Annotated in this window: 39 protein-coding genes (2 of these 39 only partly in view); 11 read left to right on the forward strand and 28 right to left on the reverse strand. The window is 55.8% G+C overall.

The annotated features are described in order from the left end of the window. On the reverse strand, positions 1 to 470 hold the 5' end (the start) of the coding sequence (locus FE783_RS15475; protein WP_138880283.1) for a right-handed parallel beta-helix repeat-containing protein. The gene continues 1711 nt to the left of window position 1, outside the view; only the first 470 of its 2181 coding nucleotides appear in the window; the start codon lies at positions 468 to 470; its stop codon lies beyond the left edge, outside the window. A gap of 81 nt (positions 471 to 551) precedes the next feature. After that, entirely contained in the window at positions 552 to 1841 is a 1290-nt protein-coding gene (locus tag FE783_RS15480) for an ABC transporter substrate-binding protein (protein WP_138880284.1), read from the reverse strand. Positions 1842 to 2496: 655 nt separating this feature from the next. Here FE783_RS15480 and FE783_RS15485 point away from each other — a divergent pair. The 3 genes from FE783_RS15485 to FE783_RS15495 are packed head-to-tail and all read left to right on the forward strand — an operon-like array spanning position 2497 to position 6480. Further along, positions 2497 to 4422 carry an FAD-dependent oxidoreductase gene (locus FE783_RS15485; RefSeq protein WP_138880285.1) on the forward strand — a complete coding sequence of 642 codons (1926 nt, stop codon included), beginning with the start codon at positions 2497 to 2499 and terminating at the stop codon, positions 4420 to 4422. Positions 4423 to 4479: 57 nt separating this feature from the next. Further along, complete coding sequence (locus FE783_RS15490) at positions 4480 to 5571, forward strand: Gfo/Idh/MocA family protein (RefSeq protein WP_138880286.1); 1092 nt, start codon at positions 4480 to 4482, stop codon at positions 5569 to 5571. An 18-nt stretch (positions 5572 to 5589) separates the two neighbouring features. After that, entirely contained in the window at positions 5590 to 6480 is an 891-nt protein-coding gene (locus tag FE783_RS15495; RefSeq protein WP_138880287.1) for a sugar phosphate isomerase/epimerase family protein, read from the forward strand. Positions 6481 to 6934: 454 nt separating this feature from the next. Here the strand turns inward: FE783_RS15495 and FE783_RS15500 are convergent, their stop codons facing one another. The 3 genes from FE783_RS15500 to FE783_RS15510 form a co-directional block, all read right to left on the reverse strand. Continuing rightward, positions 6935 to 8065 (reverse strand): Gfo/Idh/MocA family protein, encoded by a 1131-nt coding sequence (locus tag FE783_RS15500; RefSeq protein WP_138880288.1) that lies wholly within the window; start codon positions 8063 to 8065, stop codon positions 6935 to 6937. Between the two features lie 18 nt (positions 8066 to 8083). Then, the gene (locus FE783_RS15505) at positions 8084 to 9112 is read right to left on the reverse strand and encodes a LacI family DNA-binding transcriptional regulator (RefSeq protein ID WP_138880289.1); all 1029 of its coding nucleotides are present in this window, start codon (positions 9110 to 9112) and stop codon (positions 8084 to 8086) included. 272 nt (positions 9113 to 9384) lie between these two features. Further along, entirely contained in the window at positions 9385 to 10188 is an 804-nt protein-coding gene (locus tag FE783_RS15510) for an IclR family transcriptional regulator (RefSeq protein ID WP_138880290.1), read from the reverse strand. Between the two features lie 359 nt (positions 10189 to 10547). Here FE783_RS15510 and FE783_RS15515 point away from each other — a divergent pair, with 359 nt between their 5' ends. Continuing rightward, positions 10548 to 11903 (forward strand): ABC transporter substrate-binding protein, encoded by a 1356-nt coding sequence (locus tag FE783_RS15515; RefSeq protein WP_158301824.1) that lies wholly within the window; start codon positions 10548 to 10550, stop codon positions 11901 to 11903. Between the two features lie 434 nt (positions 11904 to 12337). Beyond that, positions 12338 to 13126 (forward strand): hypothetical protein, encoded by a 789-nt coding sequence (locus FE783_RS15520; RefSeq protein WP_138880292.1) that lies wholly within the window; start codon positions 12338 to 12340, stop codon positions 13124 to 13126. A 90-nt stretch (positions 13127 to 13216) separates the two neighbouring features. Here FE783_RS15520 and FE783_RS15525 read toward each other — a convergent pair whose 3' ends face one another. Then, on the reverse strand, positions 13217 to 13495 hold the full coding sequence (locus tag FE783_RS15525) for a DUF2277 domain-containing protein (protein WP_138880293.1): 279 nt from the start codon (positions 13493 to 13495) through the stop codon (positions 13217 to 13219). Between the two features lie 255 nt (positions 13496 to 13750). Here FE783_RS15525 and FE783_RS15530 point away from each other — a divergent pair, with 255 nt between their 5' ends. Next, on the forward strand, positions 13751 to 14587 hold the full coding sequence (locus tag FE783_RS15530; protein ID WP_138880294.1) for an NAD-dependent epimerase/dehydratase family protein: 837 nt from the start codon (positions 13751 to 13753) through the stop codon (positions 14585 to 14587). Between the two features lie 108 nt (positions 14588 to 14695). On the opposite strand, the gene FE783_RS15535 is transcribed toward FE783_RS15530, so the two are convergent. From FE783_RS15535 to FE783_RS15605, 15 genes are all read right to left on the reverse strand, one after another. Next, a complete protein-coding gene (locus FE783_RS15535) occupies positions 14696 to 14974 on the reverse strand; it encodes a Nif11-like leader peptide family RiPP precursor (protein WP_138880295.1) in 279 nt (92 codons plus the stop codon). 92 nt (positions 14975 to 15066) lie between these two features. After that, complete coding sequence (locus tag FE783_RS15540; protein ID WP_138880296.1) at positions 15067 to 15264, reverse strand: hypothetical protein; 198 nt, start codon at positions 15262 to 15264, stop codon at positions 15067 to 15069. Between the two features lie 271 nt (positions 15265 to 15535). Next, on the reverse strand, positions 15536 to 15814 hold the full coding sequence (locus FE783_RS15545) for a Nif11-like leader peptide family RiPP precursor (protein ID WP_138880297.1): 279 nt from the start codon (positions 15812 to 15814) through the stop codon (positions 15536 to 15538). Positions 15815 to 15897: 83 nt separating this feature from the next. Then, the gene (locus FE783_RS15550; RefSeq protein ID WP_158301825.1) at positions 15898 to 16833 is read right to left on the reverse strand and encodes a polyprenyl synthetase family protein; all 936 of its coding nucleotides are present in this window, start codon (positions 16831 to 16833) and stop codon (positions 15898 to 15900) included. Next, a complete protein-coding gene (locus FE783_RS15555) occupies positions 16830 to 19262 on the reverse strand; it encodes a PqqD family peptide modification chaperone (protein WP_158301826.1) in 2433 nt (810 codons plus the stop codon). The genes FE783_RS15550 and FE783_RS15555 overlap by 4 nt, the downstream gene beginning before the upstream one ends. Positions 19263 to 19454: 192 nt before the next feature. Further along, on the reverse strand, positions 19455 to 19823 hold the full coding sequence (locus FE783_RS15560) for a DUF4180 domain-containing protein (RefSeq protein ID WP_138880300.1): 369 nt from the start codon (positions 19821 to 19823) through the stop codon (positions 19455 to 19457). Between the two features lie 430 nt (positions 19824 to 20253). Then, complete coding sequence (locus FE783_RS15565) at positions 20254 to 31242, reverse strand: RCC1 domain-containing protein (protein WP_138880301.1); 10989 nt, start codon at positions 31240 to 31242, stop codon at positions 20254 to 20256. Between the two features lie 382 nt (positions 31243 to 31624). Beyond that, positions 31625 to 33349, reverse strand: coding sequence for an assimilatory sulfite reductase (NADPH) hemoprotein subunit (gene cysI / locus FE783_RS15570; protein ID WP_138880302.1), 1725 nt, complete (start codon positions 33347 to 33349; stop codon positions 31625 to 31627). A gap of 140 nt (positions 33350 to 33489) precedes the next feature. Further along, positions 33490 to 35310, reverse strand: coding sequence for an assimilatory sulfite reductase (NADPH) flavoprotein subunit (locus FE783_RS15575; protein WP_138880378.1), 1821 nt, complete (start codon positions 35308 to 35310; stop codon positions 33490 to 33492). 212 nt (positions 35311 to 35522) lie between these two features. Continuing rightward, on the reverse strand, positions 35523 to 36413 hold the full coding sequence (locus tag FE783_RS15580; RefSeq protein ID WP_138880303.1) for an AraC family transcriptional regulator: 891 nt from the start codon (positions 36411 to 36413) through the stop codon (positions 35523 to 35525). Positions 36414 to 36550: 137 nt separating this feature from the next. Further along, on the reverse strand, positions 36551 to 38494 hold the full coding sequence (locus FE783_RS15585) for a type 1 glutamine amidotransferase family protein (RefSeq protein ID WP_138880304.1): 1944 nt from the start codon (positions 38492 to 38494) through the stop codon (positions 36551 to 36553). Between the two features lie 35 nt (positions 38495 to 38529). Then, positions 38530 to 39846 (reverse strand): ABC transporter substrate-binding protein, encoded by a 1317-nt coding sequence (locus FE783_RS15590; RefSeq protein ID WP_138880305.1) that lies wholly within the window; start codon positions 39844 to 39846, stop codon positions 38530 to 38532. Between the two features lie 35 nt (positions 39847 to 39881). Next, positions 39882 to 41447, reverse strand: a complete 1566-nt coding sequence (locus FE783_RS15595) for an FAD-dependent oxidoreductase (RefSeq protein WP_138880306.1) — start codon at positions 41445 to 41447, stop codon at positions 39882 to 39884. A gap of 473 nt (positions 41448 to 41920) precedes the next feature. Next, entirely contained in the window at positions 41921 to 42688 is a 768-nt protein-coding gene (locus FE783_RS15600) for a glycerophosphodiester phosphodiesterase family protein (protein WP_238403094.1), read from the reverse strand. Between the two features lie 62 nt (positions 42689 to 42750). Continuing rightward, entirely contained in the window at positions 42751 to 43854 is a 1104-nt protein-coding gene (locus FE783_RS15605) for a zinc-binding dehydrogenase (RefSeq protein ID WP_138880307.1), read from the reverse strand. Positions 43855 to 44316: 462 nt separating this feature from the next. Between FE783_RS15605 and FE783_RS37575 the strand changes: the two genes are divergently transcribed. Both FE783_RS37575 and FE783_RS15610 read left to right on the forward strand, forming a co-directional pair. After that, positions 44317 to 46257: an alpha/beta hydrolase family protein gene (locus FE783_RS37575; RefSeq protein ID WP_158301827.1), complete on the forward strand. Its 1941-nt coding sequence runs from the start codon at positions 44317 to 44319 to the stop codon at positions 46255 to 46257. 29 nt (positions 46258 to 46286) lie between these two features. Continuing rightward, complete coding sequence (locus tag FE783_RS15610) at positions 46287 to 47633, forward strand: ABC transporter substrate-binding protein (RefSeq protein WP_158301828.1); 1347 nt, start codon at positions 46287 to 46289, stop codon at positions 47631 to 47633. Between the two features lie 54 nt (positions 47634 to 47687). Here the strand turns inward: FE783_RS15610 and FE783_RS15615 are convergent, their stop codons facing one another. Beyond that, on the reverse strand, positions 47688 to 48518 hold the full coding sequence (locus FE783_RS15615) for a phytanoyl-CoA dioxygenase family protein (protein WP_138880309.1): 831 nt from the start codon (positions 48516 to 48518) through the stop codon (positions 47688 to 47690). Between the two features lie 128 nt (positions 48519 to 48646). Here FE783_RS15615 and FE783_RS15620 point away from each other — a divergent pair, with 128 nt between their 5' ends. The 3 genes from FE783_RS15620 (at position 48647) to FE783_RS15630 (ending at position 51017) form a co-directional block, all read left to right on the forward strand. After that, positions 48647 to 49519: an AraC family transcriptional regulator gene (locus FE783_RS15620; RefSeq protein ID WP_138880310.1), complete on the forward strand. Its 873-nt coding sequence runs from the start codon at positions 48647 to 48649 to the stop codon at positions 49517 to 49519. 50 nt (positions 49520 to 49569) lie between these two features. After that, the gene (locus tag FE783_RS15625) at positions 49570 to 50508 is read left to right on the forward strand and encodes an SDR family NAD(P)-dependent oxidoreductase (RefSeq protein ID WP_138880311.1); all 939 of its coding nucleotides are present in this window, start codon (positions 49570 to 49572) and stop codon (positions 50506 to 50508) included. 170 nt (positions 50509 to 50678) lie between these two features. Next, positions 50679 to 51017, forward strand: a complete 339-nt coding sequence (locus FE783_RS15630) for a hypothetical protein (RefSeq protein ID WP_138880312.1) — start codon at positions 50679 to 50681, stop codon at positions 51015 to 51017. A 66-nt stretch (positions 51018 to 51083) separates the two neighbouring features. Here the strand turns inward: FE783_RS15630 and FE783_RS15635 are convergent, their stop codons facing one another. From FE783_RS15635 to FE783_RS15660, 6 genes are all read right to left on the reverse strand, one after another. After that, complete coding sequence (locus FE783_RS15635) at positions 51084 to 51413, reverse strand: hypothetical protein (RefSeq protein WP_138880313.1); 330 nt, start codon at positions 51411 to 51413, stop codon at positions 51084 to 51086. Beyond that, positions 51413 to 53410 (reverse strand): PrsW family glutamic-type intramembrane protease, encoded by a 1998-nt coding sequence (locus tag FE783_RS15640; protein WP_138880314.1) that lies wholly within the window; start codon positions 53408 to 53410, stop codon positions 51413 to 51415. The genes FE783_RS15635 and FE783_RS15640 overlap by 1 nt, the downstream gene beginning before the upstream one ends. Positions 53411 to 54048: 638 nt before the next feature. Next, positions 54049 to 55113 (reverse strand): copper amine oxidase N-terminal domain-containing protein, encoded by a 1065-nt coding sequence (locus tag FE783_RS15645; RefSeq protein WP_138880315.1) that lies wholly within the window; start codon positions 55111 to 55113, stop codon positions 54049 to 54051. A 116-nt stretch (positions 55114 to 55229) separates the two neighbouring features. Next, positions 55230 to 56039, reverse strand: a complete 810-nt coding sequence (locus tag FE783_RS15650; protein WP_138880316.1) for a hypothetical protein — start codon at positions 56037 to 56039, stop codon at positions 55230 to 55232. Positions 56040 to 56302: 263 nt separating this feature from the next. Beyond that, complete coding sequence (locus FE783_RS15655; protein ID WP_138880317.1) at positions 56303 to 56998, reverse strand: S1 family peptidase; 696 nt, start codon at positions 56996 to 56998, stop codon at positions 56303 to 56305. A gap of 36 nt (positions 56999 to 57034) precedes the next feature. Beyond that, a protein-coding gene (locus tag FE783_RS15660) for a chitobiase/beta-hexosaminidase C-terminal domain-containing protein (RefSeq protein WP_138880318.1) crosses the window boundary here: on the reverse strand, positions 57035 to 57671 show its final stretch. 8825 nt of this gene lie beyond the right edge of the window; the window shows 637 of its 9462 coding nt (coding positions 8826-9462); its start codon lies beyond the right edge, outside the window — the gene reads right to left on this strand; its stop codon occupies positions 57035 to 57037.

Here is a 57671-nt window from a genome sequence, read left to right on the forward strand (position 1 = left end):
TTCCAGCCGAACCAAGAGAGGTTCAGCCGTACTTTATGTTCCCGCTTCCATCGCCCAGTCGCCACGCCGGCTACGGCGAATACGGTGCCTCCATTGTCCGTCTCCGTGCTGTCCGCATCCCAGTAAAGCAAACCGCCGCCCGCACCGGGGACATCCACATAATACCCGCGCAAGCTTACCTGCCGTCCGTCCGTCACGCCAGGCGTGCTCCGCAATTCGTCTACGCTGTTGATCTCGCGCATCCCGAACCGACCATAAGCGTTCGGGCCATAGGTCGCTTCGTACACGCTCCCTTCCGCGGATCGGGATCCGATCCATCCTCCTCCCGCCAACGCGACGCCCGCTATGCCCAAAGACGACAGAAGCTTGCGTCTGCTGATCATGCCGCCGCGTCCGCTTGCGGACGCCTCCACTCGCTCCGTACCTTGGACGTTCTCCGTGTCGATTCCCCATTCTTCATCTCTCGGCATCCTCACAACCTCCACTCGCAAGTTTAAACGTCGCCTCGTTCGGTACGGGCGAAAGCGCTACCCCGCCTCATCTGCAGGCCGTCAGCGGCGCTGCTCCTGCTCGATTTGCTTGTTGATCTGATCTTCCATCTCCCGCAGACCGGTATTGATGTCTTTCTGTCCGCCAAGCATCGTAATGAGAACGCTGTTGAACGTCGATTTGGCGGTTCCGTCGTACTTCGACAGCGGGGCGGGCTTCGCGATCGTATCTTTGAAGAAGGCGGCGATGTTTTTCTTCTCCAGCCCGGTTATCCCTTTGCCGAATTCGCTGCGTACAGCTTCGCTCTTCAAGATCGGAATGCGGCCCTGCCGGGCAAGCTCGATCGCCACCTCGTCGGACATCAAATACGAGATGACCTGGAATGCCGCGTCTTTGTTTTTGCTCGCCGGCGGTATCGCGTAGTAAGGCGCGTTCATTTGAGTGCCCGCCCGTTCCTTCCCGGCGAAGTGAGGGAAGGAGACGACGTCCCAATTCATGCCCGACGCAGCCAGCTCCGTCATATAGTTCGGTCCGGTCCTCATGGCGAGCGTCTGGTTTTTCATAAAGGCGGTCTTCTCGTCCACCGGAGGCTGATTGCCGGGAATCGTATAGAACGAGGTCATCACCTTTACCCATTGCGCCCATTGCTCGTTATTGACGGCGGCTTTATTCGTCTTGGAATCGACGAACGGCAGCGCCAGCTGATTTTTGTAGATGACGTTCAAGAAATTGTAGTGAAAGCCGTGGATCTGAACGTTCCCGTCGGTACGGACGATCCGCTTCGTCAAATCGTACAGTTCTTCCCAAGTCATATCATCCTTCGGATAGCCGACGCCCGCCCGATCGAAAATGTCTTTATTGTAAAAAAGCGCATTATTGTTCAGCTCGAACGGCATGACCAGAAACTGCCCGTTGTCGGAATATGACTTCACCACATCCACGACGCCATCCGTAAACCGGTTAAGGTCGAATTTGTACGTCTTGATGAGAGGGGTCAGATCGGACAGCAGCTGCAAATCTTTCAGCTTCCATAGCCCGCCTAGAGAATGGGAAATGATGTCCGGAACGACTCCGCCGGAGACGACATCCTCGATCATCGTCCCTTTGGCGCTTTTGATCACTTTCAAGTCGACCTGCGGAAATTTTTTGCGGATCAGCTGCTCGACCGTTTCCGCGGATACGCCGGTATCCTCCTTGAATAGCGTCAACGAAACCGGACCGACGATATCTGCGGCAGGCGGCTTGTTGTCCGTTTCGGGCTGCGATCCCGGTCCGCCTTTGCCGCTGCATCCGATCATCAATACGAGCATCGCCGAAATGGAAGCGCATGCAATTTTCTTCTTGTCGATCATTCGATTGTCCCCCTATGTTCGGTTCATTCAAGGTGAAGACCGGTCATTGCAGCAGCTTCCAGACGTTCCGGATGCCTCGGCCATTTGGGTTAACCGCTTCACCTTCGGTGCTGCCGTTCTTTCCTTTATCGGCTGACAGACGATCCAAATTCTCAGCAAACGCTTTCAAAATGGATAAAGCAGTCAATCGTTCCATAAAGGAATACTTTGCCGGTCTAAGCGATAATGATCAATGACGCATTAAACTCAAGAAAGCTTCATATAGATGCTTCATTCCAATTAGCGAAACGTCACCCCCTTCGAAAAAACGGGTCATTTTTAAACGGATTATTACAGCTCGTTTAAAATTATATCGGCACAAGTTTAATTTTTCAATACATTTTTTAAACATTTTAACTCCCCTTCTACTTTCGTCGTTCACTTCTAATTTAACAAAGTAAATGGAGCAATACATGCGAAAAATGCTTATAAACCGCCTTAAAACAGTGAAACAGCTAGAAAATTCATGTCATTCGACCATAATCGATTTATATCGCCGTTTAATAAATATAGCAAAACTAAACACCTTGATGTATACTTCTGTTTATCAAATAGGTTAACCAGTTGTTAACGATAATTTGAAAACTTGCCCGACACAGTCGAAAGGAGCAATTCCATGCACACTCAACAAGCCGACGTACTCATATTGGGGGGGACTCCCGGAGGAATCGGAGCTGCGCTCGCCGCCGCCAGGCGCGGCAGAAAGACGGTAATGATCGAGACTTCGCCTTATGTCGGAGGATTGATGACGAGCGGACTCGGCATGACCGATATCCATTCACTCGATGCGGCGGGTTCGGTATTCCGCGAATACGCTTCCAACGTATTGAACCATTATATCGAAACGTACGGCCCCGATTCGGAGCAAGTCGTCCATTGCCGCAAAGGGCTCCGGTTCGAGCCGTCGGTAGCCAAGAGCATTTTCGCCCGGATGCTCGGAGCGGAGCCCAATCTGCAGACGTTCGTCTCCCATGAACTCGTTTCCGTCGGGAAGGAAGGGGATTCCTTGACGTCGGTTACCGTCCGCCCCATTGACGGAGGAAGCGAAGTCACGTACGAAGCGCATGTTTTTATCGATGCGACTTATGAAGGCGATCTGGCCGCCATGGCCGGCGTTCCTTATTCTCTCGGACGGGAATCGCGCGACGACTGGAACGAAGAATATGCGGGGACGCTGTACCAGAACTTCCTTACGAAAGAAGTGCTGCCCGGCAGTACGGGCGACGGAGACGACCGCATTCAAGCGTACAATTTCCGTCTGTGCTTGACCAAAAACAAGAGCAACCAGGCGCCCTTCCTCAAGCCGGCCGGCTACAATCGAAACGACTACGCCAGTCTGATCGAGGACGTGAGCGCCGGCCGGGTCAAAGGCTTCAGCGAAGTTTGCAATACGGTCATGATTCCGAACGGCAAAACGGATACGAACAATTATCATTACTGCTTATGCTCGACCGACTTGCCGGAGGAAAACCAGGAATATCCGGAAGGGAGCCGAGCCGTCCGGGAACGAATCGTGAAGCGACACCGCGAATATATCCAAGGGTTGCTCTGGTTTTTGCAGAACGACGGGGAGCTCCCGGAATGGTTCCGCGACGATTCCCGCCAGTGGGGTCATGCCGCCGACGAATTCGCCGATACGGATCATTTCCCTCCGCAAATATACGTCCGCGAAGCAAGACGGATCCACGGGGAGTACGTATTCACGGAAAACGACGCCCGCCGCGCCCCCGGCCTCGGAAGATCGCCGATCCATTACGACAGCATCGCGAGCGGCGACTACGGGATCGATTCGCACGCCACCCGCAAACGCGAGCCGATCGGGCAAAACATCGCGCTGGAAGGCTTCATGGCGATCGGGTTCTTGACGGAAATTTACCAAATTCCATACGGCTCCATCGTTCCGCAGCGTGTCGATCGCTTGCTTGTACCGGTTGCCGTCTCGGCTACGCATATGGGACTCGGCACGATCCGGATGGAGCCGTGCTGGATGCAGATCGGGTACGCGGCCGGCGTGGCGGCGGATGTGAGCCTTGCGACGGAGCGGCACGTCCGCGACTTGTCGATCGACAAGCTGCAGGACGAACTGCTCGCGGACAAACAAGTCATTACTTATTTGAAGGATGAGCCTTGGGGCACCGAGACGAGCAAGGCGGTCCAATATTTCGGCGCCAAATCGTTCTTCCCGGGATATACGGCCGAACCGGAGGCGGAGGTTACCGTAGCGCAAGCATCGCAATGGATCGCAGTGAGCCGGTCGCTTCCGGGAGGAAGAAAGCTGCCCTGCTTGCCGGCGTCGGCGGCTATTTTGCCGGCCGGAGTCGACATGGGGCCGAAATCGCCGAAAGAAGAGCCATCGCCGGAAGCGTACTGGACGGAGCAGCCTTATTTGACCGCTGCTATGGCGCGCAAATGGAGCCAAGTGGCTGCAAGAGTCATGAATGCCGCCCACGGCGACTGGTTCGACGGGGAGAAGGAAACCGTTACCCGCGGGCAGTTTCTGAACGCGTTGTATATTTTCCTTCGGGGAGCAAGGCAGCACTGATCCGGCACGAGAGCAGTTGTTGGACAATATCGATAACCAATACGAGGAGCGATTTCCATGAGCAGAAACATACGGATCGGCATTATCGGCAGCGGCAGCAACGCCACCAGGCACGCGGCGGCCTATATGAAAATGAGCGACGTCGAGCTGGTCGCCGTAGCGGACCTTGTCCCGGGCAAAGCGGCCGAGTTTATTCAGAAGAACGGGCTTACGCAAGCCGCGCCTTTCGAAAGCCACGAACAGCTGCTGGAGCTTGATCTGGACGGCGTCAGCATCTGTACGCCGAACATCGCGCACCACCGGACGAGCGTTGACGCTTTGAACGCCGGCAAGCACGTGCTGACCGAGAAACCGATGGCCGTCACGCTGGAGCAGGCTATCGAGATGGTCGAAGCATCCAAGCGGTCAGGCAAAATATTGACGGTCGGCTTCCAGCCCCGCTACGATCCGAACCATAAAGAAATTAAACGGATCGTGCAGTCCGGTACGCTCGGCAAAGTGTATCATGTGCAGACCGGCGGAGGCCGCAGACGCGGCATGCCGGGTAGAGGCTTTATCCGCAAAGACATTTCCGGCTCGGGCGCGATTGCGGACATCGGCTGCTACTCGCTCGATTTGGCGATGGATGCCTTGGGCTATCCGAAGCCGCTGACCGTGTCGGCCTACTGCTCCAACTACTTCGGCACGAATCCGAAATACCATAAAGACGCCGATAAGTTCGATGTCGAGGATTTCGGCGAAGCGCTCGTCCGGTTCGAAGGGGACGTCGTGCTCAATTTCAAAATTTCGTGGGCGATGCATATGGATACGCTCGGCCCCACTTTGTTTCTGGGAACGGAAGGCGGTTTGAAGATCGAGCCGGAGCAAGGCATCAGCAAGCTTTCTTCGGGCGCCTGGGATAAAGGACCGGGATCGATCACGCTGTATCACGACGTCATGGGACATCCGACGGAAAGCCCGATTCCGGTCAAGCCGCACAATTTGGACATCTTCTACGAGAAAGTCCGCGATTTCGTCGTCGCCGTCAAGGAAGGCAAGCCCGCTCCGATACCCGGCGAGCAAATTTTGCTGAACCAGGCCGTGATCGACGGCATCCTCCGCTCGTCGGAGCTGAAGCGCGAAGTCGTCATAGAGCTTCCTACATATTAAGAGAAGGAGGGGTTTGGCATGCCGCATTCGATCGGCGTTCGATTAACTAGAGGCATTACGATGGGAAACGAGCGGGACACTTGGAAGGAGTGGTTTGCCTGGATGGCGCAAACCGGATTCCGGGTCGTGGACGTTCCCGAATTGTCCGCGGAGATGAAGCAGGACGCCGAGGAGGCCGGACTTACGATCGGGACGTTCGACGTCGGTCACGTCCAAGTCGCGCGGCTGTTCAGCAAGGACGAGCAGAAGCGGTATGAGGCGCTTGAATCGATTCGCCAGGGCATCCGCAATGCCGCTTCCCAGGGAGGCAAGCTTTGCTTCATGTGTCTGAAGCCCGAAGATCCGGCGACAACCCGCAAGGAATCGTTCGATTTGTTCAAGGAGATGTTTCCCGGCCTGCTCGCTTTCGCGGAGCAAGAAGGCGTTGCGATCGTATTGGAAGGCTGGCCCGGCAACGCGCCCTATTACCCGACGATCGGATGCACGCCGGAAATGCTGCGGGCGATGTTCGAAGCGGTTCCTTCCCCGGCGCTTCAGCTGAACTATGATCCTTCCCATCTCATCCGGCTAGGGATCGACTGCGTGCGGTTTTTGCGCGAGTTTTCCGGACGGATCGGGCATGTGCACGCTAAAGATTGCGTCATTCTGCCGGAGAACGTCTATTTGTACGGACGGCACCAGCCCCCGGTATTCGAGCACGGAATCAAATCGAGCGAAGGTCCGTGGCGGTACACGATTCCCGGCGAAGGGCAAGCGGACTGGGCCGCCATCGCCTTCGAGCTCGACTTGATCGGCTACCGGGGCGCCGTTACCGTAGAGCTGGAGGATCACCGGTACAAGGGGAGTGTCGAGGAGCATCGGCGCGGATTGGTGAAGTCTCTGCAGCATCTGTCTCGTTTTTTCTCTTGAATGAGTCGTCTTCATACGTATTGATCGCCCGCGGATTCACATCGATTGACAATCCGTAACTCCAACCGGCTGCCGATGCAGCCGGTTTTTTCGCAACAAACGAAACTTCTCCATCCTCCCACTCCCAGGTCAAACCTAATTTACTTGACCCGATTCGACCCGCTAAATGGAAATCCTACAGTACAAGTAACAAGAATAGAGCAAATAGCGAGCCTAAACGGGAAAACCTGAAGTTAAATTCGCCATAATCGGGTCCAAGAAGCAAATTCGATAAAATGTGCTGCAGGTTTTCCAGTTAAACTTTCGCAAATGCGAAGAATCGATGAAATTTACGGCATATTTTCCAGTTACGGGAGCGGACGAAGCAGCATGGAAGTCTGATACAACAAAAAACAGCGGCCCGGAACTCGTATGCCCAAGTCCCGAACCGCCGTTCCGCTATGTAAGTATAAGTTCAAGCTTCCGCTACCTGCACCCACCGCGAGCCGTCATGGGCGCTTTCCAAACATTTGTCGATAAACCGCACTCCGTCAATGCCTTCTCCGATTCGCGGATAGTCCGCATTCGGATCGGCTCCCTTTCCTTGCAGCAGACCGGATACGTCCGAGCAAAAAGCCGAATAAATGTTCGAGAACGCTTCGTATAGCCCTTCCGGATGACCTCCGGGAAGCCGATTGAATGCAGCGGCCCCCGGGTACAGCGCGTCTCTCCCCCGGGACAGCAGCTGCAGCGGTTTCCCTTTCACGCTAAGCCGAAGCTCGTCCGGACGCTCCTGCTCCCATTCCAGCGACCCTTTCGTTCCGAACAGCCTAACCTTCAGCCCGTTCTTACTGCCGGCCGCCACCTGTGAGCACCAATATACACCCGTGGCGCCGCCCTCGTATTTGACTAATATATTGGCGTTGTTGTCAAGCTCCATCAGCGTACCGTACGACTGCATATCCGCGCAAAGCGACTCGATCTTCAGTCCCGTCATGTACGATACGGTATGCGCGATATGGACGCCGATGTCGGCCACGCAGCAGGACTTCCCTTGGCTTGCGTCCATCCTCCACGACGCCCGCTCCGCATTCAATACCCACTCCTGCGGATATTCCGCCATCACGGTAATCAGGTCGCCCAGTTCCCCGTGCCGGACGAGCTCCCTCGCCTGCTTGACCATCGGGTATCCGGAATACGTGTACGTCACGCAGAACAGCAGGCCGTTTCGCTCCGCGATGCGCTCCAATTCCTTCGCTTCGCTCTGTTCGATCGTAAGAGGCTTGTCGCAAACGACATGAAATCCGTGCTGCAGAAACGTTTTCGCTATGGCGTAATGCGAGTTGTTCGGCGTCACGATGGAAACGAAATCGATCCGGTCCTCGCGCCCCGCTTCCTTCTCCGCCATCTCCTCGTAGGTCGAATAGATCCGGTCCGGCGCGATTCCGAGCTTGTGCCCGGTTGCCGCCGATTTCGCCGCATCCCTCGAGAAACACCCCGCCGCGATTACGCTCTTCCGGTCGAACATCGCGGCTCTGCAATGAATATCGCCGATCAAAGACCCTTCTCCGCCGCCAACCATGCCGAACTTCAGGACGGACTGCATTCGCCTTCCCCCTTTGTTTTATTTTTGCGCAGCCGCGCAGGAGCTACGCTCGAGCAGCTCGGTCGAAATGAGCATCTGACGGGGAGGAATTTTCGATTTCTCCAGCAGGTCGGTCAGCACTTTCACGGCCAAGCTTCCGAGCGCCTCTTTGTTTTGCTTGATGACCGTCACCGGCGGATTCTCATACGGAAACGAGGCGAAGTCATCGAATACGATAACGGATACGTCATCGGGAATCCTTTTCTGGACGGAGCGCAAATAATGAAGGACCGATATGCCGACGCTCGCATTGACGGCGAATACGGCTGTAGGCTGTATGCGGCTCAGCTTGCTCCAGCCTTCGTCCTCCGGCTTATACCGCTCGGAGATCAGCACCTTGTCGTTCTCGATGTCGGCAAGCCCCGAGTTTCGCAAATGCGAGAAAAAACCGTTCGCCCGGTCGAGCTCCCAATGAGGCATATTGGGACGCCCCACAAGCGAAATGCGCGTATGGCCCAGATCGTCGAACAAATATTCGGCGGCAAGCTTCCCTCCGCTGTAATGATCGGAGCAAACGTTGAAAATGTGGCGGGCGGAGCCGTCGACCTTCCGGTTGCCGACGAATACCATCGGGAAATGCATATCCTGCAGCTTGCCGAACCCTTTTAGATTCGGAATCGACGAGATGACGACGACACCTTCGACGCCGGATTGCATCACCTTCTCCGCGATATCCTCGGACGTATCGGCGATATTTTTCTGCATATGAATGCCGATAAACACGACGTCGTACCCTTTGCCCGCCGCGTCCTCCGTCACCCCGATCAGCGTATCCCGGAAAAAGTCCTTCTCGAAATCGGGATTATGGCTTACGTACAAAATGCCGATGGAGCGGTTGCGCAGCCATTTCCCGCCCTCCATCCCGCTCAGGTCGTAGCCGATGTTTTTCGCGATGTTGCGTATTTTGACTTTCGTTTCCATTGATATTTTGGGACTGTCCGAGAGCGAGAGCGAGACGGTTGCTTTGGAAACTCCCGCGATCTTGGCGATATCCTCGAATGTCGGCATATGCTCATATAGCTCCTCTATGGATGGATGCCTATATTTTACCACGATTCTTGTTTACTAATCAAATAAACAAACCAGCTAATCGGGGATATTTCCGCTACTCGCCGCAGGAATAAATACTTCATCAAACAAGCAATAACAACAAAAAAGGGCGCAGAAGCTTGTTGATCGATCTAATTAACATCAAGTCAACAAGCATACATGCGCTCGTATCGCATTCCTCCGGAAGGACGCCGATTACGAGGCCTCGCCTTCGGTCGGATCGCCTTCGCCTATTCCCCGATCCCTCCAACCGGATACGGGCCTTTATAGCCGAGCCGGGACGAAATTTCTCTCCCCGCTTCGATCAGCATGTTCCCGTATTGGGGAAGCGATTGCACTGGAAGATTGCCCTTCAGCGTCGTCAAGCTGATGCCCCCGTATACGATCCCGTCGCTCATAAAGACCGGCACCCCGATGCAGCGGACGCCCATCTCCCCTTCCTCGTCATCAATCGCGTAACCGCATTCGCGAACGTGATGCAAGTGCTCGCGAAAAGCGTTCTCCGTCGCAATCGAATTCGGCGTCCGTGAAATGAGCCCCTTTGAGATCACGAGCTGCAGCTCCTGTTCCGGCAAATACGCCGCAATCGCTTTCCCGACTGCGGACGTATTCATCTTTTTCCGTTCCCCTCGATACGATTGGAAGCGGACCATGCCCGGACCCTCGATCTTCTCCAGACAGACGAACTCTCCTTTGTCATAGGCGCCTAGATGCACTGTAAAATTCGTTTCGTCCCGCAATTGTTCCATATACGGAACTATAGTCGTCGCCGTATCAATCCCCCGTATCGCAGACATGCCCAAACTGTACAGCTTCAGGCCGAGGTGATACGATCCGCCGGGGCTTTTGCGGATGAATCCGTACGACTCCAGCGTGTTCAGTATCGTATAGACGCTTGTTTTCGGCAAACCGAGCTCCTTGCTTAGATCGGTAAAGGAGACGCCGTTCCCGGCAAGCGCCAAATAATCCATGATCGCGATCGATTTTTCCAGGGCAGGTACGGAATATTTCGGACTTTCCGCAAGTTTTCCCATAAGTTCCTCCGCAGCAGCAAGCTCTGAATTTGTTCATCCCTAGTAAACTGTTTCTCTCCCATAATGATAAGGGATCGTTGTAGCGCTAGCAATATGAACGTTGAAAACGGCGCAAGGAACCTGTTGACAGCCGATAAAGGTTGTAATATTCTGTATTTGGATAACATCTTGAATTCAGTTCAGTATACTGAACTTTAGTGGGGGGATTAGACGACTCGATGCCGGTATGAAACGTTTTTCTGAAAAGGCTTTCACAAGGGCTGGTCGACCCGACATGCATCATCATCCCGAAAATCTTGATGCAAGTTCGTTTTGGAAGCGTTGTCAAATTGTCCGCCAACCAGAAAGGGGAACCTCGAATGATTAGAAAAAGTACCATTGCGATTGCAAGCATTATGCTCGTCTCTTCGCTCGCCGCCTGCAGTAGCGGATCGGATAAGAAGCCAGCCGAACCGGCAGGCGCCACGAACGCCCCGAAGAAGGACGATATCGCGACCAAAATCGCCGAAGCGACTTCCAAGCCCGTTACCATTAACGTCTTCGAGAACTCATCCACCTATACCCAAGAGCAGTTCATGGAGCTGTACGGCAGCCAGATCAAGAAAAAATATCCGAACATGTCGTTCAAGCTGTACTCCGCGAACAAAGCGAACGGAGGCGGCACCCTGCCCGACTTGATCGCCCAAGGCGTGCAAATCGACCTTGTCAAAGTAAGCGGCGCTTCGTTCTACACGCTGATGGCCGACAACAAGCTGGAGAGCAACGTGAACGATCTGATCAAGCTTTACGGCGTCGACATCAACAAATGGTATCCCGCCGTACAGCAGCAGATGCAAATGTTCGGCAACAACAAAGAAATATACGGCATCCCGAACGCTTCCGTATCGATGGCGCTCTTCTACAACAAAGACATTTTCGATAAATTCGGGGTCGCTTATCCGAAGGACGGCATGAACTGGGATGAAGTGTACGAATTGGCCCGCAAGCTGACGAGACAGGACGGCGGCATTCAATATATGGGCTTCCAGGAAGGCTACGGCCACAGCTTCCCGGTCAACCAGCTGTCCCAAGGCTATATCGATGTGAAGACGAACAAGGCGACTCTCAACAACGACAATTGGAAGAAGCTGATCGAGAACTTCGCGCGGTTCCACCGCATCGAAGGCAACGCCTTCATCCCGAGCTATGTCGATCCTTTCTGGAAAGACGGCAGGGTGGCGATGGTCGCCGCCCAGAGCGCCGGATCGTGGGCATTCGCCGATACGACGACGATCAACTGGGACCTCGTCGAGCTTCCGCGCTTCAAGGATGCGCCGAAAGCGGGAGCGGGACTCCAGCTTCCGTTCTACGCGATCGCAAGCACCAGCAAAAACCGCGACCAAGCGTTCTTGGCCGCCGCGTACATCGGTTCCGAGGAGTTCCAGAAAGAATTCGCCAAGCTCGGCTACGTGCCGCCGATCAAGATCGACAACCTGCTCGACGTACTCGGCAAAAGCGTTCCGAAGCTGGCCGGTAAAAACTTGAAAGCCGCGGTACCGCTAGAATCCGCCGCAGCGCCGTATGCATTCAACTCTTACTTCGGACAAGTGCCGGGCTTCCTGAATACGGCGTACACGGACGTCGTCGATGGGAAGAAAGATTTGAATACCGCTTTGAGAGAAGCCGAGGAAGCGGCGAACAAAAAAATCGAGGAAGCGATGGCCGCGAAAAAATAAGCGGAGCTTAACGCGCTCCCGTCCTTAAGGCATAACGTATGCCCGGGACGGGGGCTTTTATATGTCTCAAAAAGGAATCCGGCTCCATACGGAATACAGAAACAAGGCGATGCCCGCCGTAAGGAAAGCTTTTCCCCTCAAGCTGATCGGATTGATCCATTTCTTTGCTTTCTGTCTTTCTTCTTGACCAGTTGCTCGACGTTTACCGTCTGGTTCCGACGCGTGATCCCAAGTAAAAGTCACGGGGAACTAGTGAATTTCAGCACGAAGAAGTCACTTGCCGGTTTGTGACTTCACAGAACATAGCGGAGGAAATTGACAGGTTCGTGTATCACTTTGTTATACTGATTAATAACTCAACTTTCGAACCTTTGAGCTGCGAAAGTTGAGTTAATAACTACTAAATTTGTGTATACGAGAAAGGCGGACAACCTATGGCATACGCGTTTATTATCGAACCGGCCGCATATAACGCTTTCGAAGACGAGGCGGCGCAGATCGAACAATGCAAGGAATGGGGCCTGCTATCGGACAAAGCGACGAAAACAAAAGCTTTCTTCTATAAAGGAAACGGGATGAATCTGGCCTGCTCCATAGTCGGATTTGTCGACAAAATGACGGCCGTTATCGAGTTTGACAGCAATCAGAAGCACTGCATTCACCCTTCGTACTTAAAGGAAATGCAGGCGTCGAACTACGGCCAGAGACTGACAGCCGCGGTTGAAGAGGCGGCGGAGCCGGAAGCCGTGAGGAATGCGGCGCCTCAGGAGGATATTCCGCCCGTAGAGGAGATCGCTTCCGTGCAGCAAGAAGCATCACCCGCTGAGGAAGCCCCGGCTTTACAGGAAGAACATGCACCCGCCGAGGAAGAGAAGCCGGAATCGCCCAAGGCCGAGGCGGCGCCGAAAGGAAGAGCCAAGAAGCAACAGCTTCAGCTTCCGGAGGACAAAGTCAAAATGACCGCAACCGTACAAGAATTTACGACGGTCCCGAACAACTTCTCCGATAATGACGACGAAGTGATTATATACGAAGCGGTCTCCATCGCAGAGCCTGCGATCGAAGTCGGCACAGCCTGGTCCAGCCACAGCGCCACGCTCAAAAAATTAGAGCTGCAGGTCGGGGATACGATTACGTTTGAAGGTAAAATCGTAACGAAGAAGCTGACGAAGCATCCCGTTCCTTATAAAATCAACAACCCCGCGAAAATCCAAAAAGCTTGAAAGCTATAATGCCGGGGAAAGAAAAAAGCCCATTCTATGTGGGCTTTTTGTGCATTCATCTGCACCTGTTCGTGACGATGAGGCGACCCTTCAGTTGTCCCGAGGCCCGAACCGTTTCGCCGATCTGATGCGGGCACGTTCGATCTCGACTTCGCGATTGCGCGGCTCAGCATGGGTCGCGAGAGAGTCAAGCAAGTTTCGGGCAACCGCAGCCACCTCCTGAATCGCCCGGTTGAACGCCGCTTCGTTCGTCTTCGACGGTGTATTGAAGCCCGAGAGCTTTCTTACGAATTGGAGCGAGGCCGCATGAATTTCTTCGTCGGTTGCCGGAGGATCGAAGTTGAACAACGTTTTAATATTTCGGCACATAGTGTTCTCCTTTTCATTGCCATTGTTGCTTCAATCTTACTACACTCCTACTCTCCCCGCCAGCCGACTCATTCTGCCCATTAATCGAGAAAAGACAACCGATCCATTTGACCGATTGCCTTTGCAGCTGTTATTTAAAACCTTATCGGATTTATCGTTGTATATAATTCATATAAATTATATATTATATTTAAATCCCCGATCAGTCGGGCCCTCTTATTATTCCGAGAAGGGTGAACCTAAAGGAGGAAGGCCATGATGGCTATTTTAATAACAGGCGCGAACGGCAAAATCGGCAGCAAGCTGCTTGCGTCCATGATCGCCGACCGCGAGCTGGTATGCTTCTCACGGAAGCGTCCGCCGGTTGACGCCACTTTCGTCAAAGGAAATTTCGATTGTTACGAGGATCTATGCAGGCTGGACGGCTACCGGATCGATACCGTAATCCATCTCGCTGCCGTGCAAACCGGATTCTCCGAAGAAGAAATTTTCGGAACGAATATATTGGGTACGCGACGGCTGTTCCGGTACTTAATCGATAAGGGCTGCCGCAAATTTATTTCGATCAGCTCGATTGCAGCCGTCGGCTGTCTGGATCGCGACTTCTTTCCTCAGCGGCTGCCGATAGCCGACGATCATCCTTGCTTGGCCACGGACGCGTACGGTGCCTCTAAAGCCATGGTCGAGGAGCTGAACAACTATTTCAGCAGAAGGTCGCCCGGTACGGATTTTATTAATCTGCGATTAGGTTCAGTGGTGGAGAACGAAGAAGCATGGGCTCAATGCGAGGTCAAGCGGGATTCGACTCCAAGCATTCCCTTCGCAAATTTAAGCAAAGTGCTGATAAGCGATGTGATACGGGCGATCGAAACAGCCGTCGATGCCCCGCTTCAATATGGCGCCCGCACCTACAATGTGGTCGGCAGGCAAGCGTGTTGCGATCATCCCGTCACGGAGATACTGGAACGTCTATTCGGCGAACGTTTCCGGCGTGTGGACAGCTCGTACTATGAGAAAGAGGGGGGCGAGAAAGCGCCTCTGTTCTCGATGACCCGAATCAAGAATGACCTGGGGTTCGAGCCTTTACGCTAGCTTCAGACGGCAAACAAACGAGGCCTAGGAATAATATTCCTAAGCCTCACACATGCATCCTACCCAATAATCCCGGTCAACCCGGATTTGTATATAACCGGAGCCGGCTTATGGGGCAACTGCAGTGAGGTTCCCTCCGCCTCCGATCAATCCGCCGCCTTGGAACGGATTCGTAGGAGCCGGCGCTCCCCAAATTTTGCTTACCCGCTCTTCGAGCTCCTCCTCGCTGAGTCCGAGGTCGACGCTTTTGACGGCTTCGAGTTCCTCTTCCGTCAACTGAAATCCCGCGGCTTGAACCGCCGACTCCGGATTTTCGGCCAGCTGCTGGCGGAACTGCTCGTCTTTCAACGCATGCGCGACAAGCTTCGTCATATCCTGCACACTCACTCCGTTATCCCTCCATTCCTAGTATAAAAGGACTACGGATTCATTTTACCGCCCGCTCCTTACAACATTCTTACAAAACAAGAAGTTTCCGCTTACATCCGATGAAGCCCCAATAATGTATACAAGGAGTCGACCGATCGTTTGGGCAGTCCGGCGTCCCCCAACAGCTTGCGGGCGGCGGAAGCCGCCGATAAGCTGAATTGATAAGCGATGTGGTACGGGCGATCGAAACAGCCGTCGATGCCCCGCTTCAATATGGCGCCCGCACCTACAATGTGGTCGGCAGGCAAGCGTGTTGCGATCATCCCGTCACGGAGATACTGGAACGTCTATTCGGCGAACGTTTCCGGCGTGTGGACAGTTCGTACTATGAGAAAGAGGGGTGCGAGAATGCGCCTCTGTTCTCGATGACCTGAATCAAGAATGATCTGGGGTTCGAGCCTTTGCACTAGCATCAGATAGCAAACAAACGAGGCCTAGGAATAAAATTCCTAAGCCTCATACATGCATCCCTATCCATTAATCCCGGTCAATTCGGTTTTGTTTATAGCCGGAGCCGGCTTACGGGGCAACCGTAGTGAGGTTCCCTCCGCCTCCGATCAATCCGCCGCCCTGGAACGGATTCGTAGGAGCCGGCGCTCCCCAAATTTTGCTTACCCGCTCTTCGAGCTCCTCCTCGCTGAGTCCGAGGTCGACGCTTTTGACGGCTTCGAGCTCCTCTTCCGTCAACTGGAATCCCGCGGCTTGAACCGCCGACTCCGGATTTTCGGCCAGCTGCTGGCGGAACTGCTCGTCTTTCAACGCATGCGCGACAAGCTTCGTCATATCCTGCACACTCACTCCGTTATCCCTCCATTTCTAGTATAAAAGGACTACGGAATCATCTTACCGCCGGCTCCTTACAACATTCTTACAAAATCCGCTTACATCCGATGAAGCCCCAATAATGTATATAAGGAGTCGACCGATCGTTTGGACAGTCCAGCGTACCCCAACAGCTTGCGGGCGGCGGCGGCGGAAGCCGCCGATATGCTGAAAACCATCTGAGAAGCGCCATGATCCGCCAAAATGGCCGTGAATTGTCTTGCATCGGCTCGAGCCATGGCATTGTCCAGCTCATGCTTCGCTTCATCGGGCAAATGCGGGTACACCGCCGCTGCAGCCGACGTCCAGCGAGGTCCCCCCGCCGCGAACCGATCAATCAGATCCTCCAAATCATCGTGAAGCTGCAAAGCTTCCCCCAGACGAAAGCCGGCATCAAGCAATACCGCATGCCGGTCGGACGGAACCTTCGCGGCTATCGCACCTAAATGCAGCCCTGCGGCAATCAAAGCCCCCGTCTTCCGGCCGGATAACGCCATGCATTGCTGCAAATCGGGCCGCGCCAGCGAAAGGTCGCTCCATTGGCCGCGAGTCATATTTCCAACGGCACGGCTCACGGCCGCGACCGCGGGAACCGCGATGTCGGCGGGCATACCCGGACCGGTGACGATCAGATTGGCCGCGGATAGCAGCCATATGCCGATATTGATCGCGCGCTCTTTCCCATACAGCTTCCATGAGGCCGGCAGTCCGTATCGAGCTTCCGACGAATCTTGAATGTCATCGAATATCGTGGCGCTATGGTATAGCAGTTCCACCGCTGCACCGGCCCGAACCAGAACCTCCTCGTCCCTTTGTCCGTTAGTCAAGCATCCGTACAGAAACGACGGGAGCAAGCCGACTTGCGGCCTCGGTACCGCCTTCACCCAACACGCCGACGGACCGTCCTCGCCTTCGAGCTCGTTCAACGCTTCAAGCATCGTACGCAATATCGCTTCGTTCAACGCTTCCTCCTTGTTCGCCTCTTCTCCGCTCACACGACCGATACCCCTTTGCTTTTGCGCCCGTCTTTCCATGCGGGCAGCAGCAACAGTGCGGCAAGCGCCACTCCGGCACACCAGCCTAACACCATGCCGCCGATGTGCCCGAGCACGGCCGCCGTCAACTGCTCCACGGTCATCCGTACCCCCCATAATATTTGAACGAGTGCAAATGCCGTATAGATGCCGGATACCAAACCGAATCCCCCGTATATCCGTTCGGCTTTGCTCCATAGTTTCGTACTCGTAGGCTTTTTCAGCTGCTGCCGCAGGAAGGCGAGCGATTTGCTGCGCAGCTTCGGCATTTCCAAATAATCCATCAGCATGTAATACCCGTCAAACTCCAGCAATGGAAACAAGTTCGCAAGAAAGAACAAGTAGTTCAACAGCATGATTTGCACGAGCAGCGGATTCGCCGACAAGTCGGGTGACAGCAGCAGCAGCCACGCCATGACAGCCCCCACCGAGAAATGAAAATACGGGCCGGCCCAGGAAACGGCTATCCGGGCTTTCCGGGACGCCATCCAGATGTCGCTCGTATCGACGTAAAGGATCGGCGAACCCCAGAATATGCCGTATCCGGCTCTTCTCACTTCGCGCCCGTATGATTTCACCGTCAAGGCGTGGGCCGTCTCGTGGAGCAAGGCATGAACGAGAAAGATGCCGTAGAAGCCGATCCAGGAAAGGAGAGACGCCGAACGGTCGGGAAACAGCTGAACCAGCTTCACTTGGCCCGACATCATCAAATAAAGGAAGATGCAGACGCCGGAAACCGACAGAACGGCCAGCAGTCGTTGAAACCACTTCGTATAAATAACGAATCCACCGTTGCGGTACAGCGACGTAATTAACGGATCGAAGCCTTCGATCGGCTTTTTCCAGCTGAGAACATGGTGGGCTTTTAGACCCGCGCGAATATACCAGGGCAATTTCATGTCGCCCATAAGCTCTCTGGAAGCGCCTTGCGTATAAACGAAGCCTGCAGCTTGAAGCGACTCGATCAGACTGATAACCGTATCCATCGACAAGCTTTTGTATTTCATGAAATAAGCCATGACCAAGTCCCGGATCGATGTGTTGCCGTCCATCTGCTCCCAGAGGAAATATCCTTGTTCGGACAGTTTGAAATAATTGCCGCGGTCCTCGTCTTTTAAAATATAAAGCGAGGTACCTTCCGCGGTTGTTTGCCGCACCGAATTCCAATTCGGAATCCGCACGGGAAGCTGTCTCTGAAACAGCGTGCGCGACAAGTTGAGCAATAGCTGCCGGTTGCCGCGGACCGCCTGCAGAAAAACCTCTTTGGTCACTAGGAGCACTTCGGTTTCTTCTCCCGCTATCGCCGTATATGTGTGGCGCCCGCCCGATAGAAGAGCTCCTTCGCCGAAGCCTTCCCCCGCTCCGATTTCCTCCAGTACTTTGACGGACTCCGATTCGTCGGTATCCAAAATAATGCGTCCGCGGCTTACCATGTAGTAAGCATCGCCCTGGTCGCCCTCCTTGAACAGCACCGCCCTTTCGGGATATACTTTTTTCCGGGCGGAAGAGGCGATCCTATGAAGCAGGACGCTGTCCATACCGGCGAACGGGGCAGAGCGGCGAAGGAAACAAACAGCGCTCAAGCCCGCGATCTCCTGCTCGATGAACGCGGACGCTTCGGGATGATGGAGGAGACAGTCGTTGATGATTGCGGGACTGATGCGGTACAGCTCCAGATCGGAGGCGGCCACAACTGTCATTTCGGACGACACTCCCGAATCGGACAGCAAGGAAGCTTCGCCGAAAGTATCTCCGGGAACGAGCTCGGCAACCATCTTTTGCTTTTTGCCGTTACCCGTATAGACGTGCGCGCAACCTTTGTAAATAACGGAAAACTGTTCAATAGCTTGGCCGTAAGCCAGAAGCGTCGTTCCCGCAGTGACGTGTTCAACCTCGACTTGGGCGGCAAGCTCGGTCAGCACGGGTCCCGGGACGGCGGCAAGCGGAGTCGCCGCTTTCAGTCTTGCTACGATCGTTTTCAAGCGGAGTATGTCCGGCAAAGGCGACGTCCGGTGCTCCTCTCTACCGAAAAACTCGTATAGCGTGGCACTGCTAATCACGATGGCATGGACCGGCTCGACGGCCGTAACGCTATCCTTCCCCGAATCCCCGAGAATCAGATGGGCTTCCCCGATCAGATCGCCCGGACCGAATACCGCAATTTCTCTTGTCACTCCTTCCGCAAGCCGGTTCAATCGGGCCGTACCGCTCACAATCACATACATTTCGTCGTCGATTTCTCCGCATTCCTCGGTAATCATTTCCCCTTGCCGAAACGAAACGGATTTCATGTATTTGGAAAGCTCGGTTACGAGGAGCGGAGGCGGGTCTCCCAACCCCAACTCCTTAAACAGCAAATATACAGGGCTGTTCATCGTGATTTCGCTCATGAACATGCAGCCTCCAGTCATTTACGGACTTGAACCTAAACAGATCTCATCCATGATAACTGCGCCGCCTTACAAAAACCTTTCAATTTCGGTCCGAACAAGTTTATCAAGTCGCATAACGAACGGGGAAAACGAAAAAAACAACCGGATCAAACAGCTGTCCGCTGCGGATCCGGTCGTTAGGTGCGGTTGTTAGGACACGCCATGAAGAGCACGAAGCGCATCCTCTTTCTCCTTCAGGAAAAAAACTTGCTTGCCTTTATTGCATTCGTAAATAAAATCTTTCAGACTTTTGCTGTCATACCCGTCGAAGTCTCCGACAATAGCGATTTTCACATGATAATTCGTATATTTTTGCAAAATCTCGCCGGCAAGCCGGGTTTTCAACTCGAAGAAATCTTCCGTTAGGTTTGACTTATGGATCAATATTTTATGGCAGTCGTCGTTATACTTGACCGAAGCCATCAAATCCAGTGCCTCTTGAACATCGCGAATGACGATGTCGGAGCTTTCAATGACGGCCACTTTCGATTCGCCCTTTTGGTCAACCGTTACTTTCATGCTCGCTCCACCTTTACTATAAATATGTATTAATTTCATATAATACCATATTCTCTTGGAATCGCGACACCCCTTGTTACAGTCAAACCTACATACTTGCCGACATCGACCCTGCTATATGGAAAACCTACACTAAATGTAACTAGAATAGATCAAATAGCGATCCATAACGGAAAACCTACAGTAAAAATCGTTATATTCGAGCTAAAACAACGAAATCGATAAAATATACTACAGGTTTTCCAGTTAAACTTTCACAGAAGCAAATAATCGAATAATTAACGACATGTTTTCCAGTTAGGAAAACGGAAACGGTTCGAATGAGCGGGATTATCGTTCAGAGACTTTCTTGGGGAAACCATTTCCGGAACAACGATAAAACAGCCTCCGCGGTTTGCGCGGAGGCTGTTCCTTATTAACCCGCTGCCGGTCAGTCCGTCAGTTCGGAAGTTCTCAGCAGACGCGCGACGACCGTCGCGGTTTCGGCGCGTGTGATATACGCCTTCGGGGCTAGAGTGCTGCCGTAGCCTTGAATAATTCCGTAACGGATATTCAAGCCTGCCGCGGACTTGGACCAATCGCCGAACGCGTCCGCATCGTGATAAGCGGCGAGCAGCCGATCGGTGTCGGCGTTATCGATGCGGGTCTGCATTCTGGCCAGCTTCATCGCCCGTGCGGCAATCACCATCGCTTCTTCCCGGGTAATGCGGTCCTGCGGGCGGAAGCTGCCGCCGCTCTCCCCTTCAATAAGCCCATGCCGCTCGGCAATGGCAACCTCACCCGCATACCATGCGTCGGAAGGGACATCTTGAAAGCTGCTGCTGATTCCCTTCCCGTTATGAAGCCCTAACGCCCGTGCCATAATCGCGACAAATTCGGCGCGGGTAATCGGCTGATCCGGCGTGAAGCGCCGATCATCCGTTCCGTCGACAACGAGGCGGGACGCCAATTTTTCCACAGCTCCCTGAGACCAATGTCCCCATATATCCTCGAACGTCTTTTCATTATAAATGACGGAATACATACTATTCGAAAGGCTGTTGATGACTGCGCGATAAGCGCCTCCCTGCTCTACGACTTTCGTCGGTACGTGGAGCAGCTGCCCATCCTCGACAATCCGCACCCCGGTAGTAATACGGCTAGGGGCTGTGCCGGAAGGGAGCACGATGCTCCTCTCCACATATTCGGCAAATCGGTCGATCTCGATTTCCCTGCCTTGCCAGGAAGCCGTTACCCGGAATTGAACGACAGGCGATACCAATACTGCCGATTCGTCCGGATTGTCCGCGGGCTTCGGCTCGTTCGGGACAATCGTGATCTCTACGCGCACTTTAATGTCGCGGAGATCGGCCTGGGAGCCGAATTGTCCGGACACCTCACCGATGTTCATAAACCCGGCCGGTATCGTATAAGCGGCCGCTTCCGTCTGAATGTGCAGAACCGCGCTCTTGTCCTCCATATCCCGCACCATTCGGCCGTTAAGCTCGACATGCAGCTGATCGGAGCCGTTCGTTACCGGAACCGTAAAGACCGCCCCGGCCTCTTCGTTCTTCAATCGCTCTCCGATCGGCTCCTCCTGCAGCGTTACGGTCGTTCTTTTCCTGTCGTTTACCGTCTCGACCAGGGCGGTTGCCGTCTGCTCCTGAACGACCCCGTTCACGATAACCGGAATACTTTGCGGCCTATTGTCGTTTGCCGGTGGAATAGCAGCAGACCCGGTTCCTGCATCCGTTTCGTTGCCGCCGTTAACGGGAGCTTGCCGGGAGGCAAGCCGTAATCCGATTGTCGAACGCGCAGCCTCTGCGGCGTTGCCCGCTATGTCGAATATCGATGCACCATTCGCAGGACGAACCGAAACAGTTTCCGTCCCGCTCGGTACACCCGCAATTTTTAGAAACACTCTTACTCTCGATTCACCGCCTGTTAACGCGCCAGCCTCGGTCACCGTCTCCCCATCAAGCTTCTTGACAGCCTCGATTGAGGCTCCGGAAGCTCCTCCGCCGTTCGCTGCGAAATCAACCGTCAAGCTGCTCACTGTTAGGCCACCTGCCCCCTGCATCGTACCGTATACACCTTCGCTGAATGCGATGTCGATGTACGCGTTGCCTGCTCCCAGCACGGCTTCCGTTTGCAAGACCGGTGCCGCTGTGTCCCACGCTAGGACGGATACGCCCGCTTCGTCCGTCGCCATCGCATTGCCCGTCACGTCGGCAATCCCGCCGCTTGAACCCGCCGAGTACTTGACGGTTACGCCTTCCTTGCCGGATACGCTCATGTCCGCAACCGCCAGTACGACGTGCATGGCATCCGCACCATGCACCCCGGCGGTAACCGGGTACGTCCTCATTCCTCCGCTCCCCGTTTCCTCAACCATAAAGCCGCCTGTACCCGAAAGGAACACCGACTCGCTCAGCTCTACCGTAATTTGCGTATCGCTGTCCCGCGCGGCCGCTTTCATGACCGGTGCTTGCCGATCCGCGAGTGTTATCGCGTTCGTCCGTCGCGTCGCATTCGCCGCATTTCCTGCCTTATCGAAGACCGCGAGCCCGCTTGCAGAACGCAGCGCTATCGTCTCCGTTCCGCTCGGCGTGCCAACATACGTCAGGAACACCCGCACCGTCGTTTCTCCGCCTGTAAGAGCACCGGCCTCGGTCACCGTCTCCCCATCAAGCTTCTTGCCAGCCTCGATTGACGCTCCGGCAGCTCCTCCGCCGTTCGCTGCGAAATCAACCGCCAAGCTCGTCGTCGTTAGGCCGCCTGTACCTTGCATCGTACCGTATACACCTTCGCTGAATGCAATGTCGATGTACACGTTGCCTGCTCCCAGCACGGCTTCCGCGTGCAAGACCGGTGCCGCTCTGTCCCACGCTAGGACGGATACACCCGCTTCGTCCGTCGCCATCCTATTGCCCGCCGTGTCGGCAATCCCGCCGCTTGAACCCGCCGTGTACTTGACGGTTACGCCTTCCTTGCCGGATACGCTCATGTCCGCAACCGCCAGCACGACATGCATCGCATCCGCACCTTGCACCGCAGCGGTAACCGGGTACGTCCTCGTTCCTCCGCTGCCCGTTTCCTCAACCATAAAGCCGCCTGTACCCGAAAGGATCACCGACTCGCTCAGCTCTACCGTAATTTGCGTATCGCTGTCCCGCACGGCTGCTTTCATGACCGGTGCCTGCCGATCCGCGAGTATTATCGCGTTCGTCCGTCGCGTCGCATCCACCGCATTTCCTGCCTTATCGAAGACCCCGAGCTCGCTTGCAGAACGCAGCGCTATCGTCTCCGTTCCGCTCGGCGTGCCGTCATACGTCAGGAACACCCGTACCGTCGTTTCTCCGCCTGTAAGAGCACCGGCCTCGGTCACCGTCTCCCCATCAAGCTTCTTGACAGCCTCGATTGAGGCTCCGGAAGCTCCTCCGCCGTTCGCTGCGAAATCAACCGCCAAGCTCGTCGCCGTTAGGCCGCCTGCTCCCTGCATCGTACCGTATACACCTTCGCTGAATGCGATGTCGATGTACGCGTTGTCTGCTCCCAGCACGGCTTCCGTTTGCAAGACCGGCACCGCTGTGTCCCACGCTAGGACAACAGCGCCCGCTTCGTCCGTCGCCATCCTATTGCCTGCCGTGTCGGCAATCCCGCCGCTCGAGCCAGCAGTGTACTTGACGGTAACGCCTTCCTTGCCGGATACGCTCATGTCCGCGACCGCCAGCACGACATGCATCGCATCCGCACCATGCACCGCAGCGGTAACCGGGTACGTCCTCGTTCCTCCGCTGCCCGTCTCCTCCACCATAAAGCCGCTCGAACCCGAAAGGATCACCGACTCGCTCAGCTCTACCGTAATTTGCGTATCGCTGTCCCGCGCGGCCGCTTTCATGACCGGTGCTTGCCGATCCGCGAGTATTATCGCGTTTGTCCGCCGTGTCGCATCCGCCGCATTTCCTGCCTTATCGAAGACCGCGAGCCCGCTTGCAGAACGCAGCGCTATCGTCTCCGTTCCGCTCGGCGTGCCGTCATACGTCAGGAACACCCGCACCGTCGTTTCTCCGCCTGCAAGAGCACCGGCCTCGGTCACCGTCTCCCCATCAGGATTCTTGACAGCTTCGATTGACGCTCCGGTAGCTCCTCCGCCGTTCGCTGCGAAATCAACCGCCAAGCTCGTCGAAGTTAGGCCGCCTGTACCTTGCATCGTACCGAATATGCCTTCGCTGAATGCGATGTCGATGTACGCGTTACCCGCTCCCAGCACGGCTTCCGTTTGCAAGACCGGTGCCGCTGTGTCCCACGCTAGGACGGATACGCCCGCTTCGTCCGTCGCCATCCTATTGCCCGCCGTGTCGGCAATCCCGCCGCTTGAACCCGCCGTGTACTTGACGGTTACGCCTTCCTTGCCGGATACGCTCATGTCCGCAACCGTCAGCACGACGTGCATCGCATCCGCGCCTTGCACCGCAGCGGTAACCGGGTACGTCCTCATTCCTCCGCTCCCCGTTTCCTCCACCATAAAGCCGCCTGTACCCGAAAGGAACACCGACTCGCTCAGCTCTACCGTAATTTGCGTATCGCTGTCCCGTACGGCCGCTTTCATGACCGGCGCCAGACCGTCGGCCAACTCCAGCACGGCCGTTATTTCGCTTGCATCCATCGGATTTCCGGCCGAGTCGAATAGGGACGCGCCGCTCGCCGGGCGAAGCTTCAGCTGCTCAACTCCGTTAGGCGAGCCGGCATAGCCCATGAACACCCGAACCTTCGTTTCTCCTCCTGCCAGCATTCCGGCCGTTTCCACTGTCGTCCCGTTCGCTTTTCTCACCGCAACAATAGAGGCTCCCGACGCTGTTCCGCCGTTTGCCGCGAGCTCGACCGCCAAGCTGGCCTCCGTAAGGCCTCCCGCTCGCAGCGCCGTAGCGTATACGCCTTCGCTGAACGTAATGTCCGCGTACGCGTTCATACTGCCGAGCTCCGCACCCGTAATCGTCGGTACAAGAAGGTCCGCAAGCATCTTCGCGTTCGTCTGCCGCACAGCATCGGCCGCGTTGCCCGCTTTATCGAAAATCGCAAGCCCGTTCGCCGGACGAAGCACTACCGTTTCGGTTCCGCTCGGAACGCCAACGACTGTCAAGAATACGCGCACCGTCGTTTCTCCGCCTGCGAGCGCGCTTGCGTCACCCGCCGTCACCCCATCGGCTCTCGTCACCGCTGCGATCGATACTCCCGACGCCGCGCCGCCATTGGCGGCAAAATCAAGTGCCAAGCCGACCGCCGTAACGCCTCCTGCCCCGTGCTGCGTACCGAATACGCCTTCGCTGAACGCGATGTCGATATACGCGTTGCCTGCACCCAGCACCGTCTCCGTTTGCAGTTCGGGCGGCTCCGTATCCCAAGCTGAAATAAGTACGCCCGTTGCGTCAGTCGCCATCGCGTTGCCCGCCGCGTCGGCAATTCCGCCGCTCAAGCCAGCCGTGTACTTGACAGTCAAGCCTTCCTTGCCCGATGCGCCCATATCCGCTACCGTCAGCACGATATGCGCGGCGTCCGCACCTTGTACCGCAGCGGTAACCGGGTACGACTTCGTTCCTCCGCTGCCCGTTTCCTCCACCGTAAAGCTGCCGGCCTCACCCGGAAGGGACGCCGGCTCGCTGAGCTCTACCGTAATCTGCGTATCGCTATCCCGAACGGCCGCCGCCATCGCCGGTGCAAGCCGGTCCGTGAGCGGCAGCGCGCCGGATGCAGCGTCGGCTGCAATCGCATTGCCGGCCTCATCGAAAATCGCCGCGCCGATCACCGGTCGGATCGTCACCGTTTCCAGCCCGCCGGGAACGCCGGACAGTGTCAGAAACACGCGCACCGTCGTTTCTCCTCCCGTCAGCGCCCCGGCCGTGCCGGCGGTCACCCCGTCGGCCTTCTTCACGCCGGCCACAATCGCGCCTGCAGCTGATCCGCCGTTCGCCGCGAACGTAAGCTCCAACCGATCCGCCGTTATACCGCCCGTGCCGTTAGCCGCACCGTATATGCCTTCGCTAAACGCAATATCGACAAAAGCGTTGTTCGCATCTACCACCGCTCCGGTAATCGTCGGCGCGAGCCGGTCTGCGAGCGTCTTCGCGTTCGTCGGCCGTGTCGCATCAGCCGCATGGCCCGCCTTATCGAAAATCGCAAGCCCGCTTGCCGGACGCAGCGCCACCGTCTCCGTCCCGCTAGGCGCGCCGTCATACGCCAGAAACACCCGCACGGTCGTTTCTCCGCCCGTTAGCGCCCCTGCCGCGTCGGCCGTCACTCCGTCAGCTTTCTTCACGGCGGCAACATTCGCACCTGACGCTGCGCCTCCATTCGCCGCGAAATCAACAGCGACGCCGGCTGCCGTAAGACCGCCTGTCCCTTGCGCCGTCCCGTATACGCCTTCGCTGAACGTGATGTCGACATATGCGTTTCCTTCGCCCAGCACGGCCTCCGCCTGCAAAATCGGCGGATCGTTATCCCAAGCGGCAACCGGTACGCCCGTCGCGTCCGTTTCCAAACGATTGTCAAACCAGTCCATAATCGGATCGAAAATGGAGTCGGACACGTATTTGACCGTAACACCCTCTTTGCCGGAAGCACCCATAGAATCAACGGTAAGCACGATATACAAATACGAATCGTCTTGCCGCAAAGTGACCGAATTCACCTCATAAGCAATCGTACCGCCGCTCCCGGTCTCCTGAACGACAAATCCGCCGCTTGTGCCCATATCGTCAAAATAAATAGGCTCGTTCATCTTCACCACGATCGTCGTATCGCTCTCGCGAGCAGCTTCCGCCATCGTAGGAGAGTATTTCTCGAACACCGTGACGGTTTGCGAATCGGATTCCGGGACCGCATTGCCGGCTATATCGAAAATGGCTTGGCCATCCGCCGGCAAAATCGTAATCGTTTCATTGCCGTCCGGCTTTCCTGCGACCTCAATAAAGATACGCACCGCATAGTCCCCGCCGATCGTCTCTCCGACCGCTTCCCCCGTGCTCACATCCACCCTTTGCACCTCTTCGATGACCGCGCCTGTAGCCGTTCCGCCGTTTGCTTCGAAGAGGAGCGTAAAGTCGTCCGCCTTCAAGCCGCCCGTACCGTTGTCCGAAGCATACACGCCTTTCGTAAAATAAAGGTCAAAAGAAGTATTGTTATACCCAAGCGGATATACGCTGTCGAACATGGGGGTAATCCTATTCCAGCCGCCGATCGTCCAACCGGCTGAAGACTCCATCAGGTTGCCCGCTTCGTCCGCTATCGTTCCGTTACCGCCTTTCACATACGATACCGTGACGCCTTCCTTGCCGGAAACCGCCATATTCGCAATCGTCAATGCTACCTTCCGAGCTTGTCCGGGAATTTGGTCGATTGACGTTACTGCATACGTGATCGAGTCATTGCCCGTCTCCGTTACTTTGAAGCCGCCGTCACTGTTTTTTATAGTGCCGGTCGCATCCTGACTCAGATCCACGATAATGCGGACATCGCTCTGCTTAGTCACTCCGGTGATCGACGGAGCGAGCTTGTCTTTCAGCGTCAACGTCCGGATTTCACCGGCCCCAGCCGGGTTCCCCGCCTTGTCGAATAAGGATTGGCCGTCCTTCGGCCTGATGTCGATCTGTTCCGCGCCGATCGGGGTTCCGGTCGTCGTCAAAAATATACGTACGGTCCGCTCTCCGCCGGTCAAGTCACCCGCCGTTTCCAGCACATCGGAACCGGTATTTTTGACCGCCGCGATACCGGCACCGGTTGCATTGCCGCCATTCCGCCGGAAATCGAGACGGAAATCGGCTGCGGTCAACGCTCCCGTTCCGTCGGCATTCCCATATACGTCCTCGTTAAAAGTCACATCCACATACGCGTTGCCGCCAGCCGCCAATACAGCCGTGGCGAACGCGGGAGCAGCCGTATCCCAAGCGGCTATCCGAATTCCCGCAGCAGTGCTCGCCAAAGCATTGCCGGCCGTATCCGCAATCGTTCCGTTCACGCCTTGCGAATAATGGATCGTCAGCCCTTCCTTTCCGGAAGCGCCCGTATCCGCCACCGTCAGCACGACTTTGCGGCAGTCGGTGCCCGCCGCCGTTCTCGTTACCGGGTACGTGATGGGCCCGCCGCTGTCCGATTCCTGCACGGTAAAGCCGCCGTCATGGTCATGCTCGACTTGAACGGCATCCTTGCTTAGCGTTACTTCCACGGTCGTGTCATTTATCCGTGCTACATTCGTAATGACGGGGGCAACCAAGTCTCGAAGCTGCCGCACGGCCGACTGGACCGCTTCCGCCGCATTTCCCGCTCCGTCGTATATCGCCAAGCCGTTGACCGGCTTTAGCTCGATCGTCTCCACCCCGCTTGGAACTCCGGTTACGGCAATAAATACGCGAACCTTCGTTTCTCCGCCCGTCAATATGCCCGCCGTAGTGGCCATTTCCCCGTTCGGTTTCCGCACCGCCGTAATAGCGGCCCCGGAAGCTCCGCCTCCGTTCGCCGCAAACGCAAGCTTGAAGCTGCCGCTCCATAATCCTCCCGCACCGTTCGGTTTTGTGTATACGCCTTCGCTGAATGTCACGTCGACGTAAGCGTTTCTCGGGCCGATCTCCGCACCCGTTATTGCAGGACGCTCCGTTTCTCCTCTATTCCCCGCCAGCACCAGCGTGTGATAGCCGCCCGCGGCGATCGAGGCGATCCGTTTGCCCGACAATGCCCCGATCGGCGTAGGGAGAACCTTGGACAAGTTCGTCGAGGCACCGTGCCCGAGCACTCCGAAATCGCCTTTCCCGAAGCTGTACGTTTCGGATACGCCCGCTTCCTGCGTCGCCACGATCGTATGCTTGTCTCCCATCGAAGCGGCTATCGCACGTTTGCCCGCTAGAGCGGCGACAAGCGTCGGCGATGTCCGCATGTTCGTATCTCCGTGGCCCAATTCCCCCTTGTCGCCATTCCCGAACGTATACATCGCGCCCGATTCCGTCAGCACAAGCGAACCGGAGCCCCCTGCTTGGATGGCGACCGCCTTGTCCCCGCCCGGAAGTCCGGCGATCCGGGTCGGCACGTTGACGCTTAGCGTATTGCCGTGACCGAGCTGCCCCGCGAAACCGCCTCCGAACGAATATACCTCGCCTTTATCCGTAAGCACGAGCGAATGGGAGGCGCCGGCCGCGATTGCGATCGCCTTGTCTCCCGACGGCCATCCGCCTTGAATCTTCACGGGAACGTTCGTGCTGTTGTTGTTTCCGAGTCCCAATTGACCCGCCAAGCCGTTACCGAAGGCGTACACTTCCCCATTCTCGCCGAGCGCCAAAGAATGGCTGCCGCCGGCCGACACGTCAACGATCCGGATCCCCGCCAGCGCCTGGATGCGTTTCGGCGTATCCTGCTGGCTCGTATCGCCGTGGCCCAGTTCGCCGTTTAGTCCATAACCGAACGAGTAGACGTCGCCGGTTACCGTCACGAGCAAAGAATGCTCGCCGCCGGCGGCAACGCCGGTCACGGGCGTTCCCGGCAGGACGGTAAGCGGAGCCGGCGAATACCGATCGTAATAGTACTCGTTAATGCCGAGTCGCCCCCGCGCCCCTTCGCCAAATGCGTAAACCGCCCCGTTTGACGTCAATACGAGCGAGTGTCCCCCACCGGCCGCTATATCCGCAATGTCCGCGAGGCTTGTCGGCAGTGCGGCCATCAGCTTCGGGGAGTTCAAATTTCCGGAAAGGCCTTGACCTAGCTGCCCCACAGCGCTGACGCCGAAAGAGAAAACGCCTTCGCCCTCTACGGTCGGGAGCTTCGGGACAATGTTGACTCGGGCGGCCGAGGGCCGCGATTCGCCCTTGATGTTCGTAGCCGTCACGGTGACCGTATAAGGCACCTCGTTGAGCAAGCCCGATACGACAATCGGACTGGCATTGCCGTAGGCGCGGACGACGCCGTGTTCCGATACGGCATAAACGGTATAATGCGTAATCGGGGTTCCCCCGTTGTACGCCGAAGGAACGAAGGAGACTTCAATTTGCCCGTTGCCGGGAACGGCTACTATGTTCGTTGGGGGATCCGGCATATCGAAGGCGGAAGGGCCGAGCGTCAGTAAAAAGCTGTGGCTCGGACCCGCGTTTATATGCTTCACGCTCACGCCGGCAGGGGTAATATTTACCGGCACATAGCTGTGATCCTGGATGTCCCCTTGACCGACGCGATTGGAATAGCCGAACGAATACACTTTCCTTGATTCGGTCAGCGCAAGCGCATGATAGTAACCGGCGGAAACGGCCACGACCTTCTCCCCTGCAAACGAAGTACGCGGAATAACAGTCGGCGATTTGACGTGGGGTACATCCCCTTCAGGTCCTATCCCCGTACCGAGCCCCAGCTGCCCATCGGTCGCGATGCCGAAGGCGTAAACGTCCCCGTCCTCCGAGAGTGCCAGCGAGTAATACCTGCCCGCCGATACTGCGGTTACGACTATGTTTTGCAGCGCGTCGATGCGTTTCGGAATTGTGGAGCCGCTCCTATCCCCATGACCCGACGAGCCGTAGCTTCCATCACCGAAAGCGTATACTTTGCCGTCCTCCGTTAACGCCAATGAGTGCGTATTGCCTGCGGAAACCGCCTTCACCTTGACGCCGGAAGACAAACCGGCCGTAATCTTGACGGGTGCGTACACGGTCTCTTCATGGCCAAGCCCGGTACGCCCGTATAATCCGTTCCCGGTCGAGTAAATCTCGCCGTTTTCGGTCAGCAGCAGCGAGTGGCTGTTTCCGGCCGAGATCGAGGCCACTTTATCGTCCAATGGAATTCTCGTCGGCGACAGCACATTATCGCTCAGCTCGCCCAGTCCCAACGCCCCTTGTGCGCTCGTCCCGAAGGCGTAAACATCGCCGGTAACGGTTAATATCAACGAATGGTTGTAGCCGGCCGAAACCGCCGCCGCTTTGTCGCCGGGGCCGCCGAAAGAAATTAGCGTAGGTACGCCCAGATTGGTCGTCTGTCCATGTCCGAGCTGACCAAAACGTCCATAACCGAACGCGTACACATTGCCGTCCGATGTGAGCGCCAGCGAATGACCGTTTCCTGCGACTACATCGGCTACGGGCACGCCTGCGAAAGCCTCGACGTACTTAGGAATCGGCTGCCAGTCGTTATTCGGATAACCGAGCTTGTCATTGCCGCCGGGGCCGAACGAATAGACTTCCGACAGGTCATCCCCCAGCGCCGCCAAACTGTTCATTTGAACCTTGGCGCCTCCGTAAACGGAAGAAGTCACAGGCTGAACGCTCTTCTTTCCGTCTCCATAGACGGAAGGAATTACTTCACGGCCGCTTGCTTGACCTGCATCCGCAGCCGCAGTCAGCCTCCCGGGCATACAAGCTTGCAGCAAAAATAAAAAAACAAAAATGACATTCCATTTGCTCCTTTTCGAGCTCATTGCTTATGCCTCCCTATCGAGCCCCAGCCGTCGCCGAATATGTATACGTAGTCCTTTAGACTCTTATCGAAACCCATCATAACAAAACAGCACTCGACAAATTCTAAACAACCATTTTCAGACGGCGGCAGCGTCTTTTCCACCTCATTCCCCAAATAAAATAAGAGACGTTTCCGCCTCTTGTTTCCTCGATTACCCTTATTTGACGAGTCCGCTTCAAACCACGACGAATAACAGCTCCAAATGCCGTTATTTGGTCCCGAACCCTACCGTCACCGACCACCTCCTCTTCCTCCCGACATGATCCGCGCCTAATTCCTTTCTATCCGGTAAACGCAAAAAAGCTGCCGGCAATCAAGTACCGGCAGCCCGTTCAACTTATTTACGAATGGAAATCCTGACCCGAGCGAACTTCCTTGACATAACCGGCGCGGATGACAAAGTCGCCGAAATGCTCGCCTTCCCGCCGATCCTTCGCATAATGGCCCACGATCGGCTTCAGCGACTCCAAAATTTCCGCCTCGCCGATGTTTTCCTTGTACAGCTTGTTCAGCCGGTTGCCGGCAAAGCCGCCGCCCAAGTACATATTATACTTGCCCGGGGCTTTGCCGATGAACGCAATTTCCGCCAGCATCGGTCTCGCGCAGCCGTTCGGGCAGCCCGTCATACGGATGACGATCTCTTCGTCGCGCAGGCCGGCTTCATCCAGCATCGGCTCGATCTTGTTCATCAGCTCGGGCAAGTAGCGCTCCGATTCGGCCATCGCGAGTCCGCACGTCGGCAAAGCTACGCAGGCCATCGAATTTCGGCGCAAGGCGGAATGCTGGCCGCCTTCGGTAATCCCGTATTCCTTGAACAGCTCTTCCATCTTTTTCTTCTTCTGGCTGCTTACGCTGCCGATGATCAAGTTCTGGTTCGGAGTGAGGCGGAAGTCGCCGGTATGCACCTTGGCGATTTCCCGCAGTCCCGTCATCAACCGGTTGTCGCCCTCGTCCTGCACCCGTCCGTTCTGAATAAAGAGCGTGAAGTGCCATTTGCCGTTGCTGCCCTTCACCCAGCCATAACGATCGCCGTTATGGTCGAAATGATAAGGACGCACAGGCTCCAGCTTCCAAGCGAGACGATCGTGCAGCTCCTTGATGAACCAATCGATGCCACGGTCGTCGATCGTATACTTGAAGCGGGCGTGCTTCCGGACCGAGCGGTCGCCGTAATCGCGCTGGATCGTGACCGTTTTCTCCGCGACGTCGACCACTTGCTCCGGCGTGCAAAATCCGATCACTTGGCCCACTTGCGGATACGTCTTCGGATCGCCGTGCGACATCCCCATCCCGCCGCCTACCGTAACGTTGAAGCCTTTCAGCTTGCCGTCCTCGATAATCGCGATGTAGCCGAGATCTTGGGAGAACACGTCGACGTCGTTGGAAGGGGGGATGGCCATCCCGATTTTGAACTTGCGCGGCAAGTAAACCGGCCCATAGATCGGTTCCTGTCCTTCGCCGTTGTCTTGACTGTCCAGCACTTTCTCGCCGTCAAGCCATATTTCGTGATAAGCTCTTGTCCGCGGATTGAGATGCTCGCTGATCCGGCCGGCCCACTCGTACACTTCGCCATGAACGTCCGACTGGTACGGATTCGGGTTGCACATGACGTTGCGGTTCACGTCGCCGCAAGCGGCCAGCGTGCTTAGCATCGCATCGTTTACTTCCTGGATCGTCTGCTTCAGGTTCCATTTGATTACGCCATGCAGCTGGAACGACTGGCGGGTCGTCAGCCGGATCGTATCGTTCGCGTATTTTTGGGCGACGCGGTCCATCATCAGCCATTGCTCCGGCGTCACGACACCTCCTGCGGCACGCACGCGCAGCATGAACTGATACGCCGGCTCCAGCTTCTGCTTGTTCCGTTCATTGCGCAGATCCCGGTCGTCCTGCATATAGCTGCCGTGAAATTTCATCAACCGGTTATCGTCCTCGGGGATCGACCCCGTAATTGGATCTTGGAGCGTCTCCGTAAGGCTTCCCCGCAAGTAATTGCTCTTGCGCTTAATGTGCTCTACTTCACTGTGCGGCGCACTGTGCGGGGATATCAAGTTATTGTCCGACATGCTTGCCCTCTCCTCTCGCGACCCGTGAGTCCCGGCTTAGGAACTTTAACGGAATAACGTACCTGCTCTCTGACGACCAGGACTTGCTGGTACTCATTGCCCCGGTCGTAAGTCAGGGCGGTAAATTCCGTTAAAGTTCTTTAATAAACATCCCGCTGGTAACGCTTCTGCTGCTGCATGCGGATCAAATATTCCGCAGCCTCTTCCGGGCTCAGGCCGCCCTCTTGCTCGAGGATCGTCGCCAGTGCCGCATGGACGTCGTGCGCCATCTTCTTCTCGTCGCCGCATACGTACACGCAAGCACCTTCCTTGATCCATTCGTAAAGCTCCCGGCTCTTCTCGAGCATCCGGTGCTGTACGTACACTTTCTTGTCGGTATCCCGGGAGAAAGCTACGTCCATGCGCGTCAATACGCCTTCCTTCAGCCACCGCTGCCATTCGACCTGATACAGGAAGTCGGTGGAGAAGTGCTGATCGCCGTAGAACAGCCACGACTTCCCTTCCGCACCGGTTTCTTGGCGTTCTCCGAGGAAAGCTCTGAACGGGGCGACGCCTGTGCCGGGTCCAATCATGATGATCGGCGTATCCGGGCTCTCGGGAAGCTTGAAGTTCGAATTATGCTGAATGTAGACCGGCAAAGTATCGCCTTGACTTACCCGCTCCGCAAGCTGAACGGAGCAGACGCCGTACCGGCTGCGCCCATGCGCTTCGTAACGCACTGTGCGGACCGTGACGTGCACTTCATCCGGGTTTGCTTTCGGACTGCTGGCGATCGAGTACAGCCGGGCAGGCATTTTACGCAGAATGGAGACGAATTCGCCCGCAGGCACGCCTTTTAAGGAATAATCCTGCACCAGATCCAGTACATCCCGCTCGGCGATATACGTCTTCAGCTCCTGCTCGCGACCCGCCTCGAGCAGCGCCTTCAAGCCATTGCCGGAACGAAGCGAAGCGGCCTGCTCCAGCAGCGGCTTGGTCAGCACGGTAATCTCGAAATGATGAAGCAAAGCTTCGCGGAGCGGGCGATCGCCGCTATTTTTAACGGGAACAAGCTCGTTCGCCTTCCAGCCCATCGCTTCGATCAAGTCGTCGACAAGGCGGGGATCGTTCTCCGGATATATGCCCAGGCTGTCCCCCGGTTCGTACTGGAGATTCGAGCCTTCGAGGGACAGCTCGATGTGGCGGGTTTCCCGCTGCGATCCGCGGCCGTTCAAGTTCAAGTTCTCAAGCACTTCGGCTTGGAACGGATTCGTCCTGGAATATTCGGATTCCGTCCCGCCAGCGACAGCGGCACCGGCTCCAATTGCGGCTGCGGGAGCCGAAGAACCTTCCCCGAGCGCCTCTAAGACGCTCTTCATCCACTCCGCGGCAGGCCCGTCGTAATCGACGTCGCAGTCGACGCGCGGGGCAATCCGCTTCGCGCCCAGCTCTTCCAAGCGCTTGTCGAAATCTTTGCCGGTCTGGCAAAAAAACTCGTAGGACGTATCTCCGAGCGCGAGTACGGAAAACCGCAAGCTTTCCAATTGAGGCGCTCTCTTGCTGTGAAGGAACTCGTGGAACGCAAGAGCGTTGTCCGGCGGCTCTCCTTCCCCATGCGTGCTTACCAGGATAAGCAGGTTTTGCACCTTTTTCAAGTTGTTCGGCTTGAAGTCTCCCATCGAGGAAATCGTGACCTGGAAGCCTTGCTCCTCCAGCTTCTTGGCCGTCTTCTTGGCCAGCCCGTGGCCGTTGCCGGTCTGCGATCCGAACAGAACGGTCACCTCTTTGGAGACCGGTGACGCATTGACAAGTGCTTCCGCCTGAGCCGGGACCACAGCCGATGGAGCGACTGCCGCACCGCCAACCGCCGCCAAATAACCGCCGAGCCATATCCGTTGCGTTCCCGTAAGCGTTGGCAGAAGGCGATTGAGCAGCTCGACCTGCTCCTGATTAAAAGGACTGTTTGTGACTTGAAGTTCCAACGTATCCACCTCGCGCGAAATGCCGTTATAGTAATTCCGAGTATTCGTATCCAAATTCATTTACTCTCTCCTGAACCCTATCACAGCAGGCGAAGCCGGTCAATTAGAATGATCTAATAGGATCTATCAGTTATTTTGATAAAGCTAAATCGGACGCACGACGGCCCCCTTGAGCCTGGTTCGGGGACATCAGGCTGAAGGAGGCCGTATGATCAGTTGGAGGAATGATTGCGGTATTCGCTGGGCGTTAGTCCGTTTACGCTTTTGAACGTTTTGCTGAATTGCGAGGAGGAAGCGAAGCCGACCTGATACGCGATGTCCGTCAGCGTCATTTCCGGATACTGGAGCAGCAGCCGCTTGCTTTCGAATATTCGCTGGAGCAGCACGTATTTGTGATAGGTCATGCCCTTTTCCTTCTTGAACGTACGGATCAGATGATCGGGACTGAACTGGAACAGACCGGCCATCTTCTTGAGGGTCAAATCTTCGTGCAAATGCATATCGATGTAAGCGCACAGCTGCTTAATCGGGTCTTCCCCATGCCGCCTTCTCGCCGAAGGCCGGCCGACCTGTTGTTCCGTCTCCCCCTCCATGCTTCTGCGTATGGTGACCGCCAAATTCATCAGACCCGCCGCGAGCATCTGCTGCCAGCCGACTTTGCGCTCCCTCATTTCCCTGTGCATCACGAACAGAAGCTGCTTGATCGACATGTATGTATCGGGCTGCAGCTTGAATTGATGGCACGACACTTCGGGAAAGCGGAATGCCTCCTGATCGGGCAAAATCGAAGAAAGCTTCCTGTCGTCGATCAACACGACCATTCTCGTATATAACCGGGACGGATCGATGTACACCTGATGCGGCATATTGCCGGGAAAGATGAGCAGCTGTCCGGGCGATTGCTTCAATATTTGATTGTCGACTACGAACGTCCCTTGGCCTTCCAAAGTCAAATTCAGTTCGATACCGGGCTGGACGTGCAATTTATGACTATGCGGGCTCAAAAAATCGTGGCGCAAATAAACGGGGAAATCTTCGAGCCATTTCGTGACGGAATCGTTCCATGCCGGCGGTTCATTGATGAGTGAACGGTTCAGCTCCATTGCTTCTGTCCCCTTTCCCGCTTCTTCCGAGAAAGCCCGTAGCCTCCCCCTCCCCTCATCATAATGAACGTACCCGGAAAAAGCAATACGGCGCCCGAACGCCGGGAACAGCACCGGCCTCGGACGCCTTTAATCGATTAAACCGAACGGGCCTCGGCCGTATCATTCTCGTAGTAAGGAAGCAAACGCTCCTCCAACTGTCCCATCAACAAGCCGGATGCGATCTCGGCCATCGTCCACCCGGACTCGATCGACCAAGGTCCCCACCCCGTATCGGCAGGAGAGCCGAACACTTCCCCTTTGTCGACGTCGAACGCTCGCGCCCATGCGCCGTCGATTACCGGATTGCCGCTATGGATTTGCGCGGATATGAGGAAGCCCGCAATTTGCTCCCACAGCTCTTTGAAATACGGATCCTTCGTAACGAAATACGCTTGAATAAATCCGATCGGCAGCCAATTGTTCGAGTAAAGCAGATCGATGACCGGGTCTCCGTTGCGGGAAATGAGCGAGCTTTCTCCCTTCCCGATCTCGTGACGCATCGCCGCCTGGTAGCCGTCGTCCCATTCCAAATATGCGCCGGACGGATGCTTGAATTTCTGCAAGTCGCCTGCAACCCGGTACAGCCATTCCCGGTGCCGCTCCTCTCCCGTTACCCAGACAAGCCAGGAAAGAGGCAATACGAGCCGGCAATATTCCTGCGTCTCGCTTTGCTCCCGCTTCGTGTGCGGGTAAACCGACATGATCGTCTCGAGCCCCTTCACGGCCGTCGTGCGGAACTCGTCGATGCCCGTAAGCTTGTATGTGAGCAGCAGCGCTGCATAATAATAAGCGTTGTAATGGGCGCTCGGCAAGCCGCCGGGCGTCGTTCGCAGCTGTTCGAGCTTCTCGGCGGTCAGATTGATGTTATCGGTACGGTATACCCGGGTTCCGTCCGTTCCCGTCGTCCGGACCAAGAAACGGAGCGCTTCCGCGATGTCGGACAAATGTTCGTTCGTATTCGCGTACAAGCAGCGGAGCAGCTGCGGCAATATGGCGCGGGCCACATCGTCTTGATAGCAGACGCCCCATGCCTCTTCCGTCCAGCGAATCATGCCGTGTAGCGGCCCTCCGTCTTTGCACTGGAAGTCGTCGTACACGATCCGCTGCAAATTGCCGGCAATCCGCCCGCTGCGCTCGTCCGAAGCGAGTATCGATTGCAGGAAATACGGGAGTGCGATTTCACCGATACAGTCGACCCGATGGTTGCGGCTCATCCGCTGCCTTCCGTCAGGATACACTTCCGTGCCCGGTCCTTCCAGAGCGCCGCTTGCCCCTTCGTCGTATACGACTCCCGACTGCTCGAACCAGCGCATCGCTTTGTCCGTGCATGCCCGGAGCTGCTCCGCAAACGGCTCGCCGGGCTTTCCGGTTCCGACCGTATACGGGCTTTCAACTCCGCTTAGATCGGCGGCGCCGTCCAGCAGCCATTCCATAATGAAGGCGATCAGCTTGGTCGCCGAAGCGAGCGGGGCGATCCGGGCTTTCAAGAAGTCGGCGAGACGGAAGGAGCAAATAAGCAGGTTGTCCGGGTTGTCGAACCAGAGCCCGCGGTCGGATACGATTTCCGTCAAGCCGGAATGCATTTCGACGCGGTCGTGGGCATGCAATTTGACATATTGAAGGATCGGAAGCTCCTTCGAGCAAGTGACGCTATACGGCTTGACCCTTATATTGCACTGATCCTCGATCAGCATCCCTTTCTCCAAGCCGCCGATTACGCCGTCCGCGCATACCGCCAGCCGTTCGAAGCGGGTGCTGACGGGAGGCGCGCAGTATACGTGTCCGATGCTCCCGACATATTCGGCGAATACTTTTTTGCCTGCTTGAAGCGCCGATTCGACTGCCTTACGCGTCCGCGCCGGTAAAATCAACGGTTCATCCGATACGCCGCCCAATAGGATGACAGCGTCGAAGCCGCCCAGATCGGGCGACTCCTCCGGAGCGATCACGGTCACATTGGCGTTTTGCCGGCTCAGCAAATCGGAGAAGTCGCTGGTTCTGGCCGAAAAGATCGCAATGTTCTTCTTATATTTATTCATGCTGTCTCATCCATTCCGGTGTGATAGGCCGTTCGTTACTTTTTGATGGCTGCCTCGATCGCTTTGTTGGAGTTTTCTTCCGCGTCGCGCAGGGCGGTATTGACATCCTTCTTGCCGGTAGCCACATCGACGATCGCGACGGAAAGCTGCGAACGGACCGTTCCGTCGAACTTCGTTACGAGAATCGGTTTGCCGATCGTATCGGCGAAGACGGCTTTCGCGTAATTGGTCCCTTTCAGGAACGGAAGCTTCGTACCGAACTCTTTCACGACCGCCTCCGATTTCAGCACCGGCACCCGGCCCGCGCGCGCGTTTTCCGCCTGCATTTCGTCCGAGAGGAAGAACGAGATGACTTTAAACGCGGCATCACGCTGCTGGCTGCTCGGCGGAATGGCAAGGAAAGGCGCATTCATCTGGCCGCCGGCATTCTCCATGCCGGTAAAGCGCGGATTCGATACGGCGTCCCAACCCAGCCCTTTCTCGATCGCGGCCGGCAACAGCTCGAGCGGACTCGGACCGCCTCTCATCGCGAGCGTTTGTTCCTTAAAGAACAAATCGTCCTCTTTGGCGTTCACGATATCGTTGTTGTTGATCTTGTAGAAGCCGGCCATCGTATCCAGCCATTTTTTCCAGCTGTCCGTATTGATTGTCGCTTTGTTCGTGTTCGGATCGACGAATGTGAGGCCCATTTGGTTTTTGTAGATCAGGTTCAATCCGGAGTATGCATACCCCCTGTATTGAACGCCTCCTTCCGTACGCGCCACCTTCTTGATCAGATCGCTCATCTGATCCCAGGTCATGCCGTCTTTCGGGTAAGCAACGCCGAATTTATCGAAAATGTTCTTGTTGTAGATGAGTACATTGTTGTTCAGCTCGTACGGCATAACCGGCACTTCGCCTTTGCCGGAATACATCCGCGCCGATTCGAGTACGCCCGGCGCAAGCCGGTTCAGGTCGAATTTGTATTTGGCGATCATATCGGACATATCGGAGGTGAGCTGAAGATCGAGCGCCTTGAACAGTCCGCCCGCCGAATAGGCGATCAGGTCGAGCTTGACGCCGGAAGCGATCAAGCTTTCGATCGTCTCCTTCATGTACGGGTTCAATTCGATGTTGTATTTCTCTTTGATTTTGGCTTTCCACTCATCCATCAGCGAGCCGGAATACCCGTTGTAGAAAAAGTTGACGGTCACCGTTTCCTTGAACTTTTCGTTAATATCGGCGGCTTTGTTTGCCGCCGGCGGCTCGCTTGCTTTGCTGTCTGGGCTATTCGAGCCGCTTTGCGAACCGCAGGCGGCGAGCAGAGCGACAAGCGGCAGCATAACCATACCTTTTTTCATATAAGTCTTCATGTGAGAACTCCCCCTCTAATCGGCTGTATGTCGTGTCAACGATGCTCCCACGCAAGCTCGATACCTTGCTTGACGAGAAGCTGCTGGAACTGCTCGAGCAGTTGCTTATTGCCTCGGACTTCGCGGGGCTGAACGTTGCGATCCAGGCAAAATGCGGCCAGCAAGCCGGCCGATTCGCCGATGTTCCACTCGACCGGATGGAGCCGGTAGCACCCGTTCGTAATGTGCGTCGTGCCTATGTTTTTGCAGGCTGGGAGCAAATTGTTCATCCGGACCGGGATCAGGCTGCCGAGCGGAATTTGAAACGGCAAAGGCGAGAAATGAATATAGTTGCGGTTGCCCGTGCTTGGGTGCAGATCGATCGCATAATATCCGATGCCGACCGAGTCCCCGAACTGCTCCGCTCGGCCGTCGCTGTGGAAAGGAGCGGTAATATGCTGCTCCAGCACGGTAAAATCGGCCCGGATCCGCCGCGATTCGCGAATATACGGATATTTGGCGAGGCCGTCCGCGGTGCCGAGCACGTCTTTGCGGAGCCGCAGCCCGGGATAGCCGATTTTGCCGTCCGGGCGGGGCGCTTCCGTCTGCAGCCAATACAGCAGCGACAAGCTGAGCTGCTTGGCCCCTTCCAGATGGCGGGCTTTTTCTTCTTCCGGGACGTCGATGACAGGACCGAGAAAATAGTCGTTTTGCGGCCAGTTGACGAGCGTGATATCGCTTTCATACGTGCCCGGATCGAAATTCGTTTTATCTGCGATGCGCCGGTAGGTGAACAGCGGATAACATTCTTTCTCCGGGAACAAGACGTATTGCCTCTTCTCATGCGTAACGGGATGCGGTCCGATCCAATCGAGCAGCTTGCCCGGCCAAAAGTCCGGTTTGTACGTACTCCAGAACGCATAGTCCTTCGGCTTGTCGATCGTATGATCTTCGCCCTCCATGTAGTCCATGGCGAAGCAATACGTAATCGCTTGCATTTCCATCGGATTCGCGGAGCCTTCCAAAGCGCGCGGTTCTCCGGTCTGATCCTGGGATTCCGCTCCCGTGACATATTCCGCCTCCGCGAGCGGCAGCAAGTCCCCGCATTCCGTCGCATCCAGCACATACGGGGCAACAAGCACGGTGCGATCCCCCGACTCCAGGCATCGAACCGTCACCGATCGGACGGAATCTCCTTCCGTTTCGACCGACTCCGCTGCATGGCGGAGAAGTATCGTAAGCCGACCGCTGTGCACATAAGGCGCCGCCATCTGCGTAAGTACCGCGAGCGCCGTCCGCGGTTCGTGACACACTTTGCTGACCGTCGCATTGCCCGGGTTCAATTGCGGATTCGCTCTGGCTTGCTCGGTCATCGGAAAATAAGTGCGGTAATAGTCCCGTACTCCATCCCGGAATCGCCGGTAGCTTCGCGTGCAGCCCGCCGTTTCGATCCAGCGGTGTTCGTCCGGCGGTACGCCTTGGCTCGTAGCTTGACCGCCGATCCAATCCGTTTCTTCCGTCATGATGACTTTCTTCCCGATTGAAGCCGCTGCCAGCGCTGCGGCAAAGCCGCCCAGTCCGCCGCCGATAACGGCTATGTCCGCACGCACTTCCTTGTTCATGTCATCCCCCCGTCTGTTGTATCGATTGCATGAAGAATAAACCTACTATACATCGGGGTTCGTTTTCCGGTCTATTCGATAATAGACGTTACTTTTGTGGATTATCGATCTGTGGGGATAGCAAAAAAAAGGGAACAAGGTTTCCCTCGTTCCCGGAAGAATCGTATTAGAACTCGATGGCCTGCAGGCCGAAAATAAATGAACTTACCTCTCTCACGGAGAGAGAGTTCACCTGAACATTGAGGCCATTTAGTGCAAATAATATTCAAATGTACTTTATATCCGCTGAAATACCGATTATCCGGACGAATATGGTTCAGATGTACCTTATCTCGCTCGCGAAATTGCCGTTCACCCGGCAAACAGGGCCATTCAGCGGAAATAAGTTTCAAATGTACCCTATACTCGCCGAATTACCGATTATCCGTATAAATAAGGTTCAGATGTACCTTATCTCGCTCGCGAAATGAGCACTACAGATTCAACAGCTTGCGTATTTTCAGAGCCGGAAGCGGATTGTTGACGGTCATCAGCATCGAGCCGCAGCCCAGCGCGTAGTGCACCTGTTGATCGCTGTCCGGGCAATAGCACCAAGGAAGCACGCCAAGCTCCCGAAACTCCTTCACCAGCTGCGGCGTCAACAGCTTCATGCTGATCCCGGCCGCCCACATCTTCGATATCGTCCCGTCCGGACCGTGAACATAATTGGACATCAGCTCCGCCGGGAAGCCTTGCGTTTTCAAACGGTACGTATCGAAAATATACCCAAGAACTTCCGCATCGAAGCAGGTGAACACGCATCGCCCCATATACCCGTATTTGTCGAGCAAGGAGATCGCCGCATCGGCCACCTCCTTGGCATCGGCGCTCGGCTTGATTTCCACATTCAGAAGAACGTCCGGATAAGTCGCAAGCAGCCCGCAAAGCTCATCTAATGAAGGAATTTTCAACCCCTCGAACACTTTGCCGAACCAGCCTCCCGCATCGAGCCGTTTCAGCTCCTCCGCCGTATAGTCGCTCACTTTGCCGGAGCCGTTCGTAGTCCGGTCTACCGTCGCATCGTGGATGACCATAACGACTTTGTCTTTGGAGAAGCGGAGATCGAATTCCAGCATGTCGACCCCAAGCTCCAGCGCCTGCCGGAAAGCGAGCAGCGTATTCTCGGGGTAATCGGATTTCCATCCCCTATGTCCGGCCACAATAAGCGATTCGTTATGCAGCAGTTTGTCGATCATCTCCATGTTCCCCTCCTACTGGAATAGGGAAGATCCAGCCGTTTACGACGGACTGGACTTCCACTGCGTTACCAATGAAAATCGAGCAGCGTTTTTCGCCAGTCCCGGTGTGCCAATGCGGATTCCATTGCTTTTGCGAAGTCGTCCCCCGTACTCACCGCAGTGTACGCATCCGGAAGCAGCTTCCTTAACGTGGACTGACAATCCGCGTCTTCCATCACCTGCAATACGTCCCGAAAGTCTTTGTCCGAGCTGCGGCTGCTGCCGTGAATCGTAATCCCCTTCTCCAGCACATCGCGCGTATTGATCGGGACAAGCTCTTCGCTGACCCCCATCGCGATCAGATGTCCGCCGTACTTTAGAAGATCGATCCCTTGGTTAATCGCGCTCTCGCTAAAACGTCCACCCGTACATTCCACGACAATATCCGCCTTGCTCCCGCCGGACCGGAAATCGTAGCTCTGCACCATCTCGGTCGTAGCAAACGTGAACTGGTCCAGCTTCTCTCGGATCGCGCCGAATACGGTCAATCGGTTCCGGTCGACACCGAAGGCGTGATGCAGCATGGCGGCCGTCAAATACCCTACGGGTCCGTCTCCGAACACGGCGACCCGGGCTTCTCCCAGCTTGTCTCTTACCGCCCGGAGTGCCCGGAAAGAGACGCTGCACAGCTCAGACAATACGGCGATCTCATCCGGAATGGATGCGGGAATCGGAATGGCGCACAGTTCCGGCAGCACCAGCCTGCTCTGGGCTATTCCATCCGTACCGCTTCCGAGAAAACCGCCGCGCGAGCAATAGTTGTCCGCAATTTCGCCACGGCATGCCGGACAGCATTGCTCAGGCTCCAAACCATGAAGCAGATAGCCCGGCAAATAAGGAACGATAACGACTTTCTGCCCGATCGGCAGCTTGGCCGAAGCACCTCCGACGACCGTTCCGATCCCTTCGTGAAGCAGAGCCATCGGCAGCTTTTTGGCCAGCACCTCCGGCTTCCTATGCCCGCCGAAATAACGAAGATCGGCATGGCAGATGCTCGCCAGAGTCGGCTCGATGACTACGAATCCGCTGCGTACGCTCCGATCGACCATCAGCTCCTGAACGACATGCGGCTCGGTCAAACGAAATGTTCGAGAATGCACGGTTTCTGTTTCTTTAGTTGTCACTCCCATTATAGCACCTCCATATGAACATAAAAACAACAAAATAAACAAACAATTACGCTCATAAATGTTTACTATTGCGCATCAAGAGTAACCCGCGTACACTTTCTTGTCAATAAGGAACTTTATATGGATGGTAATTGTTTATTTCAAAAGAATTCAGTTCACTATCATTAAACTTCTGCTCATTTTGCAGCCAACCGTTCTTCGAGAAAGGTCGGATCGTAATCGAAGCCAAAGGTCTGGCCGAACTTGCAGCCTTACTTCTGTAGGACGCCGATGCCCAAATGTTATCAAATCACATGAAAAAGCGGGACCAAATCAGTTATCAATTCACATTCGACCGTTATGAAATGCCATATACGAGACAACGCCGCATCTTCTATACTTGGCTTACCGCGGCAGAAAGTTATCGATTACCATGCCTGTCAAGATCATGCTTTAAGGGAAGCAATGGAAGGAGCAAGCGCAATGCTGCAAGACTGGGAGAAGTTTCGAATCGGCATTCATGATGTAAAAGACCAGTTGAGAGACCACGTGTATGGCCGTTCTTTGAAAGCGTTTGCGGGTGGAGATCAAGCGCGCGACGCGGTGACAAATACGGAGCAGTTGGAAGCCCGCCGCCGGCATATGCGCGAGCGGCTGCTGGCCGAAATCGGCGGCCTTCCTCTTCGGGATACGCCGCTTCATCCGGTCACGACCGGAATAACGCAGCGGGATGGTTACCGCATCGAGAAAATTATTCTTCAATCGATGCCCCTCGTGTACGTGACCGCCCACCTGTATGTTCCCGACGGCCGCGTATCGCCGGACGGGGCGGTACTGTTCGTATGCGGCCACGGTCCGGAAGGCAAGCTGTACCCGAGCTACCAGCGCGTATGCCAATGTCTCGTGCGCGCCGGGCTCGTCGTGCTGGCCATCGACCCGATGGGACAGGGCGAGCGGCTCGGCTATCGCGATCGCGGGTCCGACAAGCCGTTCGCACGGCTGGTCGCGGAGCATGAACATGCGGGCGTGCAATGCTGGCCGCTCGGAGACGGTCTGGCGCGCTATTTCATCCACGATATCGTGCGCGCCGTCGATTATTTGAGCTCCCGTCCCGAGGTCGATCCGGCCAAAATCGGCATGACCGGCAGTTCCGGAGGAGGCACGCAAACGGCGCTCGCGATGATCTGCGAGCCGCGGATCGTCGCCGCCGCTCCCGGGACGTTCATCATGAACCGGGAATCGTATTTGTTCGCCGGTCAGGCACAGGATGCGGAGCAAATATGGCCGAACATGTCGGCCCTCGGGTTCGACCATGAAGATATATTGCTGGCCATGGTCCCGCGCCCGGTCCTGGTGCTCGCCGTCACCGGCGACATCTTCCCGATCGAAGGCACGCGCAGGACGGTAGAGCGAAGCAGACGGTTCTGGGACATGTACGGCTGCGGAGACCGGCTGCAGCTCGCGGAGGATGAATCGCCTCATATGTACACGATTCCGCTCGCCCAGGCGGCCGCCTCGTTCTTCGCCCTCCACCTGCTCGGCAAAACGATCGAGGTGAATGCCGACGGACTCGTCCTGGAGGACGGAAGCGATATCCGGTGCACGGCGAGCGGGCAAGTCTTCGACGATTATCCGGACGCGAGGAAAGTGTACGACGAGAACGTCACCCGGCTCGCGCAGCTGGAAGCGGCACGCGAAGCTTTGCCGGAAACGGAACGGCGAGCGCAGGCTATCGCCTGGATCGACGACCGCGTGCGAAGGCGGCGTCCCGTCTGCGACTTGAACCCCCGTCACCAGCGAATCGGCTCGTGGCAAGGATTGACCGTGCAAAGCAGCATCTGGTGGTCGCAGCCCGGCTTGTTCGGCCACGGTTTCCTGTTCGCGGCGGCGAACCCGGGCCCGGAGAAACGTCCGCTGACTATCGCTTTGTGGGAGGGTGGTACGACACGGCTGCAGGCGCACGAAGACTGGATACGCGGCCGCTGCGCAGCCGGAGAAGCCGTACTCGTGCTGGACGTCGCCGGCAGCGGAGCGCTCGCGCCGAATGCGATCAACGGCAAGCCGCTTCGCGGCGTATTCGGTACTCTGCACAAGCTGAATATGGATTTGCTGTGGCTTGGCGACAGTTTGGCCGCCTTCCGCGCCTACGACGTGCTGCGCGCCGTCGAGTTTGCCCGCAGTCCGCAAGGCGCAGACGCGGCGGAGGTTCGTCTGTATGCCGAAGGGCGTTTCGGCGTATACGCGGAATGGGCCCATGCTTTGCTTGAAGCGGATACGGTACCTCTGGAGACCGCACAGGAATGGGAATCCGTAGCCTCATGGGTGCGCTCGGAGTATTACGACAATACCGGCATCGGCGAATATGTGTTGCCCGGCTTGCTGCGGCACTGCGATTTGCCGGACTTACGGGGTTGGCGGAAATAAGAACCATATTCAATCAGGGGGGAATCACGATGCTTGCCACAAAGATGTCAGGAATCGCTTTATGCCTCGCACTCGCGGCGGTTACGGCTGCCTGCGGAACGGGAGACGTATCCCCGCAACCAAACGCGGGGACCGAAGAAGCCGCGCGGGAAGCGGCGAAGAAAGCGGCGGAAGGTCCCGCGGAGATCGTCTTTTACACGTCCAACGGAGATTCCGAAGAAAACTTCAACCGGCAGTACGGCGACGCGCTGCGCAAAAAGTTCCCGCAGTACACGATCAAGTACATTTTGAGCGGAGCCAAGGGCCAGTCGCTGGAGACGCTGCTCGCTTCCAAAACCCGGTTCGACGTCTTCATGCAGGCCCCCGGCTTTTTCGAATCGCAGGCGTATCCGGCCGGCATCCAGTACGATATGACCGGACTGATCAAAACGCATCAGCTCGATTTGAACCGTCTTGATCCGGCGTCCGTAGAGTACGTCAGGCAAAGCTCGGAAGGCAAAGCTTATTTTTTGCCGATTCAGCTCGAAGGCATGGTGCTCTTCTATAACAAGTCGCTGTTCGACAAATTCGGCGTTCCTTATCCTTCCGACGCGATGACATGGGAGCAGATGTGGGACAAGGCGAAGCTGCTGACGCGCAAGGAAGGCGGGGTGCAATATTTCGGCTTCGGCACCAACTCCAGCACGATTCAGGGCATGAACCCGCTCTCCATCCCGCTCGCCGATCCGAAGACGGATACGCCGACGATCAACAAGGACGAGCGGTGGAAACGGTTCTATGACTATTTCTACGAGCAGCCGAACAAAATACCGGGCTACCGGGATGCGATTCTGGAGAAGATCAAAGGCTTCCCTACGCTAGATATGTTCGTCAAAGACCAGACCGTAGCGATGTTCGCCTACCAGTCCGGGCTGATCAACGTCTGGGAGGAGCAGCTGAAAGCGTTGAATTGGGATATCGTTGCACTGCCGCCATTGCCCGGACAGCCGGGAATCGGCAGCATGGCGACGCCGAAGCTGTTCGGGATTACGTCCATGGCCAAGGATAAGGACGCGGCGATGATCGCCATCCAGTATTTGCTGTCCGACGAGCACCAGAAGGAGTTGGCTCGCAAAGGCATCACGCCGATCGTCACGTCCGATGCGGTCAAGAAGGAATTGGGTAAAGATTCCGTATACAAGGACCGCAACTGGAACGCGCTCGTCCAATACAAGTTCGCCCCGCTTGCCCTCAGACCGGCTTACTACTCGCAGCTCAATGCGATTTACCAGAAGCATTTCAAGGCGGCCTCCCTAGGAGAGACCGATTTGAACTCCGCGCTGCGCTCGGCCGAGGAGGAAGCGGTCAAAGCGATCGCCGAGTTCAAAAATAAATAAACGATTAAAAAAATCTCCCGGCCTTCGAATAGGGCCGGGAGTATTTTGTGTAACTCATGAAGACGCCGACGAGTAGACGACAGGAAAATGCTGCCCCGACAAAATGTCCCCCGGCCGAACCTCGACATAATCGTGCATCACATGGCTGGAAGTTGGCTCGTACCGGGTGTGCCCGGGCATGTAATGCACGGCGATCGCCCTCCGTTTCCGCTCGGAACGGTTGTGAGGGCTGCCGTGCCAGGTCAGACAATGATGATAGCCGACCTGTCCTTTCTTGATCTCGAAAGGAACAGCCTCAACGACGGCATCGGCCGGAAGCAGAGCCGGCTCCTTATGATACGGCTTAAATTCCTTCGTGCTTGCCACATATTTCATCTGGTTGCCCCACTTATGGCTGCCCGGCACCATCCACATACAGCCGTTCTCGATGACCGCGTCGTCGAGCGCCACCCAAGCGCTGACCAGATCGGCGGGCTGTATGATCGGCCATAGCGGGTGGTCTTGATGCCAGCCGGTCGGCCCTCCCGATACAGGCGGCTTGTACTGGACCTGATCGTGCCATATCCGTAGCGTATCGGTGCGGCACAGCTGGGCGATTTCTTCGCATAGCACCGGGTGGCAGGCATGCCGGTAAAACAAATCGCTGGCCATCCAAATGTTGACGATTTGCACCACTTTCTCGTCGACGCTCATTTTCATATTATCGTACAGCTTCGACTCGCCCCCACGCATATTGCGATTGAGAACGGGCCGTTTGACGGATTTGCCGTCCATGACCAGATCGAGCTCCTCCCGAAGCCGCTCCACCTCTTCGTCTCCGAGAATGACGCCCCCTTTCAGAAAACCGTTCTTGTCGAACTCCTCCACCTGCGCCGCGCTCAGCATCGTATACGCACCTTCTTTACTTAAGATGAGTTGCGCTTTAAGCTTAAAGCAAGTGACGCATCCGCGTATTTGCAACTGTTCCACCAATTTATTGCAATTTTTCAAGATCGGATTCGAGGGGATACGCTATGCTTATCGGGGATTGGTACAGGTTGACCCCTACCGTCAATTTTGCAAGCCGGGCCGTCACGGCCTACAAGACACAATGGGGACCGCGCCTCATTCCGGATTATCAGCTCTATTATGTCGTGTCGGGGAGCGCTTCTCTGAAGCTGGGCTCCGTCCGGTTCGAGGCGGCGCCCGGCGACTTCCTGTTATACGGACCGGATTATCCTCACTTGCTGTCCGCAGCGGAACGGACGGATTATTTTAGCTTGCACTTTTGCTGGAATAATCCGTCTCCGCTCCCTGTCCATCCGGCCGGCGGCATTCGGGATTTTGCCGCATTGGACGATTCGCAGCCCGCAGCGACTTACCAATTGAACGCCGCAGGTTACGGCGAAATTCCGGTGCCCCGTCACTTTACGGCTCATGGGCTGGAGCCGCTTCTGATGCGGCTCGTGAACGAATACCGCCGGGAGCGGCCCGGTTACCCGATGATGCTGAGGGCGCTGCTCATGGAGCTTCTGTCCTCGGTAATCGGCCAGTTGCCGGAAAGGAGCTCTCCGAACCTATCCGAAAGCCGTATCGTTCCGGCGCTTGACGCGATTCGCGATGAGCCGGGACGAAACTGGACGGTATCGGAGCTGGCCCGTCTGTGCGGCTACCATCCGAGCTATTTCACGGACGTATTCCGCAAGGAGCTCGGCAAAAACCCGAAGGCGTACTTGATCGAGGAGCGGATCCGCCGGACGAAGCACGGGCTGCTGCGCGGCGAGAAGCTGGAAGCGCTGGCCGAGCAATTCGGCTATACGAGCGTCCACTACTTAAGCAACCAGTTCAAGAAGGAGACCGGAATGACTCCCGGTCAGTTTCGTCAGCAAGGAGCCCATGCGGAATAACGGAGAAGGATCGCCGCCGCTCGAAAGCGGCAAAAAACGGGGGGGGCGGCATGAAAGACAAGATCGTGATCATTACGGGAGCCAATTCGGGGATCGGTAAAGCGGCGGCGCTCAAGTTCGCGACCGAAGGATATCGTGTCGTTATGGCGTGCCGCAATATGAAGCTCAGTCAAGCCGCACAGAAAGAAATCGCGGAAGCTTCCCATAACCGGAGCGTGGATCTGATGGAGCTCGACGTTTCTTCTTTCAAATCTATCCGCTCCTTCTGCTCGGCCTTTCAAGCCAAATATCCGCGTTTGGACATTTTGATCCATAACGCCGCCTACTTGAGTCATGGGGAGAAAGCGTATAAGCTGAGCCCCGAGCATATCGAATTGTCTTTCGCAACAAACGTGTTCGGTCCTTTCTTGATGACGCGCTTACTCGCGGATCATCTCGGGAAATCGCAAGACCCGAGAATCCTGAACGCCTGCACGACCAACATCAAGCATTTCTTCGACCCGAACCGGACGATCGAGTTCGATAATTTGCGCGGGGAATTCCGCGGCAAGCGGCCTTATAGCATGTATAAAATGTACGGCGACTCGAAAATGGCGCTATTGATGCTGACCTTCAAAATGGCGGAACTATATAAAAGCAAAGGAATCCAAGTCAATGCCCTTCAAATCAACCGGGTCAAATTATCCGAAGCGACGATTCAAAACATGCAATCCTTTTGGAAAGTGCTCGCATGGGTCCAAAATTTGACTAGCCCATTACCTTCGGGCATGGCCGACACTTATTATCATATTTGCACCTCGAATGAATATCGGAATGTCACCGGCCAGCTTATCAACCATAAGAGAGAGATTGTCCGGCCCGCAACGAACGAAAAAGGTATCGCGCAGCTGAAAAACATACTCGGTTCGGGAACCTATCCCGGCTATGCGGCCGATACTCAAAATATCGAGAAAATATGGAGGTTGAGCACTGAGCTAACCGAAGGCTAAAGATGTCCGGGAAGTCCTATTTCAAGGTAGTCTTGCACGATTACTTTCGACACCGATTTCGATGAAAAACCAGGAATCGGAGGATGTCCGTAATTAGGCTAATCTCCCCATGCCGCTTCCAGTTGTTTCCACTATGCTTGGTGGGTACGAACCCATTCAAGGAGGAATGCATGATGTCGAATCCGGAGCTGGAACAATTGGGCAAGCTGATCGCGTCGGACCCCGATCTCCAGAAAGCCGCCTTATCCGGCATTACCAGAGTCATCCACGAGCATATCGATCGGAAGCAGCTGAAAGTCAGTCCGGAACTGATGCAAAGTCTGGGAGCGCTCGAATCGGGCTCCTACTTGAACGAAGCCTACAACGACGATATCATCTTGGTTCGAAGCGTAATTGTGTATGTAAAGGCGCGGGGGCTCGACTTGGCTAACGATCTCGTCCAGCTGCACGAACTCCAGACCCGGGTGGACCATCAACTGACCCGATTGAACTTGAATGGAATCAAGTGAAAAACAAACACACCCCGGGATGATTCGATCCCGGGGTGTGTTTTGTGTAACTCGGCTGCACAGCCATCACCCGATATACACGACGGCCCCTTCACGTTGCAGCGCTTTGGGCAGCTCCGTCTGCAGCAGCTCGATCCGGCTGACCAGCTTTGCCATTCGTTCCCCGCCGTCTTGGCTTAATGCCCATTGCTTCAATCGGGCCAGTTCACCCAGAACCGCCGGCAAATCTTCCTTCATGACGTCGATCCCGGTAGAGAAGAGGGGCACCCACTGCAAGCCCAAAGCTTCCGCCGCCGGCTCCCAGCATTCCGCGAAGAACGCCTCCGCGGCAACGGGTACGTTGTAACGCCGTTCGAAATCATCGACGGGCTCGGGTATAAAAGCGCTGATAGACATCAAGGTTTCCCCCCAAACAAAATGTTAAATGTGTAATCCGGAAATTCGGATCTCAGCTGGTTCAAACTATTCTCGGCGGCGGCTCGGAGCTCCGGGGTGTCTCCATCCAGACGGAATACGAAGTCGCGGATCGACTTGATCTCCTCCAATTTGGGCACTTCGGGAGATCCGTTCGCTGTCGGTCGGGTCGAAGCCGCGTTTTCCATCAAGTTATGAATACGCGTCCGCGTCTTGCCGAGTATTTGCTTGTCGGTAAATTCCTGCGGCGTCTGCGCCGGCTGTCCCGTCCGCGGATTGATGCGATCCAACCCTTTGGCCGTCTTGTCTTCGTAGAAAACGCGGTTCTCCAGATCGATTTCGTCGAACTCGCCAAGCGGATTTCCCCGATGATCGACAATTTCGACCTCGTTGTACTTTTTACCTGCAACCGTTGTCCCATCTTCATTCTCGTCATCGGCTTTATCTTTATTCGGCTTCTCGTCATCGGGCTTCTCCTCCGGCTTCTTCGGCTTATCCGGGGCATCCGGATGATTGCCCGGGACTTTGCCGTCGTTCTTCGGATGTTTCCCCGGCACGTCGACATCCGGCTTCCGGGGGCCCCTCTTGTCGAGAAGCTTGCGCACATAGCCGCGTGCTTTCTTTCCCATCCATCCGAGCGCCCTGCCGAAAGGAATTCGGCTTAGTATAATGCCGGTCGCGACAGCGAGCGCATTTTCGGGCGTGAGCAGCTTCTTCGGATCGCGGATATAACCGGCGATCTCATGTCCGCTGCCGGCGACTCCCGCCACAGTCAGCGCGATGCCGAGGGCGGGCCAGAACCCGACGAACAGCAGCGACAGCGCAAGGGCTCCCAGGATGATCGCCCCCTGCTCGTACCATTCGAGCCGATCCCACCAATTTTGCAAAGAATCGAACAGACAGGCGAAGCAAGCCGTTCCATCGCCGCCGGAGTAAGCTCCCATCCCTGCGAACAGACCGGCGGCGAGCAGTATCGCCGCAAGTCCGGTAAGCACCCGATACAGAAGCTTCATTCGTTCCCGGACGTGCTCCTGTCTGCCGGCCGCCTCCTCGTTTCCATATAGCAAAATAAATCCGAGCTCCCTCCGTTCCCGGTAGAAGCCGAGCCAATGTGCGAATTTCCCCCGGTCCGCGAAGAGGGCCGAGACGATGTTCCACAGCTCGGAAAAAGGATTGAGCGGCAGCTCCTTCGGCAGTGCCGGAAGGCGGCGGCGTACTTTGTTCAGCGACCAGTAATCGGCGGCAACCGATGCCGCAAGCATGATAAGGAATGCCGGCTGCGTCATATATCCGCTTCCGTCCCACTCGTGCAACGCAAACACCCAGTCCGGCAGCCTGTTCTGACCGTTATAGGCGGCGTGATCCAGGATGGACCAGAGCAGAATCAGCACCGGGAACAGAAACACCCAATTCGTCAGTTTTGCCCGCAGCCGGTAAGCGATTCCGCATGCCAGCGCGATCATGGCGGTATGTACGGGATGGCTGACGCACATCAACGACGGCGCCAAGCTTTCTTCGAAGCGTCCGGGAAACAGCGCGAACAAGTCCCAATGGATCGTTTCGCCGCCCAGCAACGTAAAGCTGTAGCCGTATGTATCCGATATTACGCCGGAGTTCAGCCACCGGCGGGAGAGCTCCTCCATCAGTTGGAAGCCGACTCCCGTCGCTGCGCCGATCAGCGTATAGTCGCTCAAGCTTAGGGCGGAAGCGCGGCGCGAGAACAGCAGAAAGACGCCTAGCGGCAGCAGCTTCCACAATTCCTCGAAAATCGGCGTAAGGACGGCAACGGACCAAGTGTCCGACGTTCTCCCGCCGAAGATCGCGTGGACGGCGTTGACCGTAAGCGCCGTGAACGGCACGACAACAAAGACACCGGACAGGACGAACAGCACGACCGGCTTCCACGTCAACGTTTTGCTCCGGCACAACAACCAAAACTGCAGCAAGACATAGAATGACCATAAATACTGAACGAGCATCGTACGCGACTCTTTCATGAAAAACAGGCTTAAAATAAATGCGGCCAAAGAAAGCCATGAAACAATCGTGTACGTCCACCTGATAAACGGATATTTCGCAATCCATGCCCGGCCTATCTGGTAAATGGCCTCAAGCCAATCCCGGACTCCGGTGCGAATGAGCCAAATCGTATTCGTTGCGGTCGCCTCCTCTTGTCAATAGCCCTTCCGTGCAGGCACGACGTCTTCCGTTGGAGACGGTCCGGCTGTTCGGACGCACTTACATCTTATTCACCGGCTTTCAGCAGTTTCAAACACGTTTATTGTATAAATTCGTTATTTTTTTAACGTGCAAACCCATTCTACTCACTTAACGGAACTGTATTTCGCTAACAACGGATGAAACAAGCTTTCCATAAACATAACGGAACTGCAATCCATTATTCAGCTTATTTGCCGCCATCGGAGCACAAAATCAAAGGTTTAGCGCACTGTAGTTCCGCTAACAATCAAATTGGCTGTGAAATGTCCTATTTAGCGGAATACAGTTCCGCTGTCGAGCAAACCGTATTCAAGAAATTTTATAAACTCTAGTATTTACAAAAAATACCCGCACTGCCTGGGACGGCTGCGCGGGTACCGGAGAAATCGACCTTCCTTTAGTTTTCTACGACGATTTTGGCTGCTTGACCGATTGGAGGCAAGCTTTCGGTCAAGATCGGGCCATAAAATGCATACACTTTATCTCCTTGCTTCAGCTGATCCGCGGCAATCGGCTTATTGTCCTTCGTTCCGACAATCGGCGTATCGCTCGCAAGGTTCAGTACGACGGTGTCAAACGATTTGTCGCTAAGCTTATCGCCCTTGATCACTAGACGTATCGTGCCTTTCGTCGAAACCGTAATTTCTTCGATCAGTCCAGCCGTACCCAAAGTTTGTTGAGCGACAGTGCTTTCCTTCACGATAATTTTGTTCGCATTGGTCATCGGCGGCATGCTCATGGCCATAACCCGGCTGTGCTCCGCTTCGATGGACATGCCGAGCTGCAAATCGGCAAGCGTCAGCTTCCGGTTATCGGTCGCCGATACGATTTCCGTTTCGTCGGAAATATTCAGTCGAACCCCATGCCCTATGCCGTTAAGGCCGATCTCTCCGCCTTTATCCCGAGAAGTGATGCTTGTAATCGTACCTTGCTTGGTTGTGGCCGCAGCAGCTTCTTCGCCGCCTTGTTCCTTGGAACGGATATGGATCGTTCCCGTTTCGCTCACCGCAACTTGAACTTTCATCACTTTTTCGAAAAAGGACAGCGGAACATACGTTTTCTCGTTCTTTAACTCCGGCGCGGCGCCGAGCGGAACGAGCATTTTGGCGAAGCTGTACTTGTCTTCTCCGATTTGAAGAGACAGCCGTTGATTCTCCTTGACGAGCTCCAGCGATTGGGTGTCTTGAGTCCAAGTCAGTTGATAGCCAAGAGCCTCGGATGCAACGCGGATCGGCACCATAATTTCGTTGCCGGCACCTATGTATAGCGGATTCGCTTCCGGCGAAAATCCTTTTCCGTTGACGACCAGAATAAATTTCAGACCGCCGTAGGAATCCTGGGGAATGGAAGCCGAGATCGGCATCGGTTTTACCGGCACAGGCTCGCTTGGTGTGGCGGAAACGACGTTGGATGCTAATAGGGCGCCAGCCAAAACAGCCCCGAGTACTTTGAATTTTTTCATGATGCAATATTACCTCCTGTAGTGTAGCTATGTAGGGTAGGAACGATGGGGCCGGTGCTCCATATTGTTGTTCTCTATCTCCTAAACGCGACATCCAGGAAAAATGTTGCATCGAATCATTTCATGCATCGAATCAAGTCGTCCGCTTCATACACAAATCCGAACATGACCGCCACATACCAGAGCGCCAACTGTTTCGCGGCTTCCGTCCGGACGGTTTCCTTGTTCTCGATGGCCGTTACGGCTTGACGCACCGTGGAGCATAACAGCCCTCTCTTTTGCATATCCAGCATGCCGCCGGGCGAGGTGAGCAGACAGCCGTTGATGGCGAATCCGGTATAAATCAGATGATTGACACCGTCTTCCTTGCACAAGCCGAACAGCTGGTCCGCATTCTCCGCAATCCCTTCGTCCCCGACCGGCTTAGCCTCTTCAGGGAAGTCGAGGTTTCGCTGGCCCCGCGCGATGTCGTCGCGGTTGTGCAATCCCGGGAACACATGCCCGGCGCGGAATTGGTCAAGCCTTTGGCGGACCGGATTTAACGCGACCCGTTCATTGGCTTCCGTTCTGCCGGACGATAACGATACGGCTCTGTCGTAACCGGGATATCCTTTAAAATATGTGCTGCCGGGGCGGACCACATGGTACACTTTCAATCCCGAAGCCCTTACGCTGCGCAATAGCTCCGGGAACACGCTTCGGCAAATGTCGTAGGACCGAGAAATGTACTCCACGGCTCTATGCCACCCGGGATACTCCTCCCACGTGCCGCAATCCCACGCATGCATGACCACGACGGCCGTACCGTCGAGATCCAGCTCCAAATCTTCCTTCTGCCATCCCGCGTATCCTTCGGCCGCAAATTCAAGATTGCGGTCGGCGTCAAATTGCTGGTAGTACGAGGTCGGCACTTTAACGATTCGCATAACATTCCCCCGATCCGGTCTTCGACAGCGAGTTCGGAAGCCCGCGCTTTGCCGGAGACCGATTATTACGATAAGATCTTGTAGCATACCTGTTCCTAACAAATGTATCACTTTTCGGCCGATATTTTAATCTTTTTTTGGCTGCTCTTGTCAGTCAACGACCATCGCGGGCTGAGATCGGGGCGGCAGAGCAAGCCGGAAACCGAAAAGAAGGTACCTTCCGCGGGAGCTCCCGCAAAGGTACCTTCTTATTCAAGCGGCCGTTATGGCGCATCAATCGCAATCCCTTGAGCTGCTAGCAAGGCGCGGACGTCGTCCATTCTGATCACCAGGTGGATGTTGTTCATCGTCCGAAGCGAGCCGGAGACGATTCCCGCCACCCGGCCGAACCGGTCGAGGATCGGGCCTCCCGACATGCCGCTGGCAATCTGGGCCGAGGTCAACATCCGGCTGCGCCCGTTCACTTCGGCGTTCGGACTGTTGACGATGCCCTCGGTAATAATCGGGGTATTCGCCATCGGATATCCGATCGCATACACATTCTCGCCGTATCGAACGGCTGTATCCCGAACCGGCAAATAGTCGTAAGCGTCTTTCTTTCCGCTCTGCGGAGCGGGCAGCCTTACAATCGCCGCATCCGTTTGCTCGTCATAGCCGAGCACCTCGATCGGACCGATGATTCGGCCATCGGGAAGCGTACCCTCGATGCGCTCCGCCCCCTTCACCACATGATAGGCGGTTGCAGCCAGCCCATCCGGCGACAGGATCGCTCCCGTTCCCGTCGCTTTCAGCGAACCGTCTTCCCGGAGAATCCGGATATACAGGACAGCCTGCCCGCTTCTTCCGAAAATATCTTCGGCGTTATAAGCGACGGGAGTGTCCGCCTCCGCATTCAGCCATACGGCCGCGCCGGACAATAAGCAAATCAGGAAACATAAAGCCGCGATTTTCCGTTTCATTGTTCCCTTCTGCCGCCTTTCTCGGTCACTCGCCGTTTACTTGGCTGCCGACATAATGTGTTGGAAGGCCCAATGATCCGGAGTCAAGTCGCTGAACGCGGCCGGCACGTCCTGCTTCTTCATGCCGATAATCCGATTGATGACCACGACCGCCTGAGCCCGCGAAATCTCGCTATCCGGCTGGAACGTCCCGTCAGGGAAACCGTCCACATATCCCGCCTTCGTAAACGCGTTGACATACCACTCGGACCAATGTCCGGCTACGTCCGTCAAGACTGTTGTTCCCGGAGCGGACACATCCAGCCGGAGCACGCGGGACATCATCACGACGAACTCGGCGCGCGTCAGCCCGCGCTCTCCGCCGAACGTTCCGTCCGGGTAACCTTCGATAATGCCGGCCGACGTAAAGAAGGCAACCTGGTCTTTTACTTCATCCTTCACATCTGCCAGCAGGTTGTCTACGCTGACGTCTTCCTTGTCAAGCAGAGGAGACAGCGCATCAAGCAGCTCATACCGGGTAATCGCCGCATCCGGCCTGAATTCCTTATTCCCGTAGCCCGTTATATATTTCACTTCTCCCGCATCCTTCTTAAGCTCGTACTTGGCGTTCTCCACCTCGTACTTGATCGTGATGACGCGGTCGTCTTTGTCGGTAATCGCCTTGACCGTCATT

Source organism: Paenibacillus mesophilus (assembly GCF_005938385.1).
GTDB lineage: Bacteria > Bacillota > Bacilli > Paenibacillales > NBRC-103111 > Paenibacillus_AB > Paenibacillus_AB mesophilus.

What these genes read in the sequence shown, in the direction of transcription:
- FE783_RS15605 (WP_138880307.1), bottom strand. Translation starts at nt 43,854, where the DNA reads ATGGGAGTGACAACTAAAGAAACAGAAACCGTGCATTCTCGAACATTT.
- FE783_RS15555 (WP_158301826.1), bottom strand. Translation starts at nt 19,262, where the DNA reads ATGAGCGAAATCACGATGAACAGCCCTGTATATTTGCTGTTTAAGGAG.
- cysI (WP_138880302.1), bottom strand. Translation starts at nt 33,349, where the DNA reads ATGTCGGACAATAACTTGATATCCCCGCACAGTGCGCCGCACAGTGAA.
- FE783_RS37575 (WP_158301827.1), top strand. Translation starts at nt 44,317, where the DNA reads ATGCTGCAAGACTGGGAGAAGTTTCGAATCGGCATTCATGATGTAAAA.
- FE783_RS15495 (WP_138880287.1), top strand. Translation starts at nt 5,590, where the DNA reads ATGCCGCATTCGATCGGCGTTCGATTAACTAGAGGCATTACGATGGGA.
- FE783_RS15595 (WP_138880306.1), bottom strand. Translation starts at nt 41,447, where the DNA reads ATGAACAAGGAAGTGCGTGCGGACATAGCCGTTATCGGCGGCGGACTG.
- FE783_RS15500 (WP_138880288.1), bottom strand. Translation starts at nt 8,065, where the DNA reads ATGCAGTCCGTCCTGAAGTTCGGCATGGTTGGCGGCGGAGAAGGGTCT.
- FE783_RS15525 (WP_138880293.1), bottom strand. Translation starts at nt 13,495, where the DNA reads ATGTGCCGAAATATTAAAACGTTGTTCAACTTCGATCCTCCGGCAACC.
- FE783_RS15650 (WP_138880316.1), bottom strand. Translation starts at nt 56,039, where the DNA reads ATGCGAATCGTTAAAGTGCCGACCTCGTACTACCAGCAATTTGACGCC.
- FE783_RS15620 (WP_138880310.1), top strand. Translation starts at nt 48,647, where the DNA reads ATGCTTATCGGGGATTGGTACAGGTTGACCCCTACCGTCAATTTTGCA.
- FE783_RS15640 (WP_138880314.1), bottom strand. Translation starts at nt 53,410, where the DNA reads ATGCTCGTTCAGTATTTATGGTCATTCTATGTCTTGCTGCAGTTTTGG.
- FE783_RS15565 (WP_138880301.1), bottom strand. Translation starts at nt 31,242, where the DNA reads ATGAGCTCGAAAAGGAGCAAATGGAATGTCATTTTTGTTTTTTTATTT.
- FE783_RS15510 (WP_138880290.1), bottom strand. Translation starts at nt 10,188, where the DNA reads ATGGGAAAACTTGCGGAAAGTCCGAAATATTCCGTACCTGCCCTGGAA.
- FE783_RS15655 (WP_138880317.1), bottom strand. Translation starts at nt 56,998, where the DNA reads ATGAAACGGAAAATCGCGGCTTTATGTTTCCTGATTTGCTTATTGTCC.
- FE783_RS15530 (WP_138880294.1), top strand. Translation starts at nt 13,751, where the DNA reads ATGATGGCTATTTTAATAACAGGCGCGAACGGCAAAATCGGCAGCAAG.
- FE783_RS15600 (WP_238403094.1), bottom strand. Translation starts at nt 42,688, where the DNA reads ATGGAGATGATCGACAAACTGCTGCATAACGAATCGCTTATTGTGGCC.
- FE783_RS15580 (WP_138880303.1), bottom strand. Translation starts at nt 36,413, where the DNA reads ATGGAGCTGAACCGTTCACTCATCAATGAACCGCCGGCATGGAACGAT.
- FE783_RS15615 (WP_138880309.1), bottom strand. Translation starts at nt 48,518, where the DNA reads ATGCTGAGCGCGGCGCAGGTGGAGGAGTTCGACAAGAACGGTTTTCTG.
- FE783_RS15480 (WP_138880284.1), bottom strand. Translation starts at nt 1,841, where the DNA reads ATGATCGACAAGAAGAAAATTGCATGCGCTTCCATTTCGGCGATGCTC.
- FE783_RS15590 (WP_138880305.1), bottom strand. Translation starts at nt 39,846, where the DNA reads ATGAAGACTTATATGAAAAAAGGTATGGTTATGCTGCCGCTTGTCGCT.
- FE783_RS15610 (WP_158301828.1), top strand. Translation starts at nt 46,287, where the DNA reads ATGCTTGCCACAAAGATGTCAGGAATCGCTTTATGCCTCGCACTCGCG.
- FE783_RS15490 (WP_138880286.1), top strand. Translation starts at nt 4,480, where the DNA reads ATGAGCAGAAACATACGGATCGGCATTATCGGCAGCGGCAGCAACGCC.
- FE783_RS15645 (WP_138880315.1), bottom strand. Translation starts at nt 55,113, where the DNA reads ATGAAAAAATTCAAAGTACTCGGGGCTGTTTTGGCTGGCGCCCTATTA.
- FE783_RS15520 (WP_138880292.1), top strand. Translation starts at nt 12,338, where the DNA reads ATGGCATACGCGTTTATTATCGAACCGGCCGCATATAACGCTTTCGAA.
- FE783_RS15635 (WP_138880313.1), bottom strand. Translation starts at nt 51,413, where the DNA reads ATGTCTATCAGCGCTTTTATACCCGAGCCCGTCGATGATTTCGAACGG.
- FE783_RS15560 (WP_138880300.1), bottom strand. Translation starts at nt 19,823, where the DNA reads ATGAAAGTAACGGTTGACCAAAAGGGCGAATCGAAAGTGGCCGTCATT.
- FE783_RS15505 (WP_138880289.1), bottom strand. Translation starts at nt 9,112, where the DNA reads ATGCCGACATTCGAGGATATCGCCAAGATCGCGGGAGTTTCCAAAGCA.
- FE783_RS15515 (WP_158301824.1), top strand. Translation starts at nt 10,548, where the DNA reads ATGATTAGAAAAAGTACCATTGCGATTGCAAGCATTATGCTCGTCTCT.
- FE783_RS15625 (WP_138880311.1), top strand. Translation starts at nt 49,570, where the DNA reads ATGAAAGACAAGATCGTGATCATTACGGGAGCCAATTCGGGGATCGGT.
- FE783_RS15585 (WP_138880304.1), bottom strand. Translation starts at nt 38,494, where the DNA reads ATGAATAAATATAAGAAGAACATTGCGATCTTTTCGGCCAGAACCAGC.
- FE783_RS15485 (WP_138880285.1), top strand. Translation starts at nt 2,497, where the DNA reads ATGCACACTCAACAAGCCGACGTACTCATATTGGGGGGGACTCCCGGA.
- FE783_RS15630 (WP_138880312.1), top strand. Translation starts at nt 50,679, where the DNA reads ATGATGTCGAATCCGGAGCTGGAACAATTGGGCAAGCTGATCGCGTCG.